The organism is Achromobacter sp. RT286_PF (assembly GCF_059760425.1).
Window position 1 is genome coordinate 1 of sequence record NZ_JCBAMR010000021.1, and the last position, 56,925, is coordinate 56,925.

The 56,925-nt window shown below is 64.2% G+C and carries 50 protein-coding genes (1 of these 50 only partly in view); 29 read left to right on the forward strand and 21 right to left on the reverse strand.

Annotation, left to right across the window (positions count from 1 at the left end; genetic code table 11):
• Nucleotides 1-243: 243 nt before the first annotated feature.
• Together AC6LJY_RS16980 and AC6LJY_RS16985 are read right to left on the reverse strand one after the other, a co-directional pair.
• Nucleotides 244-1,650 (reverse strand): sigma-54-dependent transcriptional regulator, encoded by a 1,407-nt coding sequence (locus AC6LJY_RS16980; protein ID WP_498136401.1) that lies wholly within the window; start codon nt 1,648-1,650, stop codon nt 244-246.
• Nucleotides 1,647-3,503 (reverse strand): sensor histidine kinase, encoded by a 1,857-nt coding sequence (locus tag AC6LJY_RS16985; protein ID WP_498136430.1) that lies wholly within the window; start codon nt 3,501-3,503, stop codon nt 1,647-1,649. Before AC6LJY_RS16985 ends, AC6LJY_RS16980 begins: the two co-directional genes overlap by 4 nt.
• A 405-nt stretch (nt 3,504-3,908) precedes the next feature.
• Here AC6LJY_RS16985 and AC6LJY_RS16990 point away from each other — a divergent pair, with 405 nt between their 5' ends.
• Nucleotides 3,909-5,261 carry a dicarboxylate/amino acid:cation symporter gene (locus tag AC6LJY_RS16990; RefSeq protein WP_046807836.1) on the forward strand — a complete coding sequence of 451 codons (1,353 nt, stop codon included), beginning with the start codon at nt 3,909-3,911 and terminating at the stop codon, nt 5,259-5,261.
• A gap of 116 nt (nt 5,262-5,377) precedes the next feature.
• On the opposite strand, the gene AC6LJY_RS16995 is transcribed toward AC6LJY_RS16990, so the two are convergent.
• The 7 genes from AC6LJY_RS16995 to AC6LJY_RS17025 form a co-directional block, all read right to left on the reverse strand.
• The gene (locus AC6LJY_RS16995) at nt 5,378-6,004 is read right to left on the reverse strand and encodes a Maf family protein (RefSeq protein WP_314359932.1); all 627 of its coding nucleotides are present in this window, start codon (nt 6,002-6,004) and stop codon (nt 5,378-5,380) included.
• A 40-nt stretch (nt 6,005-6,044) separates the two neighbouring features.
• Nucleotides 6,045-6,515, reverse strand: coding sequence for a 23S rRNA (pseudouridine(1915)-N(3))-methyltransferase RlmH (gene rlmH, locus AC6LJY_RS17000; RefSeq protein ID WP_006218506.1), 471 nt, complete (start codon nt 6,513-6,515; stop codon nt 6,045-6,047).
• A gap of 9 nt (nt 6,516-6,524) precedes the next feature.
• Entirely contained in the window at nt 6,525-6,929 is a 405-nt protein-coding gene (rsfS, locus tag AC6LJY_RS17005; RefSeq protein ID WP_046807834.1) for a ribosome silencing factor, read from the reverse strand.
• Between the two features lie 74 nt (nt 6,930-7,003).
• Nucleotides 7,004-7,591 (reverse strand): nicotinate (nicotinamide) nucleotide adenylyltransferase, encoded by a 588-nt coding sequence (gene nadD / locus AC6LJY_RS17010; RefSeq protein ID WP_046807833.1) that lies wholly within the window; start codon nt 7,589-7,591, stop codon nt 7,004-7,006.
• Nucleotides 7,588-8,499 (reverse strand): oxygen-dependent coproporphyrinogen oxidase, encoded by a 912-nt coding sequence (gene hemF, locus AC6LJY_RS17015; protein WP_120154595.1) that lies wholly within the window; start codon nt 8,497-8,499, stop codon nt 7,588-7,590. The genes nadD and hemF overlap by 4 nt, the downstream gene beginning before the upstream one ends.
• Before the next feature lie 11 nt (nt 8,500-8,510).
• Nucleotides 8,511-9,818 (reverse strand): phosphoribosylamine--glycine ligase, encoded by a 1,308-nt coding sequence (gene purD / locus AC6LJY_RS17020; protein WP_104145737.1) that lies wholly within the window; start codon nt 9,816-9,818, stop codon nt 8,511-8,513.
• Between the two features lie 126 nt (nt 9,819-9,944).
• Complete coding sequence (locus AC6LJY_RS17025; RefSeq protein WP_046807830.1) at nt 9,945-10,676, reverse strand: YebC/PmpR family DNA-binding transcriptional regulator; 732 nt, start codon at nt 10,674-10,676, stop codon at nt 9,945-9,947.
• Between the two features lie 161 nt (nt 10,677-10,837).
• On the opposite strand from AC6LJY_RS17025, the gene AC6LJY_RS17030 reads away from it, so the two are divergent.
• The 3 genes from AC6LJY_RS17030 to AC6LJY_RS17040 all read left to right on the forward strand — a co-directional run bounded on the left by AC6LJY_RS17030 (nt 10,838) and on the right by AC6LJY_RS17040 (nt 14,577).
• Nucleotides 10,838-12,367: a helicase HerA-like C-terminal domain-containing protein gene (locus AC6LJY_RS17030; protein ID WP_498136402.1), complete on the forward strand. Its 1,530-nt coding sequence runs from the start codon at nt 10,838-10,840 to the stop codon at nt 12,365-12,367.
• A 129-nt stretch (nt 12,368-12,496) separates the two neighbouring features.
• Nucleotides 12,497-13,564, forward strand: coding sequence for a tartrate dehydrogenase (locus AC6LJY_RS17035; protein ID WP_498136403.1), 1,068 nt, complete (start codon nt 12,497-12,499; stop codon nt 13,562-13,564).
• Nucleotides 13,565-13,599: 35 nt separating this feature from the next.
• Nucleotides 13,600-14,577: a WaaZ-like lipopolysaccharide core biosynthesis protein gene (locus AC6LJY_RS17040; protein ID WP_104145733.1), complete on the forward strand. Its 978-nt coding sequence runs from the start codon at nt 13,600-13,602 to the stop codon at nt 14,575-14,577.
• Between the two features lie 84 nt (nt 14,578-14,661).
• Here AC6LJY_RS17040 and AC6LJY_RS17045 read toward each other — a convergent pair whose 3' ends face one another.
• From AC6LJY_RS17045 to AC6LJY_RS17065, 5 genes are all read right to left on the reverse strand, one after another.
• Complete coding sequence (locus AC6LJY_RS17045; RefSeq protein WP_314359942.1) at nt 14,662-16,278, reverse strand: DHA2 family efflux MFS transporter permease subunit; 1,617 nt, start codon at nt 16,276-16,278, stop codon at nt 14,662-14,664.
• Nucleotides 16,275-17,468 carry an HlyD family secretion protein gene (locus AC6LJY_RS17050; RefSeq protein WP_046803730.1) on the reverse strand — a complete coding sequence of 398 codons (1,194 nt, stop codon included), beginning with the start codon at nt 17,466-17,468 and terminating at the stop codon, nt 16,275-16,277. The genes AC6LJY_RS17045 and AC6LJY_RS17050 overlap by 4 nt, the downstream gene beginning before the upstream one ends.
• A gap of 22 nt (nt 17,469-17,490) precedes the next feature.
• The gene (locus AC6LJY_RS17055; protein WP_314359944.1) at nt 17,491-18,936 is read right to left on the reverse strand and encodes an efflux transporter outer membrane subunit; all 1,446 of its coding nucleotides are present in this window, start codon (nt 18,934-18,936) and stop codon (nt 17,491-17,493) included.
• A 106-nt stretch (nt 18,937-19,042) separates the two neighbouring features.
• A complete protein-coding gene (locus AC6LJY_RS17060) occupies nt 19,043-19,549 on the reverse strand; it encodes a MarR family winged helix-turn-helix transcriptional regulator (protein ID WP_498136404.1) in 507 nt (168 codons plus the stop codon).
• A gap of 31 nt (nt 19,550-19,580) precedes the next feature.
• Complete coding sequence (locus AC6LJY_RS17065; RefSeq protein WP_104145731.1) at nt 19,581-20,468, reverse strand: DMT family transporter; 888 nt, start codon at nt 20,466-20,468, stop codon at nt 19,581-19,583.
• Nucleotides 20,469-20,540: 72 nt separating this feature from the next.
• On the opposite strand from AC6LJY_RS17065, the gene AC6LJY_RS17070 reads away from it, so the two are divergent.
• The 10 genes from AC6LJY_RS17070 to AC6LJY_RS17115 all read left to right on the forward strand — a co-directional run bounded on the left by AC6LJY_RS17070 (nt 20,541) and on the right by AC6LJY_RS17115 (nt 29,028).
• Nucleotides 20,541-21,524, forward strand: a complete 984-nt coding sequence (locus AC6LJY_RS17070; protein WP_046803726.1) for a DMT family transporter — start codon at nt 20,541-20,543, stop codon at nt 21,522-21,524.
• A 51-nt stretch (nt 21,525-21,575) separates the two neighbouring features.
• The gene (locus AC6LJY_RS17075) at nt 21,576-22,565 is read left to right on the forward strand and encodes a quinone oxidoreductase family protein (protein WP_046803725.1); all 990 of its coding nucleotides are present in this window, start codon (nt 21,576-21,578) and stop codon (nt 22,563-22,565) included.
• A gap of 208 nt (nt 22,566-22,773) precedes the next feature.
• Entirely contained in the window at nt 22,774-24,285 is a 1,512-nt protein-coding gene (gene styD, locus AC6LJY_RS17080; RefSeq protein ID WP_498136405.1) for a phenylacetaldehyde dehydrogenase StyD, read from the forward strand.
• A gap of 8 nt (nt 24,286-24,293) precedes the next feature.
• Nucleotides 24,294-24,488 carry a hypothetical protein gene (locus AC6LJY_RS17085; protein WP_498136406.1) on the forward strand — a complete coding sequence of 65 codons (195 nt, stop codon included), beginning with the start codon at nt 24,294-24,296 and terminating at the stop codon, nt 24,486-24,488.
• Nucleotides 24,489-24,504: 16 nt separating this feature from the next.
• Nucleotides 24,505-25,698 (forward strand): amine dehydrogenase large subunit, encoded by a 1,194-nt coding sequence (locus AC6LJY_RS17090; protein ID WP_498136407.1) that lies wholly within the window; start codon nt 24,505-24,507, stop codon nt 25,696-25,698.
• Nucleotides 25,695-26,246: a MauE/DoxX family redox-associated membrane protein gene (locus AC6LJY_RS17095; RefSeq protein WP_498136408.1), complete on the forward strand. Its 552-nt coding sequence runs from the start codon at nt 25,695-25,697 to the stop codon at nt 26,244-26,246. The genes AC6LJY_RS17090 and AC6LJY_RS17095 overlap by 4 nt, the downstream gene beginning before the upstream one ends.
• A gap of 11 nt (nt 26,247-26,257) precedes the next feature.
• Nucleotides 26,258-26,896 carry a methylamine dehydrogenase accessory protein MauD gene (mauD, locus tag AC6LJY_RS17100; RefSeq protein ID WP_498136409.1) on the forward strand — a complete coding sequence of 213 codons (639 nt, stop codon included), beginning with the start codon at nt 26,258-26,260 and terminating at the stop codon, nt 26,894-26,896.
• A complete protein-coding gene (locus AC6LJY_RS17105; RefSeq protein WP_046803719.1) occupies nt 26,880-27,413 on the forward strand; it encodes a methylamine dehydrogenase light chain in 534 nt (177 codons plus the stop codon). Before mauD ends, AC6LJY_RS17105 begins: the two co-directional genes overlap by 17 nt.
• Before the next feature lie 35 nt (nt 27,414-27,448).
• Complete coding sequence (locus tag AC6LJY_RS17110) at nt 27,449-27,922, forward strand: c-type cytochrome (protein WP_498136410.1); 474 nt, start codon at nt 27,449-27,451, stop codon at nt 27,920-27,922.
• 152 nt (nt 27,923-28,074) lie between these two features.
• Nucleotides 28,075-29,028, forward strand: coding sequence for an AraC-like ligand-binding domain-containing protein (locus tag AC6LJY_RS17115; RefSeq protein WP_219992029.1), 954 nt, complete (start codon nt 28,075-28,077; stop codon nt 29,026-29,028).
• A gap of 55 nt (nt 29,029-29,083) precedes the next feature.
• Here AC6LJY_RS17115 and AC6LJY_RS17120 read toward each other — a convergent pair whose 3' ends face one another.
• Both AC6LJY_RS17120 and glnE read right to left on the reverse strand, forming a co-directional pair.
• The gene (locus AC6LJY_RS17120; protein WP_006218530.1) at nt 29,084-29,758 is read right to left on the reverse strand and encodes an epoxyqueuosine reductase QueH; all 675 of its coding nucleotides are present in this window, start codon (nt 29,756-29,758) and stop codon (nt 29,084-29,086) included.
• Between the two features lie 108 nt (nt 29,759-29,866).
• Nucleotides 29,867-32,674: a bifunctional [glutamate--ammonia ligase]-adenylyl-L-tyrosine phosphorylase/[glutamate--ammonia-ligase] adenylyltransferase gene (gene glnE / locus AC6LJY_RS17125; protein WP_498136411.1), complete on the reverse strand. Its 2,808-nt coding sequence runs from the start codon at nt 32,672-32,674 to the stop codon at nt 29,867-29,869.
• 108 nt (nt 32,675-32,782) lie between these two features.
• Between glnE and AC6LJY_RS17130 the strand changes: the two genes are divergently transcribed.
• Nucleotides 32,783-36,520: a YhdP family protein gene (locus AC6LJY_RS17130; protein WP_498136412.1), complete on the forward strand. Its 3,738-nt coding sequence runs from the start codon at nt 32,783-32,785 to the stop codon at nt 36,518-36,520.
• Nucleotides 36,521-36,630: 110 nt separating this feature from the next.
• Here AC6LJY_RS17130 and rho read toward each other — a convergent pair whose 3' ends face one another.
• Both rho and trxA read right to left on the reverse strand, forming a co-directional pair.
• On the reverse strand, nt 36,631-37,890 hold the full coding sequence (gene rho, locus AC6LJY_RS17135; RefSeq protein WP_006218533.1) for a transcription termination factor Rho: 1,260 nt from the start codon (nt 37,888-37,890) through the stop codon (nt 36,631-36,633).
• Nucleotides 37,891-38,006: 116 nt separating this feature from the next.
• Entirely contained in the window at nt 38,007-38,333 is a 327-nt protein-coding gene (gene trxA / locus AC6LJY_RS17140; RefSeq protein ID WP_006218534.1) for a thioredoxin TrxA, read from the reverse strand.
• Between the two features lie 328 nt (nt 38,334-38,661).
• On the opposite strand from trxA, the gene parE reads away from it, so the two are divergent.
• The 4 genes from parE to AC6LJY_RS17160 are packed head-to-tail and all read left to right on the forward strand — an operon-like array spanning nt 38,662 to nt 44,848.
• Complete coding sequence (gene parE, locus AC6LJY_RS17145) at nt 38,662-40,623, forward strand: DNA topoisomerase IV subunit B (protein ID WP_046803714.1); 1,962 nt, start codon at nt 38,662-38,664, stop codon at nt 40,621-40,623.
• Entirely contained in the window at nt 40,623-41,231 is a 609-nt protein-coding gene (locus AC6LJY_RS17150; RefSeq protein WP_219992031.1) for a YcxB family protein, read from the forward strand. The genes parE and AC6LJY_RS17150 overlap by 1 nt, the downstream gene beginning before the upstream one ends.
• Before the next feature lie 45 nt (nt 41,232-41,276).
• Nucleotides 41,277-43,607 (forward strand): DNA topoisomerase IV subunit A, encoded by a 2,331-nt coding sequence (parC, locus tag AC6LJY_RS17155; protein WP_046803712.1) that lies wholly within the window; start codon nt 41,277-41,279, stop codon nt 43,605-43,607.
• A 29-nt stretch (nt 43,608-43,636) separates the two neighbouring features.
• Entirely contained in the window at nt 43,637-44,848 is a 1,212-nt protein-coding gene (locus AC6LJY_RS17160; RefSeq protein WP_498136413.1) for a DUF418 domain-containing protein, read from the forward strand.
• A gap of 13 nt (nt 44,849-44,861) precedes the next feature.
• Here the strand turns inward: AC6LJY_RS17160 and AC6LJY_RS17165 are convergent, their stop codons facing one another.
• Nucleotides 44,862-46,208, reverse strand: coding sequence for an aspartate aminotransferase family protein (locus AC6LJY_RS17165; protein WP_498136414.1), 1,347 nt, complete (start codon nt 46,206-46,208; stop codon nt 44,862-44,864).
• Between the two features lie 32 nt (nt 46,209-46,240).
• Nucleotides 46,241-47,182: a MurR/RpiR family transcriptional regulator gene (locus AC6LJY_RS17170; RefSeq protein WP_498136415.1), complete on the reverse strand. Its 942-nt coding sequence runs from the start codon at nt 47,180-47,182 to the stop codon at nt 46,241-46,243.
• A gap of 288 nt (nt 47,183-47,470) precedes the next feature.
• Here AC6LJY_RS17170 and AC6LJY_RS17175 point away from each other — a divergent pair, with 288 nt between their 5' ends.
• The 6 genes from AC6LJY_RS17175 (at nt 47,471) to AC6LJY_RS17200 (ending at nt 52,405) form a co-directional block, all read left to right on the forward strand.
• Nucleotides 47,471-48,022 (forward strand): MarR family winged helix-turn-helix transcriptional regulator, encoded by a 552-nt coding sequence (locus AC6LJY_RS17175; protein ID WP_046803710.1) that lies wholly within the window; start codon nt 47,471-47,473, stop codon nt 48,020-48,022.
• Entirely contained in the window at nt 48,019-48,579 is a 561-nt protein-coding gene (gene ectA / locus AC6LJY_RS17180) for a diaminobutyrate acetyltransferase (RefSeq protein WP_498136416.1), read from the forward strand. The genes AC6LJY_RS17175 and ectA overlap by 4 nt, the downstream gene beginning before the upstream one ends.
• A 128-nt stretch (nt 48,580-48,707) precedes the next feature.
• Nucleotides 48,708-50,015, forward strand: a complete 1,308-nt coding sequence (gene ectB / locus AC6LJY_RS17185) for a diaminobutyrate--2-oxoglutarate transaminase (protein WP_498136417.1) — start codon at nt 48,708-48,710, stop codon at nt 50,013-50,015.
• Nucleotides 50,012-50,416: an ectoine synthase gene (locus AC6LJY_RS17190; protein ID WP_006218546.1), complete on the forward strand. Its 405-nt coding sequence runs from the start codon at nt 50,012-50,014 to the stop codon at nt 50,414-50,416. Before ectB ends, AC6LJY_RS17190 begins: the two co-directional genes overlap by 4 nt.
• A 15-nt stretch (nt 50,417-50,431) precedes the next feature.
• The gene (thpD, locus tag AC6LJY_RS17195; protein WP_046803707.1) at nt 50,432-51,358 is read left to right on the forward strand and encodes an ectoine hydroxylase; all 927 of its coding nucleotides are present in this window, start codon (nt 50,432-50,434) and stop codon (nt 51,356-51,358) included.
• Nucleotides 51,359-51,532: 174 nt separating this feature from the next.
• The gene (locus tag AC6LJY_RS17200; RefSeq protein ID WP_046803757.1) at nt 51,533-52,405 is read left to right on the forward strand and encodes an MOSC domain-containing protein; all 873 of its coding nucleotides are present in this window, start codon (nt 51,533-51,535) and stop codon (nt 52,403-52,405) included.
• A gap of 51 nt (nt 52,406-52,456) precedes the next feature.
• Here AC6LJY_RS17200 and sugE read toward each other — a convergent pair whose 3' ends face one another.
• A complete protein-coding gene (sugE, locus tag AC6LJY_RS17205; RefSeq protein WP_046803706.1) occupies nt 52,457-52,774 on the reverse strand; it encodes a quaternary ammonium compound efflux SMR transporter SugE in 318 nt (105 codons plus the stop codon).
• Nucleotides 52,775-52,985: 211 nt separating this feature from the next.
• Between sugE and panD the strand changes: the two genes are divergently transcribed.
• The 4 genes from panD to AC6LJY_RS17225 all read left to right on the forward strand — a co-directional run.
• Nucleotides 52,986-53,354: an aspartate 1-decarboxylase gene (gene panD / locus AC6LJY_RS17210; protein WP_498136418.1), complete on the forward strand. Its 369-nt coding sequence runs from the start codon at nt 52,986-52,988 to the stop codon at nt 53,352-53,354.
• Between the two features lie 70 nt (nt 53,355-53,424).
• Complete coding sequence (locus AC6LJY_RS17215) at nt 53,425-54,471, forward strand: CDP-6-deoxy-delta-3,4-glucoseen reductase (RefSeq protein ID WP_219992036.1); 1,047 nt, start codon at nt 53,425-53,427, stop codon at nt 54,469-54,471.
• A 177-nt stretch (nt 54,472-54,648) separates the two neighbouring features.
• Nucleotides 54,649-55,905: a D-amino acid dehydrogenase gene (locus AC6LJY_RS17220; RefSeq protein ID WP_120154622.1), complete on the forward strand. Its 1,257-nt coding sequence runs from the start codon at nt 54,649-54,651 to the stop codon at nt 55,903-55,905.
• Nucleotides 55,906-55,909: 4 nt separating this feature from the next.
• Nucleotides 55,910-56,925, forward strand: the 5' portion of a protein-coding gene (locus tag AC6LJY_RS17225) for an extracellular solute-binding protein (RefSeq protein ID WP_314359988.1). It continues 325 nt past the right edge of the window; the window shows 1,016 of its 1,341 coding nt (coding positions 1-1,016); the start codon lies at nt 55,910-55,912; the stop codon falls past the right edge of the window.

Sequence of the window (56,925 nt, forward strand, 5' to 3'; positions counted from 1 at the left end):
CCATCCCGAACAGGACAGTGAAACGCCTTCGCGCCGATGATAGTGGACGGACGTCTGTGAAAGTAGGTCATCGTCAGGCTTTTATTGCGCAAAACCCCACAGGTAATCCTGTGGGGTTTTGTTTTTTTGTTTTTCGGTTTTTGGTTTTTGGTTTAAGTTTTAGTTTGAGAATTCATGAGAAAAGCCCCGCTGCTTGCAGCGGGGCTTTTCTGTTTATCGCCGCTAGTTGGACCACGAGTGCGATTACGACGCCGACAAGTACTGCTGACGGTCTATGCCATGACGCTGAAGTTTGTCGTAGAACGTCTTGCGCGGAATACCTAGCGATTCAAGCGTGGCTTTGATGTCGCCTTGATGGATTTGAAGCGCATCGCGTATCAGTTGAGCTTCAAATTGCTCCATACGCTCGGGCAGGGTTTGCTTATTGTCGGGCGCTTGTACGGGGCTGGATTTCACTGTGTCCGGGACGCCCAGGACCAGGCGTTCCGCGAAGTGGGCAAGCTCGCGCACGTTGCCGGGCCACGCGTGTGTCATCACATGCTGGGTAATTGAGCTTGGTATGTCCGGGATGTCTCGCTGGAAGCGGCGTGACGCGTGACCAAGGTAATGCGCGAACAGCAGAGGAATGTCCTCACGGCGCTCGCGCAGGGGCGGAATGCGGATGGTGACGACGTTCAGCCGATAGAAAAGGTCTTCCCGGAATTTGCCACGTATGGAGGGATCGCCCAGGTCTTCCTTGGTGGCTGCCACCACACGCAAGTCCAGGTTGCGAACCTCATTGCTGCCCAGCGGGGTGATCTGGCGTGATTCGAGCACGCGCAGCAGCTTCACCTGTACTGCCAACGGCATGCTTTCGATCTCGTCCAGGAAAAGAGTCCCGCCGCTGGCGTGTTCGATGCGCCCAATGCGCTTCCTCTGCGCGCCAGTGAAGGCGCCGGCTTCGTGACCGAATAACTCGCTTTCTATAACGCTTTCCGGCAATGCGCCGCAATTGATCGCAACCAGAGAACGATGGCGGCGCCGGCTCAAGCGGTGAAGCGCAGTCGCGACGACCTCTTTGCCGGTGCCCGTCTCTCCCTCTACGAGTACGTCGACATTTGCGTCGGCGATGTGGCGCAGCGTTTCCTTGATACGTTGCATCGCCGGCGTCGAGCCGATAAACGGGACCTCGTCTGCCTCGACGGCAAACGCCGCCTCCCGCAGGCGCCGATTCTCCAGCACCAGACGACGTTTTTCCGAAGCGTGAAGGATGGCGGTCGTCAGCCGGTCAGGCGCATACGGCTTGGCCAAAAAGTCATAGGCGCCATCGCGCATGCACTGCACCGCCGTAGCGATATCGCCATGGCCGGTGATCAAAATGACGGGAAGCTCCGGATCGATGTCGCGCAAGCGACGGAATAATTGCAGCCCGTCGATGTCGGGCATGCGGATGTCTGTGACCACCACGCCATCAAACCCGCGATGCAGCGTCGGAAGTGCTGAGCGCGCCGAGTTGTGCGCGTCTACCGTCATGCCATGCAACTTCAATGTCTGAACGTTGGCGCGGCGCAAGTCTTCATCGTCGTCGATGAAGACGACATGCGGCGGGCCGGGCTGACCGTCGTCAAGCGCCGCGACCGCGTAGGGGGAGGTGTCGGAAGGATGGTTCATGGCGAAATGGCTGGCCGGTAATGCGCGGTGGGCGCCTTGCGTAATGTGAGTATGAAAGTGGCGCCGCCCAGGGCGCCGGGCAGAGGCGGAAACGCGGGGTCGTTCGGGTCCACGGCCAACAAGTCGCCGCCGAATTCGGCGACGATGTCGCGGCATATCACCAGCCCCAGTCCCAAGCCTTCCGCTTTTGTCGTGTAGAAGGGCGTGAAAAGGCGTGCGCGCGTGTCGGCGGCAAGGCCGGGGCCGTTGTCGCTGACCGAGAGTCGCACGGTTTCGCCCAGGTCTTGCAGCGCTACGAGCACGCGGCCGTCGGCAACGCCTTCCAGCGCTTCCATTGCGTTCTGCAGCAAATTCACCAACACCTGTTCGAGGCGAATGCGGTCGGCACGGACCAGCACATCCTGGTCGTCGGGCGGCCGTACCAGGGTGACCCCTTGCCTGCGCGCACGCGGCCCGATCAGCAGCAGTGCGCCTTCCATGGCGTCCTTCAGGCTTGTCGGCCCCACTGAGGTGCCCGCCTTGCGCGAGAATGCGCGGAGTTCGCCGGTGATGTGGCCGATGCGTTCTGTCAACGCGGCGATGGTGCCCAGGTTCTCATTGACGGCCGCCATGTCGTCGCGGCGCACGAATTCGGTGGCGTTGTCGGCGTAGGCGCGGATTGCCGCAACGGGCTGATTGATCTCGTGGGCCACCCCCGCCGCCACCTGGCCGAGCAGCGCCAGCTTACTGGCCTGGACCAGTTCGTCCTGCATGGTGTGCAAGCGGGCTTCGGCCCGCTGCCGCTCGTCCATCTCGTCCATTAACTGCTCATTGAGTTCGCTAAGCTGCGCGGTACGTTCGCCGACCAGTGCAGCCAGCTGAGCCTGCGTGGCCGCTTGCTGCTGGGCTTGCTCGCGATTGCGTTGGCGCCGGTAAAGCACGATGCCCAGCGCCGCGGCCAAGAGGCTTAGCGCAAGCAGTGCCGCCATTTGGGCGTTGGCGGTGGCCTGGTTCATGGCGGCCTGGACTGGCGACAAAAGGTGCAGCGTCCAACCCGGCGACTCGGTGATCGGCAGCGTTGTGTGCAGCAGCGGAGCGCCTTTTGGAATCAGCGGCAAGGCGTCGTCAGTGTGTACCAACTGACCATTGCCCACGGACGACAGCGGTGGCGTCAGCGGCAAGGTTTGAAAGCGGGCATCACCGAACTGGAGACTGGTGCGCAGCGTCTGTGCCAAGTCGGGAGACAGGGGCGCCAACACGTCGAACCGCCAATCCGACACGCTGCCCAGCAGCACCACGCCATGTTCGTCCGTGACGAAGATGGGCGCGATGGATTGGCGCCAGTCGGATTCCAGGTCGCGAAAGTCCACCTTCAAGACGATCACACCCAACATGGCGCCTTGCGCGTCGTCCACCCGACGGGACAGGTACAGCCCGGCTTCGTGGCTGATCGTTCCCAACGCGAAATGTTCTGCCGAGCCTCGGGCAACCGCGCCTTGAAAGTACGGCCGAAACTGATAATCCACTCCGACAAAGGTGGCGGGTTCTCGCCAATTGCTGGCTGCAATTGCCAAGCCCGTCTTGTCCAGCAGGTAGATCGCCGACGCGCCGACGCCACGCGTCAGTGTGTCGAGCTTGTCATCCAGCGATTCCACCTGAGCGGCCGAGGCGCCTTGCAACACCGCGCGCACGTCCACGTCCCGGGTCAAGACAAAGGGCAGCGCGCGGAATTTGTCGAGGTTGTTGCGCAGCAAGGCTGCGTTGATCTGCCCCGCGCTACGCGCTTGAAGCGTGGCGCTTTTGATGGCGTTCTCGCGCGCCCAGTCGGTGGCCGCCTGCAACACCCCGGCCACCACGCCGATGACGACCAGCATGGCAAGCACGCGCGCGCGCCAAGGCCGGGGCGCTGGGCGGGTGGGGGACCAGGCCAGGTTTGAATGCGCGGAACCGGCAGAGGATGCGGGGCGGGCGGCGCGAGAGGAAGGAGCTTTGGACATGATGTGTGGGTTTCCGCACATTCTAGCTTGATTCTGTGTGGTTATCCGCCATTTGGTTCGCCCCATACCAAACGGAAATCGGGTGAACTCTTTAACTATCAATGACTTGCCGTCAATGTATAGGCCGCCCACGACCTGGCACGGGTCTTGCGTATATAGCCATAAGCCGAGCCGCTTTCCGCGCGCCCGGTGAAATCGGCGTGCGGCCACTGCGCATTGCCATAAAACAGAAAACGCCCCGTCGCCCGTTGCGGCAAGGGGCATTGGTGGGGACAAATCCCGATGATCGAAGTAGATCAAGGCGCGCCTGCGCGCAAGCTCAAGTTCTATCAAATCCTGTACGTGCAGGTAATTTTCGCCATCGTGATCGGGGTGCTGCTCGGCGCGTTCAAGCCTGAACTCGGCCAACAGATGCAGCCCCTGGGCGACGCCTTCATCAAGCTGGTCAAGATGATCATCGCACCGGTCATCTTCCTGACCGTGGCCTCGGGCATCGCGGCGATGAGCGACCTGAAGAAGGTTGGACGCGTGGCCGGCAAGGCCATGCTGTACTTTCTGATTTTCTCGACGCTTGCGCTGATCATCGGCATGGTGGTCAGCCATATCGTCCAGCCGGGCGCGGGCATGCATATCGACCCCAGCACCCTGGACCAAAAGGCCGTGGCGAATTTCGTGGCCAAGGCCCACGACTCGACCATCACCGGCTTCCTGATGAACATCATCCCGACGACGATCTTCAGCCCATTCGTGGGCGGGGACATTCTTCAGGTGTTGTTCGTGGCGGTGCTGTTCGGCATTTCGCTGGCCATGGTGGGCGAGCGCGGCAAGCCGATCCTGAACTTCATGACCGCATTGGCCCAGCCGATTTTCAAGCTGGTCGCCATTTTGATGAAGGCCGCGCCCATCGGTGCATTCGGCGCGATGGCGTTCACCATCGGCAAGTACGGCATCAAGTCGGTCGTGAACCTGGCCATGCTGGTCGGCACGTTCTACGCGACCTCGGTCCTGTTCGTCGTCGTGGTGCTGGGCCTGGTTGCCCGCTACAACGGTTTTTCGATTCTGAAGCTGGTGCGCTACATCCGCGAAGAATTGCTGTTGGTGCTGGGCACGAGTTCATCGGAAGCCGCGCTGCCCACGCTGATGCAGAAGATGGAACGCGCCGGCTGTTCCAAGTCGGTGGTCGGGCTGGTAGTGCCCACGGGATACTCGTTCAATCTGGACGGCACCAACATCTACATGACGATGGCCGCGCTGTTCATCGCCCAGGCCTGCGACATTCCGCTGTCGTTGGGCGACCAGATCTTGCTGCTGGCGGTTGCCATGCTCAGCTCCAAGGGTGCGGCGGGCGTGACCGGCGCCGGCTTCATTACCTTGGCTGCCACCTTGTCGGTGGTGCCGTCGGTGCCGATCGCCGGGATGACGCTGATCCTGGGCGTGGACCGCTTCATGTCCGAATGCCGCGCATTGACCAACCTGGTGGGTAACGCTACCGCTGCCGTCGTGGTGGCCCGCTGGGAGGGCGAGTTGGATCAAGAGCAATTGCACGCCGCGTTGGACGGCCAGCCTATGGCCGGTGGACCGGCCGGCGACATGCCTGCGCCGGAAACGCATGCGGCGATCAGCCACACGGCCTGAGGCCTTAGCTAAAGCACGTCTTGCAATGAAAAATCCCCCGCGTCGGTTGCGACATGCGGGGGATTTTTTTTAGGCGCTGCGGGACGGCCCTAGCCAATCGACAATGCGATGCCGGTTCAGGGCACGTGAATGCCCGCTGTTCGCAGCAGGTTTGCCGTTTCGAATAGTGGCAAACCCATCACACCCGTATAGCTGCCGGAGATGTGCGAGATAAAGGCGCCGGCCAGCCCCTGAATGCCGTACGCGCCCGCCTTGCCGTAGGGCTCGCCACTGTCGCAGTAGCGGCCGATTTCGTCGTCGCCCAGTTCGCGCATCTGAACCTGGGTGATGGACACGGCTTCAAGCAACTGCCCGCCCGCGCAAACCGCCACCGCCGTGTGCACCTCGTGTACCGAACCGGACAAGGCACGCAGAATCCGGAAGGCGTCTTCACGATCGGCGGGCTTGCCCAGCACGGCGCCATTCAGAATGACAGTGGTGTCGGCGGCCAGTAGCGGCAGGTCGGGCAGTGCGTGGTCGTGCATCCAGTCGCGGCCGCGCAGCGCCTTGTCACGGGCGGTGCGCTGGACGTAGTCGGCGGCGCTTTCACCTTCGTGTTGGGGTTCGTCTTCGCCCGGGGGGGCAGGCACAAGCAAGACTTTGTGCGCAAGACCGATCTGCGTTAGCAGTTCGCGCCGCCTGGGGCTGGCCGATGCCAGGTAAAGGCGGGCGGGGGAAGCGTCGGTGTCGGCGGTGTGAGACATGCGTGAACGCGTAAAAAATGGGGCGCTGCCCGGCCGGCGGTCAGGCGCGGTGGTAGGGGTGATTGGTCATGATGGCCCAGGCGCGATAGAGCTGTTCGGCCAACACCACGCGGACCATCGGATGGGGCAGGGTCAACGACGACAAGCGTAGCTGACCGCTGCACGAGGCCTTCAGGTCGGCGTCCAGGCCATCTGGCCCGCCGACGAGGAAGGCGACGTCCTGGCCACCGGCTCGCCATTGTTCCAGCTTTTGCGACAGGGCCATCGTGGTCAGGTCGCGGCCGCGCTCGTCCAGGGCCAGGCGTAGCGCGCCTGGCGGCAGCGCGGCTTCGATGCGTTTGGCTTCGGCAGCCATCATCTGGGCGGGCGTTTTGCCGGTGGTACGCGGTTCGGGTTTGATCTCGCGCAGTTCCAGCGCGCAATCGGCGGGCAGGCGCTTGGCGTAGTCGGCCCAGGCCGTCTCGACCCAATCCGGCATACGCGTTCCCACCGCCGCAACAATCAATTTCACGGCAGGAACTCAGGCTTCGGCGTCGTCGTAGCCGCTGTCGGTGGGGATCGGCGCTACGCGGGTCGACTCCGGCAGCAGCTTCACTCGGACCGGCTTGCCACCCCAGATTTCTTCCAGGTTGTAGTACTGGCGAATCGCGGGCTGCATGATGTGCACGACCATGTCGCCCAGGTCGACGACGACCCATTCACCGGTGTCTTCACCTTCGATGGTGATGCCGGTCAGTTCAAGTGCGCGGCCACGGTCGGCCACGCTTGAAGCCAGGGCCCGGGTTTGGCGGTTGGAGGTGGCGCTGGCAATCACGACGCGATCGAACAAGCTTGTCAGATGCGTGGTGTTGTAGACCTTGATGTCTTGCGCCTTGACGTCTTCGAGGGCATCGATGACGGCGCGTTGGAGTTTCGTTATATCCATAGCTGCAAATATAACCCGCGGACGGACGGCGGATGCCGGCTCCGTGGCGCTTTCAGCGCCCGGCGGGTGTGGGTTTATCGGTAAAGTTGGTGCGCCGCAATATAAGCGGCGACCGAAGGGGCCAGCAGGCCGTCCGTGGACTCGCCCGCAGCCAGCCGGCGGCGGATGTCGGATGCGGACACCGCCATCGGGGCAAAGGGCAGTTCTTCCAGGCAGTGGCCTTGTTCTTGCAGCCAGGCGGTCAGTTCCGCCGGCGGCGTCAATGCCGTGCCGGGGCGGGTGGCCACGGCCAGGTCCACCAGGCTGGCAATGTCGCGCCAGCTGCGCCAAGTGCAGAAATTGGCAAGCTGGTCGGCACCCAGCAGCCAGACATAGCGCGCGCCCGAGGGCAGGGCGCGCAATGTGTCGATGGTGTAAGTGGGGCCGCTGCGTTCGATTTCGATTGGGTTGACGACCAGCCCGTCATGGCCGGCAATGGCCAGTTCAAGCATGTCGCGGCGTTGTTCGCCCGTGGCATGCAGGGCGGCGCGCTGCCAGGGATTGCCTGCCGGGATCAGTTCCACGGCGGCCAGATCCAGCGTGGACAGGGCGTTTTGCGCCAGCGCGACGTGGGCGACGTGGACCGGGTCGAAGCTGCCGCCCAGGAGGCCGATGCGCTTCAAACCCAATCCCGCGGCGTCAGGTACGGCGCGAGCTCGGCTTCGGGCGAGCCCGGTTCCGGGTGCCAGTCGTAGCGCCATTGCGCCATGGGCGGCATGGACAGCAGGATGGATTCGGTACGGCCGCCCGATTGCAGGCCAAACAGCGTGCCGCGATCGAACACCAGGTTGAATTCCACATAGCGGCCACGGCGGTACGCCTGGAAATCGCGCTCGCGCTCTGTGTAGGCCATGCCGCGCCGACGTTCGACGATGGGCAGATAGCTGTGCAGGAACGCGTCGCCTACCGACCGCGTCAAGGCGAACGAGGCGTCAAAGCCCGGCGCGTTCAGGTCGTCAAAGAAAACGCCGCCGATGCCGCGCGTTTCGTTGCGATGCTTCAGGTAGAAGTATTCGTCGCACCAGCGCTTGTAGCGCGGATAGTAGTCCGGGCCGTGGCTGGCCAGTGCGTCGCGGCACACCGTATGGAAATGGCGCGCGTCTTCTTCAAACGGGTAATACGGGGTCAGGTCAATGCCGCCGCCGAACCAGAAGATGTCGGCTTCGTCATGCCCGGGCCGGGCCGCCGCCACGAACATGCGCACGTTCATGTGGGTGGTGGGCACGTACGGGTTGCGGGGGTGCAGCACCATCGACACGCCCATCGCTTCCCAGGCGCGGCCGGCAAGCTCGGGGCGGTGGGCGCTGGCCGACGGGGGCAGCTTGGTGCCCTTGACGTGGCTGAACAGCACGCCCGCGCGTTCGAACAGTTGGCCGCCTTCCAACAGCCGCGACAGCCCGCCGCCGCCCTCGGGCCGGACCCATTCGTCAGCACGGAACGGGCCGCCTTCCGCGGCTTCCAGCGCCTGGACGATACGGGCCTGAAGGCCGGTGAGGTAATCGCGGACAGTGGCGACGGGCAAGGCGTTCATCGGCTTTCCGCTTACGCGTTGGACTTCGGTTTCTGTTGCGACGGCTTCAGGGCGCGCCAGCCGATATCGCTACGGTATTGGCGGCCATCGAAATGGATACCGTCGATGGCTTCGTACACGCGGTCGCGCGCCATCTTGACCGAATCGCCCAGTGCCGTAACGCATAGCACGCGACCGCCGGTGGTCTTGGTTTCTTCGCCCGTCAGTTCGGTGGCGGCGTGGAACACCATGCAGTCCTCGGCATCGGCGGGAAGGCCGCGGATGACGTCGCCGGTGCGCGGGGTGTTCGGGTAATTGTGCGAGGCCAGCACCACGCCCAGCGCGGTGCGGCGGTCCCAGACGATATCGGCCTGGTTCAGCGTGCCGTCCACGGCGTGCTCAAGCGCGTCCAGCAGATCGCTCTTGACGCGCATCATGATGGGCTGCGTTTCCGGGTCGCCCATGCGGCAGTTGAATTCCAGCGTCTTGATCTCGCGGTCGGGGTCATCGCCCGGGGCGATCATCAGGCCCGCGTACAGGAACCCGGTATACGGAATGCCGTCGCGCGTCATGCCCTGCACGGTCGGCAGGATGATTTCGCGCATGATGCGGTGGTGCAGTTCGGGCGTAACGATCGGCGCGGGCGAATACGCGCCCATGCCGCCGGTGTTCGGGCCCTGGTCGCCGTCTTGCAGGCGCTTGTGGTCCTGGCTGGTGGCCAGCGCCAGCACGTTGCGGCCGTCGCACATGACGATGAAGCTGGCTTCTTCGCCCACCAGGCATTCTTCGATGACGACGCGAGCGCCCGCGGCGCCCATCGAGCCGTCGCCCAGCATGGCGTCAACGGCGGCGTGGGCCTCTTCCAGTGTGGCCGCGACCACAACGCCCTTGCCGGCCGCCAGGCCGTCAGCCTTGATGACGATGGGGGCGCCTTCCTGGTCGATATAGGCGTGCGCCTGGACCGGGTCGGTAAAGGTGGCGTAGCGCGCGGTCGGGATGTTGTGCCGGACCATGAAGGCCTTGGCGTAGTCCTTCGAGCTTTCCAGCTGCGCGGCGGCCTTGGTGGGGCCGAAAATCTTCAGGCCACGCGCACGGAACACGTCCACGACGCCCGAGGCCAGCGGCGCTTCCGGGCCGACGACCGTCAGCGCGATTCCTTCGCGCTGGACAAAATCGGCCAGCTCCTCGGCATTGGTCAGCGGGATGTTTTCCATCTGCTCGGCCCGTTGCGTGCCGCCGTTACCCGGCGCGACGAACACCTTGTGTACGCGCGGGGAGCGGGCCAGCCGCCAGGCGAGGGCATGTTCGCGGCCGCCCGAGCCAATTACCAGGAGTTTCATGTTGCGTGATTCTGAAGGTTGCCACTCTAGCCCGTGGAGAAGGCGACGGACCCGGGACCACCCGGGGCCGTTTCACATTCCAGCGCGGCGGCGGCCGGGGCCGTCGACGTGCTGAAACCGTGGGATTTACTGCGCTTCGTCGAAAATGACGGTGGTATAGACTTCCTGCACGTCGTCCAGGCCTTCCAGGGCGTCGAGCAGTTTTTGCATCTTGATGGCGTCTTCGCCGGCCAGCTCGGTTTCGTTCAGCGCCTTCATGACGATGCCGTCCACTTCCGCCTTCAGGCCCGCGTCGTCAAACGCCTTGCGTACGGCAGCGTAGTCGGCCGGCGCGCAAACGACTTCGATCACGCCTTCTTCGTCGGTCGTGACGTCTTCGGCGCCCGCATCCAATGCGGCTTCCATGACTTTGTCTTCGGGCGTGCCCGGGGCGAATACAAATTGGCCACAGTGCTTGAACATGAACGCCACCGAGCCTTCCTGGCCCAGGTTGCCGCCGTTCTTGGCAAACGCGTGGCGAACTTCAGCCACGGTGCGGGTGCGGTTGTCGGTCATGCAGTCGACGATGACCGCCGCGCCGCCGATGCCGTAGCCTTCGTAGCGGACTTCCTCGTAGGCGTCGCCGTCGGCACCGCCGGCGCCACGCTGGATGGCGCGCTGGATGTTGTCCTTGGGCATGTTGGCGTCGGTCGCCTTGTCCCACGCCATGCGCAGACGCGGGTTGCTGTCCGGGTCGGCGCCGCCGGCGCGCGCCGCCACGGTAATTTCACGAATGATCTTGGTCCAGAGCTTTCCGCGCTTGGCGTCTTGGCGCCCTTTGCGGTGCTGAATATTGGCCCATTTGCTGTGTCCGGCCATGGCTTCCCAGGATAAATTGGCTGCAAAAAAGGCATTTTACCGTGCCGACGGGCCTAGCGCCCGGGGCAGGGCTGCCTGTGTCGATATTGCCACGCGCACAAGCCGCGCGGCAGGCTCTACACTTGGGCATCCTTTAGCTTCCCGGTCCGGAGCGCTGCCCCATGCCCAACCCCATCGTCATCGCCAAAAACGCCCAGACCGAGCTCGCGCTGCTGCCCGCCCTGGCCAACCGGCACGGTTGCATTACCGGGGCCACCGGCACGGGCAAAACCGTCACCCTGCAAGTGCTGGCGGAATCCTTTTCCCGTATCGGCACGCCGGTGTTCATGGCCGACGTCAAGGGTGACCTGACCGGTATTTCGCAGGCGGGGGCGGCCAGCCCCAAGCTGGCCGAACGCCTGAAAAGCCTGGGGCTGGACGAGCCCGTCTGGGGAGCCAGCCCCGTCACGCTCTGGGACGTCTTTGGCGAGCAAGGCCAGCCGGTGCGAGCCACCATTACCGATATGGGCCCGCTGCTGCTGTCGCGCATCCTGGAACTGAACGACACGCAGGAAGGGGTGCTGACGCTGGTGTTCAAGGTGGCTGACGACGAAGGCCAATTGTTGTTGGACCTGAAAGACCTGCGCGCCATGCTGCAAAACGTGGCGGACCGCTCGGCCGAGCTCAAGACCCGCTACGGCAACGTTTCGTCGGCCAGCGTCGGCGCCATCCAGCGCGGCCTGCTGGCGCTGGAATCGCAGGGCGCTGAAAAGTTCTTTGGCGAGCCCATGCTGGACGTCGCCGACCTGATGCGTACGGACGCGCAAGGCCGCGGCATGGTCAACGTGCTGGCCGCCGACAAGCTGATGCAGGCCCCGCGCCTGTACGCCATCTTCCTGCTGTGGTTGTTGGCCGACCTGTACGAAAAGTTGCCCGAAGTGGGCGACATGGACCAGCCCAAGCTGGTGTTCTTTTTTGATGAAGCGCACCTGCTGTTCAACGATGCGCCTGCCGCGTTGCTGAACAAGATCGAACAAGTGGTGCGGCTGGTGCGCTCCAAGGGGGTGGGCGTCTACTTCGTGACGCAAAATCCGCTGGATATTCCCGATACCGTGCTGGGGCAGCTGGGCAATCGCGTGCAGCACGCGCTGCGGGCTTTCACGCCGCGCGATCAGAAGGCCGTCAAGACTGCCGCGCAAACCATGCGCCCCAACCCGGGGCTGGACATCGAAGCCGCCATTACCGAATTGGGCGTAGGCGAAGCGCTGGTGTCGTTGCTGGACGCCAAGGGGCGCCCCTTGCCCACCGAGCGCGCCTACATCGTGCCGCCTGCCAGCCGCATTGGCCCGGCCACCGACGCCGAACGCCAGGCGTTGCGCCAGGGCAGCCCCATGGCCGCCAAGTATGAAAAGGCCATCGATCGGGAATCCGCCTATGAGGTCCTTGCTGGGCGCGCCGCCGTCCCCGCGGACCCGCCGGCCACGGCCGGCCGCAATACGAACCCTGAACCCGATGCGCCGGCCCCGACCGACGAGGCGGGCGGCGGCCTGATGGGCCGTCTGAACGACGTGCTGTTCGGCTCTACCGGCCCACGGGGCGGCAAGCGCGACGGCGTTGTCCAGACCATGGCCAAAAGTACGGCCCGGTCCATCGCGCGCGAACTGACACGTGGCATCCTCGGGTCGCTGCTGGGCTCAAAGACCCGGCGCTGAATCGCCCGGGGGCATCCTCGACGTTACAGGCTGCGCGGCACCACCGTTTTGTAACGGGGGGTGTTGCGCCGTGGTCGTTTATGCCTATGATTCTGGGCGGTCTATCAAAGGAAAACTTAAGGAAACGTGGTGGCTAAGAAACACAAGATTGCGGTGATTCCAGGAGACGGGATTGGCAAGGAGGTCGTGCCGGAAGGTTTGAAGGTGCTGGATGCCGTGGCCAAGCGCTTCGGCATCGAATTCCAGTGGGATCATTTCGACTGGAGCTGCGACTATTACGCCCAGCACGGCAAGATGATGCCGGACGACTGGAAGACGCAAATCGGCCAACACGAGGCCATTTTCTTCGGTTCGATTGGCTGGCCCGCCACCGTGCCCGACCACGAGGCGCTGTGGGGCTCGCTGTTCAAATTCCGTCGCGAATTTGATCAATACATCAATTTGCGACCAGTGCGCCTGATGCCCGGCGTGCCCTCGCCGCTGGCGGATCGCAAGCCCGGCGATATCGATTTCTTCATCGTCCGCGAAAACACCGAAGGCGAATACTCCAATAGCGGTGGCCGTTTGTTCGAGGGCACCGAGCGCGAAGTCGTCATTCAGGAAAGCGTGTTCACGCGTATCGGTGCGGACCGCGTGCTGAAGTTTGCATTCGAGCTTGCCCAAAAGCGCGGCAAGCACCTGACCGCTGCCACCAAATCCAATGGCATTTCGATTTCCATGCCGTGGTGGGACGAGCGCGTTGCAGACATCGCCGGGAACTATCCGGACGTGCGTTGGGACAAATACCACATCGATATCCTGTGCGCGCACTTCGTGCAGCACCCGGATTGGTTCGACGTGGTGGTGGCTTCGAATTTGTTTGGCGACATTCTTTCCGACCTTGGGCCGGCTTGCACGGGCACGATCGGTATCGCACCGTCCGCGAACCTGAACCCCGAGCGCAAGTTCCCGTCCTTGTTCGAGCCGGTTCATGGATCGGCCCCGGACATCTACGGCAAGGGTATCGCCAACCCGATCGGGCAAATCTGGAGCGGCGCGCTGATGCTTGATTTCCTGGGTTACCCGCAGGCATCGGAAGCGGTGGTGAAGGCAATCGAAACCGTGTTGGCGGAGGGTCCGCGCACACGGGACATGAAGGGCACCGCGTCGACCGTCGACGTCGGCAACGCCATTGCGTCGCTGATTTCTGCCGGTTGAACGCATTAAGCGGGTACGGCCAATCAGGCTAGTTGATGGAACAATTAATCTCCCCCACTTCCGCCGCCCACGTGGGCGGTGGCCGTGCCGACCGCTTCGTGCGCAAGCTTTTCCGTTTGCTGCGTTCGCGCACGCAACGGCATAACCAGCATCTGTGGCCCTTTGTGCGGATCTGGCGTGACCGCACGGGCGCCATTTGCGGCTTCCGTGCCTTTGGCCGGTCGTTGCCCTTGACGCCCTTGTCGCAAGGGTACGACCGCGCCGACGAAACGGTGCACTTGATCCTGAGCGGCCCGTCGGTCGCCCAGATTCCGTACGACCAGCTGGACATACGCGTGGCGATGGGCGTGAACGGCGCCATCGCGCTGGCCCGCAAGTTTGATCTGCCGTTCAAGTACTACTGCATCATCGACCAGAATTTCGTGCGGGAGCGCATTGAATTGGTGCGCGAAATCGTCTCCCGCGACCTGACGCTGTACGTCTTCCCGGAAGTGCTGCGCTACATCATGCAGGGCATCCCGCAGGACCAGATCCGCTGCCGCATCTGCATTATTGAAATGATCTCCGAACGCGCCTACCAGCGCAGCGCGGCGCCCGCCGTGCTCAAGCGGATTGCCGCCGCCACGCCGGACGTGCAGTTGCTGGACGCCAAGCAGGGGCTGGGCTACAGCTTTGACGCATCGCTAGGCGTGTTCGACGCCGACACCGTGGCCTACGCGGCCTTGCAGGTGCTGGTCTCAGGCGGGGCGCGGCAGGTGTTCGTGCACGGGCTGGACCTTACCGTGCAAAATGGGCTGCGCTTTTATGACGAGGGCGGCCGTCCCCAGACCAGCCGACTGGCGCGCAATTTCGCGCACCTGATTGAACCGTCGTTCCGGTTTGCCGCCGCGCAGTGGCGAGCGCGCGGCGTGTCGGTATTCAACCTGTCGCCCGTCAGCGCCTTGTCGGCCGACATCATCGAACGGCGCGATTGGCAGGCGTTCTTGAAACCGGACGCGCTGAACATGCCATAGTCGCGCACGGCCAGCCGCCGGGTAAAAAAGGGCGCCAGCGAAATCGCTGGCGCCCTATTTATTTCACCGCAGCCCGGCGCGGCGTCAGTGCGCGCCTGCCGCCGCTTCCGCTGCACCGCCGTCCCCTGCCTTGGACGAACGGGGGCGCGCAAACCAGACCAGACCCGTCAGCATCAGGAAGATGACGGCCGACGCATAGAACACGTCCACCGCCGACATCGTGAACGCCTGCGCGTTGATCAGGCCGTCAACCATGCTCAGGGCCTGCTGATGCGACACGCCCAGGCCGTTTTGCAACGTGTTGACCGTCTGGTCGAAAGCCTGCTGGCCGGGCTTGGCAATTTCGGTCAGCTGCGAGTGGTGCATGGTGGCGCGGTTTTCCCACAGCGTGGTGGCGATAGACGTGCCGAACGCGCCCGCCGTCAGCCGCAGGAAGTTTGACAGGCCCGACGCAGCGGGTATGCGCCAGGGTTCGATGCTGGACAGCGTGATGGACGTCAGCGGCACGAAGAACGCCGCCATTGCCGCGCCCTGGATGATGGTGGGCAGCATCAGCGTGCGCACGTCGGTCTGCGTGTTGAACCCGGACCGCATGAAGCACACCAGCGCGAAGATCAGGAACGCCACGGTCACGATCTGGCGCGGGTCGCGCGTGGCCAGCATCTTGCCGACGATAGGCGTCAGCAAGATGGCCAGCAGCCCAACCGGCGCGGTCACCAGGCCGGCGTAGGTGGCGGTGTAGCCCATATTGCTTTGCAGCCACAGCGGCAGCAGCACCACGTTGCCGAAGAACACGCCGTAAGCCACGGCCAAGGTCAGTGCGCCCACGGTGAAGTTGCGGACCTTGAACAGGCGCAAGTCCACCACCGGGTGGGCGTCGGTCAATTCCCAGATCAGGAAGAATACGAACGCCACAAAGGCCGTCGCCGCCAGCGCGATGATGGTCGGGCTGGCGAACCAATCCAGTTCCTTGCCCTTGTCCAGCATGATTTGCAGCGCGCCCACCCAGACCACCAGCAACACCAGGCCCAGCTTGTCGATGGGCAGCTTGCGCGTGACCGATTCGCGGTTGCCGTAGATGCGCCAGCTGATCCAGGCGGCCAGCAAGCCCACCGGGACGTTGATGTAGAAGATCCACGGCCAGGTGTAGTTGTCGGAAATCCAGCCCCCCAGCAGCGGCCCTGCCACGGGCGCGACCAGCGTGGTCATGGACCACACCGCCAGCGCCATGCCCGCCTTGGACTTGGGGAAGCTGGCCAGCATCAGCGTTTGCGACAGCGGAATCATCGGCCCGGCCACCGCGCCCTGCAACACCCGAAACGCGATCAGCGCTTCCAGCGACGGCGCAAAGCCGCACAGCCACGAGGCCAGCACGAACAGCAACGTCGAGATCAGGAACAGGCGCACCTGCCCGAAACGCTGAGTCAGCCACCCGGTCAAGGGCACCGTGATGGCGTTGGCAACGGCGAACGACGTAATGACCCAGGTGCCCTGGCTGGTGCTCACGCCCAGGTCGCCGGAAATCGTGGGGATGGACACGTTCGCAATCGACGTGTCCAGCACGTTCATGAACACCGCCGTGGACAGCGCGATGGACCCGATGATGCGGGCCGCGCCTTCCAGGGGCGGGTGGGTGCCCGGCGGGCGGGCGGGTTCGATGGGGGGCGCGCCAGCGCCCGCGGGCTGGGCGGTCGTGCTCATGATGCGAGGTTGTCGTCGATGATTTTCTTGATCATGGCGTCGACGTCGTCGTGCGCGGGTTCGAAGGCGCGCGTGGACCAGGCGGGCTCATTGCGCACGGCTTGCGTCAGCGCTTCGCCGTCTTGTTGGCCGACGTCCACTTCCACGTCCATCGACAGGCCGACGCGCAACGGGTGCGTCTTCAGGTCTTCGGGGTCGAGCAGGATGCGCACGGGCACGCGCTGCACGACCTTGATCCAGTTGCCCGTGGCGTTCTGCGCGGGCAAGAGCGCGAAGGCGCTGCCGGTGCCGGCATCCAGGCCGGCTACCTTGCCGTGATAAACGACCGAGCTGCCGTAAAGGTCGGCCACCATCTTGACCGGCTGGCCGATGCGCATCTTGCGCAGCTGGCCTTCCTTGAAGTTGGCTTCCACCCAGACCTGGTCCAGCGGCACCACGGTCATCAGCGCGGTGCCCGGGGCCACGCGCTGCCCCACTTGCGCGCTGCGGCGGGCGATGACGCCACCCACCGGCGCGGGCAGCACCGTACGCGACTGGGCCAGCCACGCGTTGCGCAAGCCCGCGGCGGCTTGCAGCACGTCGGGGTGATTGGCAACGGTCGTGCCTTGCGTCAGCGCCTGGTTGGTGGCCAGCTTGGCGCGCGAGGCGGCCAGCGCGGCGCGGGCCTGTGCCAGACCGGACTGCGCCGACTTCAGCGCGGCTTCGGCGTGTAGGATTTCTTCACCGCTGACGCCGCCCGACTTGGCCAGTTGCTGGCGACGGGTGACGTCGCTTTGCGCGCGGGTCAGCTCGGCCTGGGCGCGCAGGATGTCGGCATTGCGCAGATCGACGTCGGCGGCCAGCGCATCGTTCTGCACGTAGTAGGTGCGAACCTGGCGCACCATCTGCGCCAGCTTGGCCTGCGCCTGTTGCAGGGCCACGTCGGTGTCGGCCGGGTCCAGGCGCACCAGTGGCTGGCCGGCGGCGACGGTTTCGGTATCGTCGGCCTCGATGGCGATCACGGTGCCGGGCACTTGCGGCGTAATCTGCACCAGGTTGCCGTGCACGTAGGCGTCGTCGGTGCTTTCAAAGTGGGCGCCAAACAGGAACCACCAGATGGCGTAGGCGATGGCGATAAGAATGAAGACGCCGGAGGCCAGCAGCAAGAGGCGTTTGCGGGCGGGATTGGCGGTGGGGGTGGCAGCGTTCATGACGTCTGAATCCGAGGATCGTTCACTGAATGGGGTTCGTGGCCGGGGCGGCCTGCGCGGCTTGCGCGGTGTCCGTGGGGGCGGGCGGGGTGTAGCCGCCGCCCAGCGCGTTGGCAAGATTGGCGTCAAGCTGGTAGGCGCGGATACGCAGATCGGTATCCATGCGCGCCTGTGTCAGCACGCCGGTTTGCGCGATCAGCACGGTGATGTAGTTGCCCAGCCCCGCCTTGTAGCGGTTAACGGCCAGGTCGTACGCGGCTTCGATGGCCTCGCGGGCCTGGCGCTGTTGGGTGCGTTCCTGTTCCAGCAGGCGCAGCCCGTCCAGCGCGTCGGCCACTTGATGCACGGCGTCCAGCACGGCCTGGTTGTAGTCGGACACGGCAAGGTCCGCGTCGGCGCGGCGGCCGGCCAGGTTGGCGTTTAATTCGCCACCGTGGAAGATCGGCAACGTGACGGCCGGGCCGAAGCCGGCAGTGCGGGCGGCAGCGCCAAGCAGGTTGCCCGTGCCCAATGCCTGGAAGCCGGCGAATGCCGTCAAGTTGACGTTGGGATAGAACTCGGCCTTGGCGGTATCGATGGCGCTGCGCGCGGCTTCGGCGCGCCAGCGCGAGGCCACGACGTCGGGCCGGTGGCCCAGCAGGTCCAGCGGGATGGCGGTGGGCACGACGCCCGCGGGGGCGGTCAGGTCCACCGCAACTAGCGATTGCCCGCGCTGCGGGCCCGCACCGGCCAGCGCCGCAACCTGGTTGCGCAGCTGCGCCAGCGTGGTTTCCGTCTGGGTCAGTTCGACCTTGCCGGCTGCCAACGAGGACTCAGCCTGTTTCACTTCCACCTGCGTGTCCAGCCCGGCGCTATAACGGCCCTGGGTCAGGGACAAGACGTCAGCGCGCTGCGCGATCACGCGCTTGAGCACGTCGCGTTGGGCAAAGGCGTTTTGCAGGTTCAGGTAGGCGCGCACGGTGGCGCTGGCGAGCATGTTGCGCGCGGCCTGGGCGTCGGCGGTGGCGGCTTCGCGCTCGGACACGGCCGACTTCAGGCGCGAACGGTTCTTGCCCCAGAAATCCAGTTCATAACTGAAATCCAGCGCCAGCCGGTTGTCGCTGACGACGGTGCCGCCCAGCGGGGCCGGGTAGATGTAGTCGGCCGACAGGTGTTCGCGATTCAGGGAGTAGTCGGCGTCCACACGGGGCATCAGCGGGGCGCGGGCAGAGCTGACGGCGGCGTTGGCCTTGGCCAGTCGCGCTTGGGCAGCGCTCATTGAGGGGCTGTTGGCCAGCGCTTCGTCCATCAGGGCGTTGAGCTGGTTGTCGCCGTAGCGTTGCCACCATTGCGTGTTGGGCCAGGCCGTGTCGTGAGCCGTCAGCCCCAGTTTGGCCGCATCCAGCGCTACGACGGGTTCGGGCCCGGGTTCCATCAGTGCGCAGCCGCTAAGTGCCAGCACCAATACGGTAGAAAGAAGGCGTTTCATCCTGACTGTTTGCTGAAAGTAATTGATTAATCTGTATTTGCCTAGGCAAACATTATGCCAAATAAAAACCCCGGTTCCGGGGGCAAGCATTGGGGGACGGGCGGCGTCACCGTTCCGGCGCCGTGCCCGAGGCCGAGCCGTTGGCGATCATGCGACGCAGGAAATGCATCAGCTGCGTTACTTCATCGGCCGAAAAACCGCGCAGGTGATGATTGAGCGAACGGGCGATGTTGGGCGCAATTTCGCGGGCCTTGGCTTCGCCCAGTTCCGTCAATTCAATCTTCACGACACGGCGGTCCTGCTGGCTGCGGTTGCGCCGCAGCAGGCCTTTTGCCTCTAAGCGGTCAAGCGCGCGGGTCATGGCGCCGGTGTCCATGTCGTTCAGGCGGGCCAGTTCGGCCGGGGTGTCGGCGCGCCCTAGAAAGACCATGGCCAGCGGACGCCATTGCATCGCGGTCAGGTCAAGCGGGGCCATTTCCTGGTCCAGCATTCGGGTCAGCGAGTGATAGACCAGCTTGATGAGGTAGCCGGCGTTCTCTTCCCCCATGCAGCGGTGATCGCTGCGGTAATGGACGGGGGAATCGGCGGCGGGCGGGGCAGTTTCGGAATTCATGGGCCGAATTTTACTGCCTAGTCAGTTATTGTCAAGGCTGCGAATTCGGCGCGTTATGGGCCTCGGGCGCGCCCTTGCGCAGGCCCGACCACACGATTGCGGCGACGATCAGGGCCGCGCCCGCCATCATGCGCGGCGTGGGTTCCTGGCTGAACAGCGCCCATGCAAAGGCAATGGCATAGACCGGTTCCAGCGCAATCACCAGCCCGGCCGTGCGTGCGTTAAGCCGCGTCAGGCTGGAGACAAACAGGTAGTGCGACAGCCCCGTGCAGAACACGCCCAGCAAGGCCAGCCAGAACCAGTCCACCGCCGGCAGCGCCGGCAGCTGGCCCACCGCAAACGGCACCATCACCAACGCCACGACGACGTTTTGCCAGCAGGCCACCTGCATCGGGTCCATGCCGGACGCAGAGCGGCGGTTGCTCAGGGCAAGCAGTGCAAACGTCAGGCCGGACAACAAGCCCCAGGCCAGGCCGATGGTGCCCTGGTCCGCCAGGTCGAAAGACGGGGTGACCAGGATGAGCCCGGCCGTGACCAGACCCAGCAACATCCATTCGCCGGCGCGGATGCGTTCGCGAAAGAGCAGGCCTTCGAATAGCGTGATGAAGGCCGGGAAGCTGGCGAAGCCCAGCGTGGCAATGGCGATGCCCCCAACCTTGACCGAAATGAAGAACGTGACCCAGTGCGCGGCCAGCAGCGCGCCGGCCAGTACCAGCACGAATAGTTGCGCGGGCGTCAGCACACCCAGCAGCGGCTTGCCGCGCAGCCGGGCAAAGACCCCCAGCGAAATTACCGCGAAGAGGGCGCGGCCCAGCGTGATGACGGCGGCGCTGGCTTGTATCAACTCCCCGAAAACGCCGGTCAGGCCGAAAAGCACGGCGGCAATATGGATATTCGTTAGAGCGCGTTGTCGGGTCATGCCTGGGGTGTCGATGCCAAAAAGCGATGTTGGGGCGTGCAAATCGGCTTGCACTGAATCTAAAATCATCGCATGAATCGTATTGCCAAGCTTTTGCCGCTTTATAGCCCGTCCGGTCGCGTGGCCGGAATCCTCATGGCGATGCTTGGCGCGGTGCTGTTTTCCGCGAAGGCGATTGTCGTCAAGTTCACCTATCGCTATGGGATTGACGCCGTTACGTTGATCGCCTTTCGCATGCTGTTCGCGATGCCGTTCTTCGCGGCGGTGGCCTGGTACCAGTCGCGCCGCGCCGCGCGGGGCGAGATCGTCGTCATGACTCCGAAGGAGCGCGTGCAGGTCATCGTGCTGGGGCTGCTGGGCTATTACCTGTCCAGTTTCCTGGATTTTCTGGGGCTGCGCTATATCACCGCCAGCCTTGAACGCTTGATCCTGTTTCTGTCGCCATCGCTGGTGGTGCTGCTGTCCGCGTTCTGGTTCAAGCGCCCCATCGAGCGCCGGCAGTGGCTGGCCATGGTGCTGTCTTATACGGGCGTGGTGCTGGTGTTTGCCCACGACCTGTCCTTCGGTGCCGGCAACGAGGTGCTGTTAGGGTCTTTGTTCGTTTTTGGCTCGGCGGCAAGCTATTCTGTGTACCTGATTTGTTCGGGCGAACTGATCAAGCGGGTCGGGCCGACGCGCCTGGTGGCCTACGCCATGCTGGTGTCGTGCATCGCCTGCATCATCCAGTTTTTTGTGATCCACCCGCCGTCAATGTTGATCCAGCCGGCGGGTGTGTATGGATATTCCGTTATTCACGCCACCTTGAACACGGTGGTGCCGGTGTTCATGCTGATGTGGGCGGTATCGCTGATCGGCGCGCCGACGGCCTCGTTGCTGGGCATGATGGGGCCGGTGTCGGTGCTGTTCCTGGCGTCGTGGTTCCTGGACGAGCCCATCACGGTATGGCAGATGGCGGGCACGGCCTTGGTGTTGACCGGCGTATTCGCATTGATGGGCGGCGGCGCCGGCAAAGCGGCACCGGTCGCCCCGCGCGAGGCCCCGCTGCCGCCGCGTTGAAATCTGGTTTTCTTGGTTTATTCGCATCACTTTCATTTAAAGGAGGCCAGCATGGCCAGCAATCTCGTCAAGGCAATTCGTATCGAGCAACACGGTGGTCCCGAAGTCCTGAAGCTGGTTGACGTTGAAGTGCCGGCGCCGGCCGCCAATGAAGTCACGATCGAACAGCACGCCGCTGGCCTGAACTTCATCGACATTTATTTCCGCACGGGCCTGTACCCCCATCCGTTGCCGCATGGCCTGGGCTTTGAAGCCGCCGGCGTGGTTACTGCCGTGGGCGCTGACGTCAAGCACCTGAAAAAGGGCGACCGCGTCGCGTACGGCCAAAGCCCCATCGGCGCGTACGCGCAGGCGCGCAATGTGCCCGCCAACCAGGTCGTGAAGGTGCCCAAGGGCATCGGCTTTGACGAGGCCGCCGCGCTGATGCTCAAGGGCTTGACGGTGCAATACCTGTTCCGCCAGACCTATCGCCTGCAAGGCGGTGAAACCATTCTGTTCCACGCGGCCGCCGGCGGCGTGGGCCTGATCGCCTGCCAATGGGCCAAGGCCCTGGGCGTGAAGCTGATCGGTACCGTGTCCAGCCCGGAAAAGGCCGAACTGGCCCGCGCCAACGGCGCCTGGGAAACCATCGACTACTCGCGCGAAAACGTCGCCGAGCGCGTGCTGGAATTGACCAAGGGCAAGAAAGTGCCGGTTGTGTACGACGGCGTGGGCAAGGACACCTGGGAAACCTCGTTGGACTGCATCGAGCCGCGCGGCCTGATGGTCAGCTTCGGCAACGCGTCCGGTCCGGTCGCCGGCGTCAACCTGGCCGTGCTGAACCAGAAGGGCAGCCTGTACGTGACGCGTCCGTCGCTGGGCGTGCATGTGAACACGCTGGAAAAGCTGCAAGCTGCCTCGGAAGAAGTGTTTGACCTGGTCTTGAAGAAGAAGATCAAGGTGCGCATCGACCAGCGCTATTCGCTGGAGCAAGCGGGCGAAGCGCAGACCGCGCTGGCCTCGCGCAAGACCACCGGCGCCACCGTGCTGATGCTGGACTGATCCGCCAGAATCGGCTGCCTGCCCTCGGGCCGGATCATGCCGTAGCCGGCTGAACCAGGGCCGGGCAAGACGCGCAATGCGCGGCTCGCCCGGCCCTTTTTTCTGCCGCGCGCCGTGCGCAGAATGACAAATCCCCATGCACGGCCCGACAAGCCTGCGCGCAATGCCGTTGCTATTCTGGCTCCACACTTTTTGTTGGAGCGTTCAGATGTCTTCAGCACGCAGCAGCGCCACCGACACCGCCGCCAGCGACCGCCCGGAACTGGCCGCCATCCGGGAATTCATGCTGATAGACGGGCAGCCGGTACACGAAGGGCAGGGCCAGCCGATCCCCGTGTACGACCCAGCCACCGGCCGCGTCATCGCCCACCAGCCCGATGCCGGACCCGCCCAGGTGGATCTGGCGGTACAAGCGGCGCGGCGCGCCTTTACCTCGGGCCCGTGGCGCGACATGCTGCCCGCCGGGCGCGAACGGCTGCTGCTGAAGCTGGCCGACCTGCTTGAACAGCACGGTACGGAACTGGCCCGTCTGGAAACGTTGAACAACGGCAAGCTGCTGGGCATTGCGCAGGGGCTGGAAGTGGGCGCGGGGGCACAGTGGCTGCGCTACATGGCCGGATGGGCCACCAAGATCACGGGCGACACACTGTCGCTGTCGATTCCGTTTCCCTCCGGCGTGCAGTACAGCGCCTACACGCGGGCGCAGCCGGTCGGGGTGGTCGGCGCCATCATTCCGTGGAATTTTCCCTTGTTGATGGCGGTGTGGAAGATCGCGCCCGCGCTGGCCACCGGCTGCACCGTTGTCCTCAAGCCCGCCGAAGAAACCCCGCTGACCGCGTTGCGGCTGGCCGAATTGGTGCTTCAGGCTGGCTTTCCACCGGGCGTCATCAATGTCATCACTGGCCGTGGCGAGACCACCGGCGCGGCGCTGGTCGCGCATCCGGGGATCAACAAAATTGCCTTCACCGGCTCTACCGAGGTCGGCAAGCTGATCGGCCGGGCCGCCATGGACGACATGAAGCGCGTGTCGCTGGAACTGGGCGGCAAATCCCCCGTCATCGTGCTGGATGACTGCGACGTGGACCGCGCCGTGCAAGGCGCCGCCGCCGCCATCTTCTTCAACCAGGGTCAGGTATGCACGGCGGGTTCGCGCCTGTACGTGCAACGTGGCCTGTATGACAAGGTGGTGCAGGGGCTGGCCGACGTGGCCGCCGGCATGACGCTGGGGTCGGGCTTTGATCCCGCCACGCAGATCGGGCCGCTGATTTCGGCGCGCCACAAGCAGCGTGTCATGGACTACATCGGTATCGGCCGCGCCGAAGGGGGGCGGGTACTGGCCGGGGGCGTGGCGGGCGATGGCGACGGCTACTTCGTGCGCCCCACCGTGTTCGCGGATGTACCGCAACAAGCGCGCATCACCCAGGAAGAAATCTTCGGGCCCGTCGTCGTGGCGCAATCGTTCGACACGCTGGATGACGCGGTGCGTCTGGCCAACGATAGCGCGTTCGGATTGGGCGCCAGCATCTGGAGCAACGACCTGGCGCGCGTGCAGCGCCTGATCCCGCAAATCGATGCGGGCACGGTGTGGGTCAACACGCACAACATGCTGGACCCCAACATGCCGTTTGGCGGGTTCAAGCAATCGGGCGTCGGCCGCGAACATGGCAGGGCGGTGATTGAGATGTATCTGGAGAAGAAGTCGGTTTGCATCGCGTACTAGAACGCAGGATGCGGGACGCTTCGCCCGACGAAACCGTGGCGATCGCGCGCAGCCACCCACTGGCGCTTGAGCTTACCCACCAGGCCAACGACGCCAACCAGATTCAAATGCAGTACATCCACGACCTCAAGGTCGAGAACGGGCCTGGGATGCGCGGCGTGCAGCTGCGCTACGTCTACGCCTTCCAGGGAATCGGATCATGACACCAGGAGAATATCGATGATTGCGCTGCAAGCCAGATCACGGGCGTTGCGGGTAGGCCGATGGGCGCTGTGCGCCGCCTTGGTCAGCGCCACGGGCCTAGCCTGGGCCGACCTGCCCATAGAAGAGCTGAAGGGCGGCACCCGCTTGCCCCCGGCCAACGCGCACCGGCTTTACGTCGTGGACGTGGCCTTCAACCATATGGTCGACAGCCGGATCCACGTCTACGACGGTGACACCGGCAAATTCCTCGGCCTGGTGCCCACATCGCTCAACGGCCACATGACGGTATCGGCCAACGGCCAGGACATCTACGTCATGACGTCCTATTACGAGCGGCTCAATCGCGGCAAGCGCACCGACGTCATCGAAGCGTGGGACGCCGAAACGTTGACGCCGAAGTACGAAGTGCCGATTCCGAACAAGCGGGCGCAAGCGCTGAACTATCGCAACTATCTGCGCCAGACCACGGACGGTGAACTGCTGTTGGCGCAGAACGCCACGCCGGCCACGTCAGTCACCGTGGTCGATCTGAAAACGCGTCAGTTCACCGACGAAATCACGGCGACGGCCGGGTGCTGGAGCGTCATCCCGTTGCCGTCCCGCCCGCGCAGCTTCACCACCCTCTGCGGTGATGGCGCGCTGCTGACCATCGACCTGGACGCCGCGGGCAAGCCCGCCGCCCAGCAGCGCAGCAAGCCGATGTTCGACGTGGAAAAAGACCCCATCTTCACGCACACCGAGAACCTGGGCGACACCTTCTACTTCGTGTCTTTCAACGGCAACGTCTACACCGCCGATTTCAGCGGCAAGGATGTGCAATTTGGTGCGCCATGGTCTTTGCTGGACGCCACCGGCAAAGATCGCGGCTGGCGGCCCGGCGGCTACAACCTGCTGGCCGTCAACCGCGCGTTGAAGCGGCTGTACGTGGGCATGCATCCCAACGGAGCGGAAGGCACGCACAAGAATCCTGCTGCCGAGATCTGGGTCTACGACCTGGAATCCCGCAAGCGCATCGCACGCGTGCCGGGCAAGGGCGCCGTGTCGATGTCCGTTTCGCAGGACGACCAGCCCCGCCTGTTCACCATCGACGGCAGCAACGTCAGCGTGTTCGACGCCGCGCCGACGGCGCCGGTTTTCAAGACCACCATTCAGGCTGCGGGTGAAACCGCGGTGCAGGTCGAGCCGCAACCCGTCCGGAGCACGCCATGAATGATCCCGTGCTGTTCTACGGCGCCAGCGCCGCGCTGGCATGCGTGCTGCTGTTGGGCGCGCTTGAAAAGATCAAGGACCTGACGGCGTTCACAGCGGCCGTATCCGGTTACGACCTGCTGCCGGCCCGCCTTGTTGGCGTGTTTGCACGAGGCTACGTGCTTGCCGAGATCGCGGCCGGCGCATTGCTGCTAATCCCGGGGCGCCAGCCGCTTGGCGCCGCGCTGGCCTTGGGCGTGCTGGCCGTGGCGACGCTGGCGCTGGCGATCAACCTGGCGCGCGGGCACCGGGATATCGATTGCGGATGTTCGGGGCCGGTTGCCAAGGCGCCGGGTGCGCCGCATGGCGGCCTGACAGGGTGGCTGGTGCTGCGCAACGGCGCGCTGGCGCTATGGACGCTGCCGGCGCTGGCATCGCTGTCGGGTCATGCGCGCGGCCTGCAATGGGCGGACGCCGCCGCCGTGTTCGGCCTGGCGATGACCGCCGTGGGCCTGTACTTCACCGCCAATCACCTATTGGCCTCGCATCTCAAGCTACGGAACCTTTGAAGGAGTTTCATATGGATGCCTTGATCATTTCCAATTTCCTGTTGTGGGGCGTGGTGCTGTGCCTGGTGCTGGTCATCCTGGCCCTGTCGCGCCAGATCGGCGTGCTGTATGAACGCGTGGCGCCGATGGGGGCGCTGACGATGGACAAGGGCCCCGCCGTGGGCGAGCCCGCGCCGCACTTTGCCTTGCCCGATCTGCTGGGCCGCCGCATCACCATCGGTGAACGCGGCCAACACAGCCAGCTGCTGTTCTTTCTGTCGCCCACCTGCCCGGTGTGCAAGAAGCTGCTGCCCATCCTGAAATCGGTGGCCGCCACGGAAAACGCGTGGTTGCGCATCGTTCTGGCCAGCGATGGCGAGATGCCCGAGCATCTTGCGTTCTACAAGCAGGCTGGCCTGGAAAGATTCCCCTACGTGCTGTCCACCGAACTGGGCATGAAGTTTCAGATCAGCAAGCTGCCTTACGCGGTGCTGCTCGATGAAACCGGCACCCTGCGCGCCAAGGGGCTGATCAACTCCCGCGAGCAACTTGAAAGCCTGTTCACGGCCAAGGAACTTGGCGTGGCGTCGGTACAGGAATTCCTGACCGCTGGCACGCTGGACGAAACCCAGATTTCCCGCAAGGAGAGCCGCAATGCACTGGCTGGATAAATTGGGAGAGCGCGCCACGCGCTCGGTCGCGCACGCCACGTCGCGGCGCAGCGTGTTGAATCGCATCGGCAAGCTGCTGGTCGGCACCGCGTTTCTGGTGCCGGTGCTGCCGGTGGCCCGCTCGGCGCCTGCCGCCGCGAAGAAGCCGCAAACCGACGACACGGCTTGCGACTACTGGCGCTATTGCGCGGTGGACGGGTTTTTATGTTCGTGCTGCGGCGGCAGCATGACATCGTGCCCGCCCGGCACCTCGCCGTCCGCCGTGTCGTGGGTGGGCACCTGCCATAACCCGCTGGACGGCAAGGACTATCTGATCAGCTACAACGACTGCTGCGGCAAGACGGCTTGCGGCAAGTGCATGTGCGCGGCCGCCGAGCGCGAGCGCCCGGGCTATCAGATGTTCCTGCACAACGACGTGAACTGGTGCATGTCGAATGAGTCCTCGATCTTTCACTGCACAACGTCGGTGATCGTGGGCATGGCCAAACCGCAGCCGAAGGCGCCGGCCAAACCATGAGGCAGGGCGGCAACGCGCGCATGCGACGGCGGTGCTTGGCAACAGCCCTCGTCCTGCTCTTGGCGGGGCAGGCGGCGGCCCAGGGCGATACCGCCCCGACCGACCGCCTGCGGCAGGCCGCCAGGGCCGACTACGTCCTGCAATGCGCGGGTTGCCATCGCGGGGATGGTCGCGGCAGCAACCCGCACGGCATTCCCGATTTTCGGCAGTCGGTGGGAGCATTCGTGCACTTGCCCGCCGGACGCGAATATCTGGTTCGGGTGCCGGGCGCCGCGCATTCGCAGCTGAGTCATGCCGAGCTTGCCGACGTGCTGAATTGGGTGCTGACCGAATTCAGCCCAGCCCAGTTGCCGGCGGATTTTGTTCCCTATGACGAAGCGGAAGTGGCCGCGGCCCGGCCGCGCCGTTATGACGATGTGGTGCCCGTTCGGCATGAATTGGCCAAGGCGTTGGCGGCAATAGGCTTCACCTTGTCTGATTATTCTTACGGTAATGACAGAAAGCCCTAGTCCGGACAATTTTTAGGGGTTGTCACCGATACTCGCCCGCCAGGCGTGGTGCTAGAAAGAGGCAGCATCCATCCACCGAACGCTGTAGCTGTGCCACGGGGCTAGCCGATCCAGGCACAAAAGGCACGCCGTTTCCAGACGCCGGAGTCGCCATGTCATCGTCCTTGTTGCGCAGCACGCCCAGCCATTTTCTGGATTGCGCCAGCTGGCAGGAAAGCATCAGCAGCACCTTCGTACCGTTGGAAGTATCGGCGGTATCTTCCGCACGCTTTCGCAATAGCGTGGCGGTGGATTCGCTGGGTTGGATGCACGTTAGCGAATTGCGCAGCAGCGCGCAGCGCGTGCGCCGCAGCAAGCTGCTGGCGGGCCAGTCCGAGCAGGCGGGCTACAAAGTCACGCTGCAACTGTCGGGCCGCAGCGAAATTCGCCAATCCAGTCGCAGCGCCTTGCTGACGCCGGGCGAATGGAGCATCTACGACACGACGCGTCCCTACGAGGTTGACGTTGACGAGGGTGCGCATTTCCTGGTGATGCAGGTGCCGGGCAAGCATGCCGAGACCTGGCAGCCGCACATGCACAACGCGGTGGCGCGCAGCTTCAGCGCACGGCAAGGCTGCGGCCGCATGGCGATGGATCTGCTGCGGGTGGCGCTGAACGAGCACGCCCATCTGTCAGAAAGCGCCGCGCGCGACGCCGCCAACGCGGTGCTGCAAATGATGGGGTTGGATATCAGCGAGCGGACGGGAGGGCAGCTCGAACAAGACCAGATAGGGGTCAAGCAGGCGCAATTGCGGCGCGTGCAGCAGCACATCATGGAAAATCTGCACGATCCAAATCTGTCGCCGGCCTCGACCGCGGCGGTGTTTCGGATGTCGCGCCGCTATCTGTACAACCTGTTTGCGCTGGCATCGACGACGCCGGCCGAGTTCATTCTTGGCACCCGGCTGCAACGCAGCCGCGACGTGCTGCGCGATGCCACGCAGTCGGCGCGGCAGATCGGTGATATCGCGTATCGCTTTGGATTTTCAGATGCGGCGCGCTTCAGTCACGCTTTCCGCAAGCGGTTCGGCGCGTCGCCGTCAGAATATCGGCGGCAAGGGCGTTGACGGGCTGAGCCGACGGTAGAAGGCAGGGGCCGACAGCGCAAGTGTCGGCCGGTATTTACAGCTGCTCTTCGTTGATCAGGTCTTCTTTGCCGTAGAACTTCACGCCGATGTGAATGCGGTCGCGACCTTGCGCGCGGCGATGGCGGTTGGTGTCGCGCAGCGAATACACGCAGCCGCAATATTCCTGCTGATAGAAGTTTTCGCGCTTGCTGATTTCGATCATGCGGGCCGAACCGCCGCCTTTGCGCCAGTTGTAGGTCCAGTAGATCAGATCGTCGTAGCGGGCGGCGGCGCGTTCGCCGCAGCCGTTGATCTGGTTCATGTCTTTCCAGCGCGAAATGCCCAACGAGCTGGTGATGGTGTCAAAGCCGTGCTCGTGCGCGTACAGGGCAGTGCGTTCAAAGCGCATGTCAAAGCAGGCGGTGCAGCGTTCGCCGCGCTCGGGGGCGTCTTCCATGCCCTTGACGCGGTCGAACCAGTTGTCCATGTCGTAGTCGGCGTCGATGAATTCGATGCCGTGCTGCTCGGCAAAGCGGATGTTTTCCTGCTTGCGGATCTCGTACTCTTTTACCGGATGAATGTTCGGGTTATAGAAGTAGATCGCGTAGTCGATGCCGGAAGCCGTCATGGCTTCCATGACCTCGCCAGAACAGGGCGCGCAGCACGAGTGCATCAGCACTTTGCTCCGGCCGGCGGGAAGGTCAAGCTTGGGGCGGACGAGTTCGGACATGGCGTGCAAGGAAAAAAGACGAAAAACGCCTTATTTTACCGCGAGTTGCCGCGCCCGGGCCGGCGCTTGGGCGGTGACCCGGGCCACCACTCGGCCCAAGGTCACGTGTCACCCAAGCTGTGCCCCAAGCTGTGACCCCGGCTGCGGCCCCATCACCGAATCCCACAGCTCGCGCACCGCCGTGCGTTCGTCCACCAGTTGATCCGGCCCCACCCGCGCCTTTTCCACGCCCTGCATGCGCAGCTGATGCTGCACGCGGCGCAAGGTGCGGTAGGCGTCGGCGGCGCGTGCCGCGAGCTCGGGCGCGATCAGCCCGGCTTCGCCCGCCAGGCGCAACAGCGTGATGTTGCCCAGGTTCTTCACAAACACGGGGTGCGTGCCCGCATAGCAAAGCACCAGGTACTGCGTCACGAATTCCACGTCGACCATCCCGCCGCGGTCGTGTTTCAAATCAAACTGCTGGCTGGTGTTGGGATGGCCGGCGTTGATCTTTTCGCGCATGGCCAGCACTTCGTTGCGCAGGGCGGCGGGGTCGCGCGGCTGCACCAGGATCGCCTCGCGGATGGCTTCGAAACGGGCGCCCACGTTGGTATCCCCAGCCGCAAAGCGCGCGCGGGTCAACGCCTGGTGTTCCCAGGCCCAGGCATGCTTGTGCTGGTATTGCTCGAACGCTTCCACGGATACGGCCAGCAGCCCGGCGTCGCCATCGGGCCGCAAGCGCAGGTCCACTTCATACAGCCGGCCCGACGAAGTCATCGTCGACAGCCACGACGTCATACGACGGCCCAGCTTGGCGTAGACCTCGGCGGCGTCCTCGCGCGCATCGTCGAACAGAAACACCAGGTCCAGGTCGGACGCGTAGCCCAGTTCCTTGCCGCCCAGCTTGCCGTACGCGATGACGGCGAATCGGGGCGGCTCGCCTTCCAGCTTGTTCACCAGCGGCCAGGCGCGGCGAATGGTCTCGGTCAGCAGCAGGTCGGCCAGCGCCGACAATTGGTCGGCCAGCTTTTCAACCGTGAGTTCGCCTTCCAGATCCTGCGCCAGCAGCTGGAAGCTGGCCTGGCGCTGTACGTCGCGCATCAGGTTCATCTGACGCTCGATGTCCGGCGAGCCATCGGGCAGGCGGCAAGCATCCAGGTCGGCGGTCAACTGCCGCGCGATCTGCGCGAAGTCCAGCGGTTGGAACAAGGTGCGCCAGTCGATCAGGCTGTCCAGCAACAAGGGGTGCTGCGTCAGATACTGCGCGGCCCACGGGCTGGCCGCCACCATGCGCGCCACGCGCGCCAGGGTGTCGGGGTATTCGGCCAACAGCGCCAGGTAGGCGCTGCGCTGGGCAATTTTCTCGATCAGGTCAAACAGGCGGACAGCGGCGTTCAATGGCGCCGGAGTCTGCCGCGCGGCGCGCAGCGCGGCGGGCAGCAGGGCTTCCATGCGGCGGCGGCTGCTTTCGGGCAGGCTGCGTACGCGATGGCTGCCCAACAGGGTCTCGGTACGCCGCAACAGGTCTTGGGCCTCGTCGCCGAAAGCCTGGCGGATCTGCTCGGCCAATTCGCATTCGTTGTCAGGCTCTTCGGCGTCGTCAGCGGCGTCGCCCGACGTGCCGGTGTCCTCGGCATCGCCCATGCCCACCATGCGGAACACGTTGCGGAACGTTTGCGAGACGAATTTGCGGTGCGCGGCCAGCGTGCTTTCAAAATCGTCATGGCTCATGCCCAGCGCGGCGGCCAGCGCGGCTCGCTGTTCGGCGTCGCCGGGCAACAGATGCGTCTGTTCGTCTTCGCGATACTGCAAGGCGTGTTCGGTGCGGCGCAGGTAGCGATAGGCCTCTTCAAGGCGGCGCGCGTCGTCCTCCGGCACCAGCCCGGCCACGCGCTCGGCGTGCAGCGCTTCCAGAAGGCCGCGTTTTTGCAGGGCGGGCATGCGACCGCCGCGTATCAGTTGGGCCAGTTGCACCACGAATTCGATCTCGCGGATGCCGCCGTCGCCCAGCTTGATATTGTTGGCGCTGTCGATGCCGTTGCGCGCCATGGCGCGACGTTGCCAGTCCTGGCGGATACGTTCGCGCAGCGCGCGCAACGCGGCCAGCGCATCAAAGTCAAAATACTTGCGATAGACGAACGGCACCCGCAGGCTTTCCAGCTGGCGGGCCTGGGCGGCGCTGTCGCTGCCTTCAAACGCCTGGGCGGGCATGAGGCGCGCCTTCAGCCAGGCATAACGCTCCCATTCGCGGCCCTGGCCGATCAAGTAGTGCTCCAGCGCGTCCAGACTCCAGGCCAGCGGGCCGGCGTCGCCGTCGGGTCGCAGGCGCAGGTCCGTGCGAAATACCTGGCCGTTCGCATCCACTTCCGAAATCACCGGCATCATGCGCCGGGTGAGCCTACCGTAGAACTCGTGGTGGCTGATGCGGCGCGGGCCGTCGGTTTCGCCTTCTTCGCCATACAGCATGATCAGGTCGATGTCCGAGGACACGTTCAGCTCGCACCCGCCCAGCTTGCCCATGCCGACGATCAGCATTTCCTGGGGCTTGCCGGTGGCCGGGTCGCGCGGCACACCGTGCACGGCCGCCAAGTCGGTGGCCACACTGCGGTAGGCTTGCGCCACCGCGATGTCCGCCAGCGTGGTCATTGCGCCGACCACTTCTTCCAGATCGGCCTGGCCGGACAAGTCCCGCACGATCAATACGCTGAATACGCGTTCGCGTAATTTGCGCAGCACCATGCGGCAGGTGTCCACGGGCAGGATGTCCCGCGCGCCGGGACCCGCCAGTTCGGCCTGCCATTGCGCCATGCGAGCGGCCGTGACGGGCTGCTGCACGGCCTCTGCAAGCCAGGCGGCCAGGTCGGGATGGGCGTCCAGTCGGCGGCGCAAATGGCCGGACCAGGCAAGGGCGGGGGCAAGCAATGAGGGCGAGGACATGGCGTGGAGGCGGCAGACGAATGGACGCGTTTCAGGTATAAGTGGGGACGATACCGCAAGACATATTCTCCTGCCCACCGATCCGTGTCTGTTTCAAAAAAAGCCCCCGTGCCGCGCACGCGTAGCGTGCTCTGCTGCCTGTTCTGGGCCGCGCTGATCATCTATGGCGTGGTTGCGGTCGGCTTTCTGAGCGTGCGCTATTGGGTATTGCCCCGTGTGGCCGAATGGCGTCCACAGATCGAAGCGTACGCCAGCGAAGCACTGGGTGCGCGCGTCACCATCGGGGACATCAAGGCCGAATGGCAGGGCCTGAACCCCCGGCTGGACCTGACCTCGGTTCAAGTCGTGGACGACAGCGCCACGCCGGTTCTGTCCCTGCCTTCCGTATCCGCTGTGTTGGCGTGGCGCAGCGTGCTGACTTTGTCGCCCCGGCTGGTGCGCTTGCAGGTGCGCAAGCCTGAATTGACCCTGCGCCGCGATCCCGATAACCATCTGTGGGTGGCTGGCCAGAACATCGATCTGAATGCCAGCGATCATCGGTCCGACCTGGACCACCCCGCATTGCGCTGGCTGGTGCGCCAGCGCGAATTGGCCATCAACGACGCGACCATCATCTGGCAAGACGATTTACGCCGCGCGCCCGCGCTGCCGTTGACCGGCGTTGACTTCGTCATGCGCAACGGCAGCCTGTCGCATCGCTTCGTGCTGCGCGCCTCGGCCGGTGATGCGTTGGCGCGCAAGGTCGAACTGCGCGGCGAATTCAATCGCAGCCTGTTCGCGGCCAACTCGGCCAATCCCGCCAACTGGAGCGGCCAGCTTTATACAGAGCTTGATGACGTCGAACCGCAAGCGTGGGCGCCGTGGGTACCGGCCCCCGTCATCTCGGGACGCATCGCCGCCCGTGCGTGGCTGCAACTGGAACGCGGCAAGTTCACTGACCTGACGACCGACGTGGCGGTACGCGGCGTGGACTGGGCGGCCGCCAAGGACGGTACCGCGGTACGCGGCGCATCGGCGCAATTTCGTTTGCAGGGGCTGCTCGGGGATTTTTTCCAGGTGGACGGGGTGCCGTTGGCGCGTAGCCCGGGGGCCGCCGATGTATCGCTGAAGGGCGCGGCGCAGCACCTGCAAGTGACGCTTCCGGGCGTGTTCCAGGAGCCGACCCTGATCGCGCGTGAATTAGCCGTGGATGCGCAGGTGAAAGGGCCGGATGCCAAGAACTGGTTTGTCGATGTGGCCCGATTGCATGTGGTGAACGACGATCTGGACGTGCGCTTGCAGGGCCAGTGGAAGCGCGAAGGCAAGACGGCGGCGGGCAGCGTCGACATGCACGGCACGATGGTGCGTGGCGCCATGTCGGCCATCCATCGTTACCTGCCGCTAGAAGTCAACGCCGACGCCCGCGAATGGCTGGCGGGGGGCTTGCCCGCAGGCGAAATGCGGTCGGCCTCCATCTTGCTCAAGGGCGATCTGGACGATTTCCCATTCGCCGCGCCGAACGCCGTGGGCGAATTCGTCATCGCCGGCGCGTACGCCGGCGCCAAGGTCGATTACGCGCCGCCCGGCCAGCGACGCAAGGGCTGGCCCATGTTGGAGAACCTGTCCGGCAATTTCCGTATCGACAAGGTCAGCCTGACGCTGGATAGCGCCGGGGGCGCCACTGCGAGCACCGGGCCGGGGCAGACGCTGAATATGGGGGCGGTGACAGCCACGATCCCCAACATGGACCAGGGCGCGGAATTGTTGCTCAACGGCGAGACGTACGGTCCGGTGTCGGCCTATCTGGCGATGGCGGCCAATTCCCCGCTTGGCGGGTTGCTGGACGGGGCGCTGGACGAGGCGCGCGGCACCGGCGACTGGCGGGTGCCGCTGAAACTTAAGGTGCCGTTGTTGAACACCGACGACACGCAGGTGCAGGGTCACATCCTGTTCTCGGACAACAGCTTTACCTTCATGCCGGAAATGCCCTTGCTCAAGGAGATGCACGGCGATCTGGAATTCTCTGAAAAAGGGGTGCAGACCAAAGAGCTGCGCGCGCAGTTCCTCGGCGGGCCCGTAAAGATTTTCGGCACTCTGGCGCAGAACTCGGACGCACTTCAGTTTGAAGGGACACTGACGGCGGGCGGATTGACGCAACTGGGCAATATGCCCTCGATGTCGCGCTTTTCGGGCAAGACGGCCTACAAGGGGCGGCTGGGCTACCAGAAGGGCGGGTCGGTCGAGATCTCGATGGAATCGAATCTCTCGGGCATGGCCATCGACATGCCAGCGCCGGTGGGCAAAGCGGCTTCGTCATCGCAATTACTGAAATTGCAGTGGGGCGCGGCCCAGGACCGCGGCACGAAAGACCGCCGCTGGCTGACGGCCAGCCTGGGCGAAAACGTCAACGCGCTGTTCGAGCGTGACCCGGCCGACGCGTCTCCGTCTTACTTTGCCCGCGGCGCGTTGGGCATCGGCCGGCCCGCCAGCCTGCCGGACCGCGGAATGAGCCTGAACGCCAGCCTGCCCGAACTGGACATGGACGGCTGGGAAGCCGTAGTGAACGGCTTCGACACGCCGTCGGGCAAAAGCGGCGGCAAAAAAGCCGCTGCGAAGCCGGTCTTTCCGCCGCCCGAACGCATCAGCCTTGCCACCGGCATGTTGCGCTCCAGCGGCTACACGCTTAATGACCTGACGCTGTATGCCATGCGTCCCGGGCCGTCTCAATGGCGGGTGGACATCCAGTCGCGCCAGGCCACCGGGTCATTGGAATGGCAGGAGGCCTCGGGCGCGATTGCGGGCCAGATCAAGGCGCGGATGAAGCACCTGGCGTTCGGTGGCGAGGGCGACTCCAACGAAGCCGATAAGGCCCTGGCGTCAGGCAACGATTTATCCGATATTCCCGCCATCGACCTGCAAGCCAAGGAGTTCTTTCTATATGGCAAGAACGTGGGCGAGCTTCAGGTGGTGGGCACGAACCTGGAACGCGGGCGCCAGTGGCGGCTGGACAAACTGACGATCACCAACGATGCCGCCAATCTGAACGCCACCGGCACGTGGCGGCTGGAAGGGCCGGATCGCGGCTTGAGCGTGGACGCCAACGCCAACTTCGTGGACCTGGGCAAGTTCATGAACCGCATCGGCTTTGAGAACGTCGTCTCCGCTGGCTCGGGCACGGCGCAGGGCAAGGCAACCTGGCGCAATCTGCCGTGGAAGCACAACGTGGCGGACGTGTCGGGCGAGGTCGATATCAGCCTGGACAAGGGCCGATTCATGCATGTGAACTCTCGTACGGCGCGGCTGTTGGAGCTGTTGTCGCTGCAATCGCTGCAACGGCTGGCGCGGTTGGACATCAACCCGACCAACCTGCTGCGCGACGGATTTCCGTTCGATACCATCCGGGGCCGCGTGAAGATGGCCGATGGGAAAATGTCCACCGAAGGCTATAAGATCAACGGGCCCGTGGCGGCAATTGTCCTGGCGGGCGGCGTCAACATCATCAGCGAACGCTGGGACTTGAAGGCGGTGGTCATCCCCAATCTGGACGCCAGCGGGGCCGCCATGGTGACGGCGCTGGCCGTGAACCCACTGATTGGCCTGGGCGCTTTTGTCACGCAATGGCTGCTGAAGCAGCCGCTGGCGCGCGCGATGACGATGGAGTATTCGGTGACGGGTAATTGGGACGATCCGCAGATCGAGCCCATCGAGGCGTCGGGCAAGTCGGGCGATAAGTCGGGCGATAAGTCAGGCGATAAGTCAGGCGATAAGCCGGCAGACAAGCCGGCAGACAAGCCGGCAGACAAGCAGACGCCGCGTCCATTCACGGCCCCCGCGCGTGGCGCCATGCCGGAATTCATTGAGCATTAGAGCCGGGCCAGGTAAGCAGGCCCATAAAAAAACCGCCTGTATGCAATGCAGGCGGTTTTTCTTTGACGCGAAGCGTCGGCTCACCGAACGTCGGCTTACCGAACGTGGGCTTACTTCTTCTTCATCATGTCGAAGAATTCGGCGTTGGTCTTGGTGGCGCGCATCTTGTCCAGGATGAACTCCATGGATTGCACTTCGTCCATGTCGTGGATGAACTTGCGCAGCACCCACACCTTTTGCAGCAGGTCGGGGGCAATCAGCAGTTCTTCGCGGCGCGTGCCCGACTTGTTCAGGTTGATGGACGGGTAGACGCGCTTTTCAGCCAGACGACGTTCAAGGTGGACTTCGGAGTTACCCGTGCCCTTGAATTCTTCGTAGATGACTTCGTCCATGCGGCTGCCGGTTTCGATCAGCGCCGTACCCAGGATGGTCAGCGAACCGCCTTCTTCCAGGTTACGGGCCGCGCCGAAGAAGCGCTTGGGGCGTTGCAGGGCGTTGGCGTCCACACCGCCGGTCAGCACCTTGCCGGAGGCCGGCACAACGGTGTTGTAGGCGCGGGCCAGACGGGTGATCGAGTCCAGCAGGATCACGACGTCTTTCTTCATTTCGACCAGGCGCTTGGCCTTTTCGATGACCATTTCAGCCACTTGCACGTGGCGCGTGGCGGGTTCGTCGAAGGTCGACGCCACCACTTCGCCGCGCACCGTGCGCTGCATTTCGGTCACTTCTTCCGGGCGCTCGTCCACCAGCAGGACGATCATGACGGCGTCGGGGTAGTTGGTGGTGATGGCATGCGCGATGTGCTGCATCATCACCGTCTTGCCCGACTTGGGGCTGGCGACGATCAAACCGCGCTGGCCCATGCCGATCGGGGCGAACACATCCAGGATGCGGCCCGTCAGGTTTTCTTCGCTCTTGATGTCCCGTTCCAGGCGCATCGTGCGGTTCGGGTGCAGCGGCGTCAGGTTCTCGAACATGATGCGATGCTTGATCGCTTCGGGCGCCACGCCGTTGACCTTGTCCACCTTGACCAGCGCAAAGTAGCGTTCGCCGTCTTTCGGCGTGCGCACTTCACCTTCGATGGAATCGCCGGTGTGCAGGTTGAAACGGCGGATCTGCGAGGGCGAGATGTAGATGTCGTCCGTGCTGGCCAGATACGAGGTCTCGGGCGAGCGCAGGAAACCGAAGCCGTCAGGCAGGACTTCCAGAACGCCGTCGCCGAAGATCTGCTCGCCTTGCTTGGCGCGCCGTTTCATGATGGCGAACATCAATTCCTGCTTGCGCAGGCGGTTGGCGTTCTCGATTTCCAGGCCAGCGGCCATTTCGAGCAGCTGCGAAACGTGCAGCGCCTTCAGTTCGTTGAGGTGCATCGCGGTGAATGTGGGGGAAAAGTAAAGGAGGGTTCTGGCGGCGCGCCACGGACGGGCTCGCGCGGTATTGAATGAGCGCCGCCTCCAGGGCGGCGCCTTCGTTCACAGCACGCGGTTTACAACGCGCCGTCCAGGAATGCGGTGAGTTGCGACTTCGACAGCGCGCCAACTTTGGTGGCGGCGGCTTGGCCGTCTTTAAAGAGCATAAGGGTGGGGATGCCACGGATGCCGTACTTGGTGGCGGTGCCCTGGTTTTCGTCCACGTTCAGCTTCGCGATCGTCAGGCGACCTGCGTACTCGGTGGCGACTTCTTCCAGGATCGGGGCAATCATCTTGCACGGGCCACACCAGGCAGCCCAGTAGTCCACCAGCACCGGCTGGCCGGATTTCAACACATCGGCATCGAAGCTTGCGTCACTGACGTTCTTGATTTGGTCGCTCATGATGGTGATTCTCGGTTCGGCAGCAAAAGGCGCGTAAAAAGGGACGCGCCTTGCCGTTGTTCTTGTATGTGGAATGGGCTAAAGCATACCACTGTCAATAACAACAGGCATACCACTGTTAATAACAACAGGGTTTGCTGGTTTTGTGTAGGATGTTGCGGCGCAGTCGTTTGCGATCCGGGCCATCAAGCCCTGACGCGCCGGCTGTGACTGTCATCATCCTACCGAATTCGGAGTTGGTCAGGTCGTGCGCAACCCACCGGGAGCCGCGCAGAATCTAGGCTTATCCGTAAAATGTCGGTTTTTTTCCACAGATGTTGGGGATAACTTGGCCACTCCACGTTACACCGAGGCGTCCATTCGCGTCCTGAAGGGGCTGGAGCCCGTGCGCCAGCGCCCGGGCATGTACACCCGCACCGAAAACCCCCTGCACGTTGTGCAGGAGGTCATAGATAACGCCGCAGACGAGGCCTTGGCCGGCTACGGCAAACAGATACAGGTCACGCTGCACAGTGATGGCAGCGTGTCCGTCGAGGATGACGGCCGGGGCATCCCCGTCGGCCTGCATCCCGAAGAAGGCGCGCCCGTCGTCGAATTGGTCTTCACCCGCCTGCACGCGGGCGGCAAGTTCGACAAGGCGGGCGGCGGCGCCTATGCCTTTTCGGGCGGCCTGCACGGGGTGGGCGTTTCCGTCACCAACGCGCTGGCGACCCGGCTTGAAGTCGTGGTCTGGCGCGACGGCGCGGTCAACCGGCTGGTGTTCAAGGGCGGCGACGTTGCCGAACCCCTGGCGCCGTACGACCAGGGCGGCCGCAAGAAGTCGGGCACCCGCGTGCGCGTCTGGCCCGACGCCAAGTACTTCGACAGCCCCAATATTCCGCTGGGCGAACTGACGCACCTGCTGCGCAGCAAGGCCGTGCTGCTACCCGGCGTGAAAGTCACGCTGGTCAACGAGAAAAGCGGCGACACCAAGACGTGGCAATACCAGGATGGCTTGCGCGGCTACCTGGCCGAAGCGCTGACCGGCGCCGAACTGATGGTGCCGTTCTTCGAAGGCCAGCAGTACGCCGGGGCCGACCACGAGAACTTCGCCGAAGGCGAGGGCGCCCAATGGGTCGTGGCCTGGACCGAAGACGGCAACGCCGTGCGCGAGTCCTACGTCAACCTGATCCCGACGCCGGCCGGCGGCACGCACGAATCCGGCCTTCGCGAAGGCCTGTTCGGCGCCGTGAAGGGCTTTGCCGAATTGCACAGCCTGTTGCCCAAGGGCGTGAAGCTGCTGCCCGAAGACGTGTTCGCCCGCGCCAGCTTTGTCTTGTCGGCCAAAGTGCTGGACCCGCAGTTCCAAGGCCAGATCAAGGAACGGCTGAATAGCCGCGATGCTGTGCGTCTGGTGGGCGGCTTTGCCAAGAGCGCGCTGGATCTCTGGCTGCACAGCAACGTCGAATACGGCAAGAAGCTGGCCGAACTGGCAATTCGCCAGGCGCAGGCGCGCCAGCGCTCGGCCCAAAAGGTCGAAAAGCGCAAGAGCTCCGGTGTGGCCGTGCTGCCCGGCAAGCTGACCGATTGCGAATCCAGCGATGCCAGCCGCACCGAAGTGTTCCTGGTCGAGGGCGACTCCGCGGGCGGGTCCGCCAAGATGGGGCGCGACAAGGAATTCCAGGCCATCCTGCCGCTGCGCGGCAAGGTGCTCAATTCCTGGGAAGTGGACCGCGACCGGCTTTTTGCCAATAACGAAATCCACGACATTTCGGTGGCGATCGGCGTAGACCCCCACGGCCCCAACGACACGCCGGACCTGTCCGGCCTGCGTTATGGCCGCATCTGCATCCTGTCGGACGCAGACGTCGACGGCTCGCATATCCAGGTCTTGCTGCTGACGCTTTTCTACAAGCACTTTCCGAAGCTGGTCGAAGCCGGCAACGTGTTCGTGGCCAAGCCGCCTCTGTTCCGGCTGGATGTGCCCGCGCAGGGCAAGCGCCCGGCCCGCAAGATCTACTGTCTGGACGAAGGCGAGCTTGAAGCCGCGCAAGACAAGCTGCGCAAGGAAGGCGTGCGCGAAGGCGCCTGGTCCGTCAGCCGCTTCAAGGGCCTGGGCGAAATGAACCCGGAACAACTGTGGGAAACCACCATGAATCCGGACACGCGCCGCCTGCTGCCCGTGGGCTACGGCGATCAAACCCCCGAAGACACCACCCGCATGTTCGACATGCTGATGGGCAAGGGTGAATCCTCGCAGCGCCGCGCCTGGATCGAGGAAAAGGGCAACCTGGCAGAGCTGGACATCTGATGACGTCCACCTTGCCCGACCCCGCTTCCGACTCCGCCCGCATGACCGTCGACATGACGGCTGACGACTACGCCGAGTTCGCCGCCTATGTATACCGGCGGCCCGAACTGCGCCGGCGTCGGTATCGTTCGCACCTGCGCTTTGGCGTGCTGATGATCGTGGCGCTTTTTGCCTACCTGGTCTGGCAGACCTGGGACGGCAAGGGGCCCAACTGGTCGCGGATGCTGCCCGTGTATTTCGAAGGGCTGGCGGTCGGCCTGGGCATTCTGGTGCTGTTGGCGCTGGCGTATGAATTCGTCCTGCCACCGCTGGTCCGGATGAACACGCGCCGCATGCTCAAGAAGCAGCCCGACGACCTTTTCCTGGGACGGCATCAGCTGGACTTTGGCCCCGACGGCATTCTAGATACCACCGGCAGCGCTTCCGGCCGGATGGAATGGTCGGATATCCGCCGCGTCGAGGAAACGCCGCAGCACCTGTACGTCATTCTGGGCACCTTGCAAGGCGTGATCATTCCCAAGCGCGGCCAGGACGCCGCCACGCTGGCAGCGGTGCGCGCCCAACTGCGCGCGCATGTCGCCGACACCCAGCTGGCCCCCTCCGCGTAAGGGCGCATTGACGCCGTTTCGATGAAATTGTCTACCTGAATAACCATGACCGACAGCAATCAACCCGGCCTGTTCGACCCCACCCCGCCCGATGGCGACGGCGATGCCAATGCCGCCATCACGCTGGCGCGCTACGCGGAACAGGCTTATCTGGACTACGCGGTGTCCGTGGTGCGCGGCCGCGCCTTGCCCGACGTGGGCGACGGGCAAAAGCCCGTGCAACGCCGCATCCTGTTCGCCATGCAGGCGATGGGGCTGGCCGCCGGCGCCAAGCCGGTGAAGTCCGCGCGCGTGGTGGGCGACGTGCTGGGTAAGTACCACCCGCACGGCGACCAGGCGGCCTATGACGCCATGGTGCGCATGGCGCAGGACTTCTCGCTGCGCTATCCGCTGATCGACGGCCAGGGCAACTTCGGTTCGCGCGACGGCGACAACGCCGCCGCCATGCGATACACCGAGGCGCGCCTGACGCCGATCGCCAAGCTGCTGCTTGATGAGCTGGATGAAGGCACGGTCGACTTCGTGCCCAACTACGACGGCAGCCAGCAAGAACCGCAAATGCTGCCCGCGCGGCTGCCCATGATGCTGCTGAACGGCGCATCCGGCATTGCCGTGGGCATGGCCACCGAGGTGCCGCCGCACAACCTGCGCGAAGTGGCGCAGGCCTGCGTGGCGCTGATCAAGCATCCGCAACTGCCGGACGCCGAATTGCACGCCATGATTCCCGGCCCCGACTTTGCCGGGGGCGGCCAGATCATCACGCCGGCCGCCGATATCGCGCAGATCTACGGCGCGGGCCGGGGGTCCCTGAAGGTGCGTGCGCGCTGGCAGTTCGAAGAAATGGCGCGCGGCCAATGGCAGCTGGTCATCACCGAATTGCCCCCGGGCACCTCGGGCCAGAAGGTGCTGGAAGAGATCGAGGAAATCACCAATCCCAAGGTCAAGTCCGGCAAGAAGAGCCTGACGCCCGAGCAGACCCAGGCCAAGGCCGTGATGCTGAACCTGCTGGACGCCGTGCGTGACGAGTCCGGCAAGGATGCGGCGGTGCGTCTGGTCTTCGAACCCAAGACCTCGCGCGTGGACCGTGACGAATTCGTCAACACGCTGCTGGCGCAGACCAGCATGGAAAGCAGCTCGTCGATCAACCTGGTGTGTATCGGCACGGACGGCCGGCCGCGCCAGAAGGGCCTGCGCGACATCCTGGTCGAATGGGTGGCGTTCCGCACCAACACCGTGGTGCGCCGCACGCGTTTCCGCCTGGACAAGGTCACCGACCGCATCCACGTGCTGGAAGGCCGCATGCTGGTCTACCTGAACGTGGACGAAGTCATCCAGACGATCCGCGAATCCGACGAGCCGCGCGCGGCGCTGATGGAACGCTTCAAGCTGTCCGAGCGCCAGGCCGAAGACATTCTGGAAATGCGCTTGCGCCAGCTGGCTCGCCTTGAAGGCTTCAAGATCGAGCAGGAACTGGCCGACAAGCGCAAGGACCAGATTTCGTTGCAGGAACTGCTGGACAATCCGACGACGCTCAAGCGCCTGCTGATCAAGGAAATCGAGGCCGACGCCAAGCAGTATGGCGACGACCGCCGCACGCTGATCGAAACGGCCGAACGCGCCGTGCTCGAAACCAAGGTGCTGGACGAACCGGTGACGGTGATCGTGTCGCAAAAGGGTTGGCTGCGTGCACGTCAGGGCCACGGCCACGATGCCGCGCAGTTCACCTTCAAGCAGGGCGACGACCTGTACGGCGCCTTCGAATGCCGCACCACCGATACGCTGATCGCCATGGGCGACAACGGTCGGGTGTATTCGGTGCCGGTCGCGGGCTTGCCCTCGGCGCGGGGTGACGGCCAGCCGGTCACGACCATGATCGATCTGGAATCCGGCACGCGCATCGTGCACACGATCGCGGCCGCGCCTGAATCGCGTTGGCTGTTGGCTACGCGCGGCGGCTATGGCTTTGCGGCCAAGCTGTCCGACATGGTCAGCCGCCAGCGCGCCGGCAAGCAGTTCATCACGCTGGAAACCGGCGATGAAATGCTGCGCCCGGTGCCCTTGTTCGACGGCGCCACGCAACTGGCGCTGCTGTCGGCCAAGGGCAAGTTCCTGGTGTTTGGGCTGGACGAATGCAAGTCCTTGTCGGGCGGGGGCCGTGGCACCATCCTGATGGGTCTGGACGCGTCCGACAAGCTGGACCAGACCGTGCCGATTGGCGCTCGCGGCCTGCGCGCCACGGGCATCTATCGCAACAAGCTGACCGAAGACATCCTGGTGGGTGACGCGCTGGCGCCGTATGTGGGCAAGCGCGCGCGCAAGGGCCGTCAGCTGGACGTGCGCCCCAAGCAGCCGGTCTTGTCGCCCGTGCTGGGGTAAGGCCACAGGCCATGCCGGGGCGCGCGCCCATGACTCACGCCGCCGCGCATGCCATGCCCGCCAGCCGCCTGGCGCACGTGGATGCGCTGCGCGGCTTTGCGCTTTTCGGCATCCTGGTCGTGAACATCGGCGTTTTCTCGTCGCCGTTCTACGGCGCGGGCATGGCCGATCCGACCTACTCCCGTCCGCTGGACTTGGTGGTGCGCTGGCTGATTGCCTGCCTGTTCGAAACCAAGTTCTACCTGCTGTTTTCCTTTCTGTTCGGCTACAGCTTCACGTTGCAGATGGCGGCGGCTGAACGCAGCCGGGCAGCCTTCGCCCCGCGCTTCGTGCGACGGCTGGCTGGACTGGCCGTGCTGGGCGCACTGCACGCCGTGCTGTTCTACCAAGGCGACATCCTGCTGACCTACGCCTTGTTAGGCCTGGGCTTGCTGGCGTGCCGCCGGATTGCACTCCGGCATGCGCTGCACACCGCGCTGTGGCTGATCGTGCTGGCCGCAACGGCGTGGGGGGTGCTGGGCCTGCTCAGTTTCCTGGACCCCGTGCCCGCCGGCTACGAGGCGCAGTACTGGGCCGACGCGCTGGCGTCCATCGAGGCGTATCGCGGCACGATTGGCACAACCATCTCGCAGCACATCAAGGAATTAACGACCTCGGTGTGGTTCATGGTGTTGTTCGTGCAAGGGCCGTTCGTCTTCGCGATGTTCCTCGCCGGTTACGCGCTGGGCCGGCGCCAAGCGCTGGCCGACCCGTGGCGGCAACCGCGCGTGCTGTGGCTGCTGTGCGCGTTCGGCTTGCTGCCCGGCCTGGCGGGGTCGGCGTTGTATGCGACCTCGTCCCTGCCGTTTGCCGGTGCCGCCTGGGAATTGCCCGGGCTGGCGGTGGACTTGCTGACGGCGCCGCTGTTAAGCATGTCGTACGCCGCCGCGTTTCTGCTGGCGTTCCGTACCCGCGCATTGGGCGGTTTGGCGGCGTGGCTGGCGCCGGCAGGGCGGATGGCGTTAAGCAACTACCTGATGCAGTCGGTCATTTGCGCGTTCCTGTTCACCGGCTGGGGGCTGCGCCTGTTTGCGTCGGTGTCGCCGCTGGCAACCGTGGGCATCGCGGCCGCCATATTCGCCGCGCAGCTGCCGTGGTCCGCATGGTGGTTAAAGCATCACGCATACGGCCCCGTAGAGTGGTTTTTGCGCGCGCTGACCATCGGGGCGTTGCCGCCTTGGCGGCGCGCGCGAGCGGGCTGATCGGCATACCGGATCACACGTCGCGGCGGACCGCGTTCAGCGCCGTGTCGATGGCGCCAACCAGTCGTTCGGTCAGTTGGTCCAGCTCGTCATCGGAAATGATGAACGGCGGGGCCAGCAACACGTGGTCGCCCTGGCGCCCGTCGATGGTGCCGCCCATCGGGTACACCATCAGCCCCTGCGCCATGGCTTCGCGCTTGATGCGCGCGTGTAGCGCCAACGCGGGGTCGAAGGTCTGCTTGGTGGCGCGGTCTTGCACCAGCTCAATCCCCATGAACAGACCTCGCCCGCGGATGTCGCCCACGTGCGGATGCTGGCCCAGCGCCTGCTCCAGCCGCTGTCGCAGACCCGCGCCTTGTTCGCGCACGCGTTGCAGCAGGTTGTCGCGGCGGATCACGTCTTGTACGGCAAGCGAGGCCGCGCAGGCGATGGCGTGGCCCAGATAGGTGTGCCCATGTTGGAAGAAGCCGCTGCCTTGCTGCATGGCGTCCACGATGCGCTGTTGGACCATCACGGCGCCAATGGGCTGATAGCCGCCACCCAGGCCCTTGGCGATGGTGATGAGGTCAGGCACGATGCCTTCCTGTTCCACCGCGTACAGCGTGCCCGTGCGGCCCATGCCGCACATCACTTCGTCGGCAATCAGCAGCACGCCGTGGCGGTCGCAGACCTCGCGCACGCGCTTGAAGTAGCCGGGCACGGCGGTGACGGCGCCGCTGGTCGCACCCACCACTGGCTCGGCCACGAACGCCATTACGGTGTCGGGGCCCAGCTTCTCAAAGGTCTGTTCCAGTTCCCGCGCCAGGCGTTCGCCGTACTGCTCGGCGCTTTCGCCGCTTTGCTGGTCGCGATACGCGTAGCAGGGCGACACGTGCTCCACGTCTATCAGCAGCGGCGCGAATTGCGCGCGGCGCCACGCGTTGCCGCCTACCGCCAGCGCGCCCAGCGTGTTGCCGTGGTAGCTCTGGCGGCGCGCCACGATATGGCGCCGTTGCGGTTGGCCGATTTCCACAAAGTACTGCCGCGCCATCTTCAGCGCGGCCTCGACCGCCTCGGACCCGCCCGACACGAAGTACGCGTGCGAAATGCCCTGCGGCGCGTCCGCCACCAACCGCGCGGCCAGCTGTTCGGCGACGTCGGTCGTGAAGAAGCTGGTGTGGGCATAGGCCAGCGCGTCGATCTGGGCGTGCATGGCGGCCTGGACGTCGGGATGGTTATGCCCCAGGCACGACACGGCGGCGCCGCCGGAACCGTCCAGGTACGCGCGGCCGGCGCTGTCGTGGATCCACACGCCTTGGCCTTTGACGGCGACAGGGGGCGTCTGGCGTAGGGAACGATGCAGAACGTGGGAGTGGCTCATGGCAATCCGTTTGGCAAAGGTGAGGGTTGAAGTCAGCCGGGGCGGCGGGACGTTGGGGCGGTCCAATAGACGTTGTCGGCGCGCAGGCGCTGTTCCACTTCGGTCAGGCGGTTCAGGACGTCCGCGCCGCCGCGAGCCGTCAACCTGGCGATCAGATGTTCGGCCAAGCCGAGCAAGCCGGCGGTGGTGTGAAAGAACGAGCCGGGGCCTCGGCGGGCCGGGTTCGCCCGCACGCCGTCGCGGTCGGGCGGGGCGAAGCGCAGCGTGTGGCGTGCGTCCACGGCCAGCGGCGACAAGGGGTCGTCGGTCAGGGCGATCAGCGCCACGCCCCGCTGCGCCGCTTGGCGTGCCAGTTGCACGGTGGCGGTGGGGTAGGGCGCTTGCGAGATCACGATGAGCGCGTCGCCAGCGTCCAAGCCGTCGGCCTGTTCGGCTGGCGCCCCGCCCAGGCCGTCGATCAGCACGCTGTTACGGCGCACCAACTGATAGGCGTAGCGCATCTGGAACGCGATGCCGAAGGCGGAACGCGTGCCCAGAAAGCCCACCTGCCGCGCGTTCAGCAAAGTCTGGACGGCAGCGTCGAATGCGGACGCCTGGTTCAGGGCGCACACTGACGTCACCGCCTGGACCTGGTAGTCGGTCAAGACATCGTGGCCCGGCGTGGCGGCATCGCCGGCCGCTGCTTGCAGCGCGGCGGCGCGATCACGCAGGCCGGGCTGGGCTTGGCCGCTATTGCCGGCAAGCGCTTGTTGGAAAGGCTGTCTAAATGCTTCGTAGCTGGAATATCCCAGCGCCCGCGCCAGCCGCAGCATGGTGGCCGGCGCCACGCCGAGCGCCTGGGCTTGACGCCGCATCGACCACAACCCCACTTGCGCCGGATGCGCCGCCACCCAATGCGCCGCGCGTTGCAGCTCCGGTGGCAGTCCTTCCATTCTTTGCTGCAAGGTCGGGATGAGGTCAGGGGGCAATGACATGTGGGTAAGGCCGGGATGTACCGATTAAAAACAAATGATATATCCGCGGATTTAAATAAAACAATTGTTTTTTTCCTCGGCATTTCTCGTGCGGCGATGCTGTTCTAGCCCACGCGGCCGCTCCTTGAGCACGCCACTTGCTCCTCTCGCAAGTCCGGGAAATTTGCTTATATCTTCTGCAAATCCGTGTTCATTTATTTACATCGTGCGCGGGATTTTTGTTTGACGCGAATACATCGGGCGCATATCATTCGTGTAGAAATGAATTTGACCGAACCTTTCTCTTCCATGACCAGCCCCGCGAACACTGATCCCTCCCAGCAGTACGACCTGCGCATTTTGCGAGCCCTGCGCCGCATCACGCGTTCGATCGCATTGCACTCGCGACAGTTGTCCGCGGTCAGCCATATCACTGCTCCGCAGTTGATGTGTCTGCGCACGGTAATGGCCAATGGCCCGATGACGGCCACGGCCATCAGCCGTGAAATGCATGTCAGCCCCAGCACGGTGGTTGGCATCCTGGACCGCCTGGAAGACAAGGGTTTGATCCGCCGTGAACGCGGCCGCGAAGATCGCCGCATTGTTTTCGTTACTGCCACGGACGCCGGCCGCGAATTGGCCCAAGGCGCCCCGTCTCCCCTGCAAAAGCATCTGGCCGACGCATTGAACGCGTTGCCCGAGCTTGAGCAAGCCACCATCACGCTATCGCTGGAACGCATCGTGGCGCTGATGGAGCAGGAAGGGCAGGCAGTCGCAGCGGAACCGCACGGCGATGTATCGTCGCCCATCCTTGAAGTGCCCACGGGCGGGGCACCCCCAGAATCGGGAATCGTTGCATGAAGAAAAACGAACTGGACACCCCCCATCTCTCAAGTGCCGTGGCGCCGGCGGTTCGCGCGCAGACCCATACGATGCGTCTGCCCACCCGCAAAGACGGCGCCGCCATTCACCAGCTCATTTCCGAGTGCCCGCCGCTCGACCTGAATTCCCTCTACGCCTACTTGCTCCTTGGTGAGCATTTCAGCGACACCTGCGTCATCGCCGAAAGTGCCGGCGGACGTATCGACGGTTTTATCTCCGCTTATGTGATCCCGACCCGCCCCGACGTGTTGTTCGTCTGGCAGGTTGCGGTGCACACCCGCGCACGCGGCCATCGGTTGGGCCGCGCCATGCTTCGCGACCTCTTGCAACGCAAGGGGCTCGAGCATGTTCGATATCTTGAAACCACGGTGGGGCCTGACAACCAGGCATCGCGCCGCAGCTTTACCGGCCTGGCCGGCGAGCTTGGCGCCCACGTTTCCGAACAGCCGTTCTTCGACCGGCAATTGTTTGGTGGCGCGGACCATGACGACGAGATGTTGTTGAGGATAGGCCCGTTCGCATTGCCTGCCCCGTAGGGCAGCGCAACCCCAGCGGACTTATCGAAATTACCGGGATGGCAATGCCTGTCCGAATGCGTTCACCGCATCCGGAGGGATCGTGCCGTCTATTCGACTTATGAGATGAAAAAGGGAGGATTGATCATATGGACTTGAAAATCTTTGACCGGATGGAATCCGAAGTGCGGGGCTACATTCGGTCGTTCCCCGTGATATTCAGCCAGGCCCGCGGCTCGACGCTGATCGACGAAGACGGCACCGAGTACATCGATTTCTTCAGCGGCGCAGGCACGCTGAACTACGGCCACAACAATCCTGTTCTCAAGGAAAAACTGCTGGAGTACGTGCAGGCGGACGGCGTCGTCCACGGCCTGGACATGGCGACCAGCGCGAAGAAGCGTTTCCTGGAGACGGTGGATCGCGTGCTGCTCAAGCCGCGCAACTGGCAATACACGCTGCAATTCACCGGCCCCACCGGCACCAATGCCGTGGAAGCCGCGCTGAAGATCGCGCGCCAGGTCAAGGGCCGTTCGAATGTGATTTCGTTCACGCATGGCTTTCACGGCGTCAGCGGCGGTTCGCTGGCCGTGACGGCCAACATGAAGTTCCGCGAAGCGTCCGGCTATGCGCTGGGCAACACCACGTTCATGCCCTATGACGGCTACTTCGGCCCCGACGTGGACACGATGGCCTACCTGGAACGCATGCTGGAAGATCCCAGCAGCGGCATGGACAAGCCCGCCGCCGTCATCGTTGAAACCGTGCAGGGCGAAGGCGGCGTCAACGTTGCCACGCTACGCTGGCTGAAAGAGCTGGAAAAGCTGTGCAAGCGCCACGACATGCTGCTGATCGTGGACGACATCCAGGTGGGCTGCGGCCGTACCGGCACCTTCTTCAGCTTTGAAGCCGCCGGCATCCGCCCGGACATCATCACGCTGTCCAAGTCGCTGTCTGGTTTCGGCCTGCCGATGTCCTTGGTGCTGATGAAGCCCGAGCTGGACATCTGGAAGCCGGGCGCCCACAGCGGCACGTTCCGTGGCAACAACCTGGCGTTCGTCACCGCCACGCAGGCCTTGGAAACCTATTGGGCCAACACCGCCTTCACGGCCGACATCCAGCGCAAGGAACGCACGGTGCGTGACTGGCTGGAAAACCTGGTCCACAGCTATCCCAACGCGGGCCTGTCGGTGCGCGGCCGTGGTTTGATCCAGGGCCTGGTGTGCAACACCACCCCCGCGCTGGCCAACCGCATCGCGCAGCAGGCATTCCAGAAGGGCGTCGTCATCGAGACCTCGGGCGCGCATGACGAAGTGCTCAAGCTGCTGCCGGCGCTGACGATTGAAGAAGATCTGTTGAGCAAGGGCCTGGACATCATCGAGGCCAGCGTGGCCGACGCGCTGGCAGAAGAAGGCCAGTCCGCCCGCATTCTTAAATTTGGAGGAAAACGTCAATGATCGTACGCAATGTCAAAGATGTGATCGGCACCGCCGACGAAGTCCGTACCGACACCTGGGTCAGCCGCCGCGTGCTGCTCAAGAAGGACGGCATGGGCTTTTCCTTCCACGAGACCACCATCTTTCCCGGCGGCCGCACGCACATCCACTACAAGAACCATCTTGAAGCGGTGTGGTGCATTGAAGGCGACGGTTCCATCGAGACCATCGCCGACGGCAAGAAGTATGACTTGGGCCCCGGCGTGGTCTACGCGCTGAACGAACACGACGAGCACTGGCTGTGCGGCGGCAAAGAGCCGCTGCGCGTCATCTGCGTCTTCAACCCCCCGCTGACCGGCCAGGAAGTGCACGACAAAGAAGGCGTCTACGCCTTGCCTGAAGCCGAAGCCAAAGCGGCTTGATACAAGGAGGTTCGCATGATCTCACCTGCAAAGGATCCGTACGCCTCCCGTACGGACCGGGGCTCCGCCATCATTGCCCGCCAGGACCCGGTGGTCTATGGCGACGGCAAGTACGCCAACGCCTTGTCCGGCGAACAGGTCGGGCAATATGAGCGCGACGGCTTTCTCTTGTTGGAAAACCTGTTTTCCGAAGAAGAGATCCGCGCGCTGTCCGCCGAGGTCGAGCGCATGACGCGCGACCCGTCGATCATCCGGCGCGAGGAATCCATCACTGAACCCGGCAGCAACGCCGTGCGCTCCATCTTCATGGTGCATGTGTTGAACCCCGTGCTGTCGCGCCTGGTGCGCGACCCGCGCCTGGTCAACGTGGCGCGGCAGATCCTGGGCTCCGAGGTATACATTCACCAGTCGCGCGCCAACATGAAGCCCGGCTTCAAGGGCAAAGAGTTCTACTGGCACTCGGACTTCGAGACGTGGCACGTGGAAGACGGCATGCCGTCGATGCGCGCGCTGAGCTGCTCGGTGCTGCTGACCGACAACAACGAGTGCAACGGCCCGCTGATGCTGGTGCCCGGCTCGCACCGCCAGTTCATCTCGTGCGTGGGCGAAACCCCGAACGAGCACTACAAGCAATCGCTGAAAAAGCAGGAATACGGGGTGCCGGACCCGGTCAGCCTGCAATTGCTGGTAGAGCAGGGCGGCATCCGCTCGATGACCGCCAAGGCGGGTTCGGTGGTGTTTTTCGACTGCAACACCATGCATGGCTCGAACAGCAATATCTCGCCGTGGCCGCGTGCCAATGTCTTCATGGTCTACAACAGCATGGAGAACACCTTGAACCCGCCCAAGTACGGCCTGACGCCGCGCCCCGAACATATCGCGACGCGCAAGGGCTTCAAGGCGGTGACGCCGCTGGATACGCTGAAGCTGGTGGGCGGCTGATCCGCCGCGTTCAGCCCGCCGCGTCGGACCTTGGCGGGTTGTACCTCCCACACCGAAACCCGGGCCTTGCCCGGGTTTTTTCATGCGCGGTGCGGCGCCTGAAATTCGACTGATGCCGGCGTCTGCTCTCTGCTATTCTTGCGCGGATTCCCCTCACGCCAAAGCGATGCCGCCATGTCCGCCCGTATCCTGAGCTTGCACATTTACCCAATCAAATCCTGCGCCGGCATCGATCTGGCGGAGTCGCCCATCGACCGGGCCGGCCTGGCTTACGACCGCCGCTGGATGCTGATCGGCGCCGATGGGCAGTTCATGACGCAGCGCCAATGGCCGGCGATGGCCCTGATCCGCACGGCGCTGACCGCCGATGCGCTTCGTATCAGCGCGCCCGGCATGCCCGATCTGGACGTGCCCCTGGATGAATCCGGCATCGAGCCCGGGGCGCAAACCGTGGCGGTCTGGGCCGACACGATATCGGCGCGCCACGAAAGCGCCGCCACGGGCCAATGGTTTTCGGAATTCCTGAAAACGCCGTGCCGCTTGCTGAAAGTGGACAGCGCTGCCGCGCGCAACGCCAAGCCCGACTGGGTATCGCGCTGGGTGGATGCGCATCCCGATCTGGCGGACGCCTTCGTGGGCGACCACCACTTCGGCTTTGCCGATGGGTTCCCGCTGCTGATCGCCAACCAGGCCTCGCTGGATGACTTGAACGCGCGCCTGCAAGCCAAGGGCGTGGCGCCGGTGCCCATGGACCGTTTCCGGCCCAACATCGTGGTCGAGGGCGAATGGGAACCCTTCGAGGAAGACCATACCGCCATGATCACGGCAGCGGGCGTTCGGATGGCGTTCGTCAAGCCGTGCACTCGTTGCTCGATTCCCGACATCGACCAGCGCACCGCCCAGCAGCACGACGAGCCCGGCCGTACGCTGGCGGGCTATCGCAATCTGGATATCGGGGTGGTGTTTGGCCAGAACGCCATTCTGGACGCGCCGGCCGGCGCGCGCTTGAAAGTCGGCGACGCGGTCGAGATCGAACTGGATTTCTGACCGGTCGCCGGGCCGGGGTGTCTTCGGTCACGCCGAAGACACCTGTGCGGATTACGCCGAAGACAACTTCAGGCCGATCAGACCCAGCACAATCAGGGCCACGCTGACGATGCGCATCCAGCTCGTGGACTCGCCGAACAGCACGATACCGGCCACGAAGGCGCCCACGGTGCCGATGCCCACCCACACGGCGTAGGCGGTGCCCAGCGGCAGCGTTTTCATGGCGACAGCCAGCAGCCACACGCTGATGGCCATGCCGCCCGCGGTAATCAGGGACGGCCAGAGGCGGGTGAAGCCATGGGTGTATTTCAGGCCCACGGCCCAGACGATTTCAAACAGGCCCGCTAGCACCAGGATGATCCAGGTCATTGACGACTCCTTCTGTTGCGCTGCCGGCATTGCGCCGGCAATAAGGGGTCGTCCCCGGATAAAAAAACACCGGTCGTTTGACCGTGCGCAGCAACGGGCCGTCCCGCTGCGGCAAAAATTATAGAATACCGGCTTCCAACGGCAAAACCGGATGCCGGGCATCACTTAAGCAACACGTCGCGGACCGGACCGCGAACCAGGAATTTCCATCATGCAACGCATCATGCTGCGGGCAAAGCTACACCGCGTCACGGTCACCGAAGCCGATCTTCACTACGAAGGCTCATGCGGCATCGACGAAGACCTGCTGGACGCTGCCGGCATGCGCGAGTTCGAACGCATCGAACTCTACAACGTCACCAATGGCGAACGCTTCGACACCTACATCATCAAGGCGGCCCGCGGCAGCGGCGCCATCTCGCTGAACGGCGCGGCCGCGCGCCGGGCCCAGGTGGGCGATCTGTTGATCATCTGCACCTACGGGCCGATGTCCGAAGAAGACTCCGCCAAGCACAAGCCGCAGGTCGTGCTGGTGGACGGCGCGAATCGCGTCAAGGAAATTCGCAAGTTCCCGGCCTGAGGCCGGGCCGGGCAACGCGCCATTTCGGCCTGGCCGGATGGCGCTTTCGTCAACCCTGAACCATTTCATCATGAGCTTCCAGGTCATCATCCAACCCAGCAAGCATCAATTCCCGGTTGAGCCCGGCCAGACCGTGCTCGACGGCGCCTTGGCCGCCGGCATCGTGCTGCCCTACAGCTGTCGCAATGGCGCGTGCTCCACCTGCAAGGGCAAAGTGGTGTCCGGGGAGTTCGACGCCGGGCAATATCCCGCCCAGATCCTGTCGCCGGAAGAACTGGCCAACGGCTACACGCTGTTTTGCCAGGCGCGGCCCGCGTCCGACATGGTGGTTGAATCCACCGAAGTCCGGCTGGCCAGCGACATCCAGATTCGCAAGCTGCCGTCGCGCGTGCAGACGCTGGAACGCGTGGCGCCCGATGTCACCGTGCTTAAGTTGCAACTGCCTGCTTCCGAGCAGTTCCGCTATTACGCCGGGCAGTACATCGAAGTCATCCTGAAAGACGGGCGTCGTCGCAGCTATTCGATGGCCGGTGCGCCGCATACCGGCAGCCCGCTTGAACTGCACATCCGGCACATGCCGGGCGGGCTTTTCACGGACCATGTATTCGGCGCCGGCACCACGCAGATGAAGGAACGCGAGATCCTGCGGCTGGAAGGGCCGTTCGGCTCTTTCTTCCTGCGCGAAGACAGCAACAAGCCCATCGTGCTGCTGGCTAGCGGCACGGGCTTTGCGCCTGTGAAGGCCATCGTCGAGCACATGATCCACAAGAGCATTGCGCGCCCGGTCACGCTGTACTGGGGCGGCCGCCGTCCCCAGGACTTGTACATGGACGCACTGGCGCAGTCCTGGTCGGGCCTGCTGCCGAACTTCAAGTACGTACCGGTGGTGTCCAATGCGCTGCCCGAAGACGGCTGGTCGGGGCGCACCGGCTTCGTCCATGAAGCCGTCATGCAAGACATCGCGGACCTGTCCGGCCATCAAGTCTATGCCTGCGGCACGCCGCTGATGGTGGATGCCGCGCGTCGCGAATTCAGCGTGCAGAACGGGCTGCCGCCGGAAGAGTTCTACGCGGATGCCTTCACGTCCGAGGCCGACCTGGCGAAAGCCGCGTCGTAAATCGGACCACGGGAATCATCGGGGGGGAATTCACAGGCTGAAAAGCTTCGTGACTTCCGCCCCTTTTTTATACGTAGGCGAAGGCAAATCGGCGGGGTAAACTGCCTTCGCAGCGGCTTGCCAAAGGGGCGGACATCGGGTCCGTGGCCGACTTGGCATGCAAGGAGCAATGCGGGCATGAAAGTAGCGGTATTGGGTAGCGGCATTATCGGAATCTCCAGCGCCTGGTGGCTGAACCAGGCCGGCCACGACGTTGTGGTCATTGATCGCTGCACCGGTCCCGCCCAGGAAACCAGCCTTGCCAATGGCGCGCAGATTTCGGTTTCCTATGCCGAACCCTGGGCCAATCCGCAGGCGCCGCTCAAGCTGCTCAAATGGATGTTCCAGGACAACGCGCCCTTGCTGTTCCGGCCGCAGCTGGACTGGCGTCAATGGATGTGGGGCCTGGCCTTCCTGCGTGAATGCCTGCCGGGCCGGCTGGCTCCGAATATTCGGGCCATGGTGCGCATGGCCGAGTACAGCCGCGCCACGCTGCGCAGCATGCGCGCCGAACTGGGCATCGAATACGACCACCTTGAACGCGGCATCCTGAACTTCTACCGCGATCCCCACGAATTCGAAAACTCGCAACGGGCCGCCGGCCTGATGCGCGATTTCGGCGTCGAGCGCCGCGTGGTCACGGCAGATGAGGTCATCGCCATCGAACCGGCCCTGGCCCCGCACCGCCAGACCATCGTGGGCGGTGATTACACGCCTGAAGACGAAAGCGGCGACGTCCACTTGTTCTCGGTCGCGCTGGCCGAACGCTGCGCCCGCGCCGGCGTCGAATTTCGCTACAACACGCGAGTCACGCGTTTGCTGACGCAAGGCGGCGCCGTGCACGGCATGGAAATCATTGAACCCGATGGCCGCTACGGCACCCTCTCGGCAGACGCGTATGTCGTCGCGATGGGCAGCTTCAGTCCCAATCTGCTGCGTCCCTTGGGCATCCCGTGCAACGTGTATCCCGCCAAGGGCTACTCGGCGACCTTCCCGGTGCTCAAGCCGGAAGCCACGCCTACGGTCAGCCTGACCGACAGCAGCCATAAAATTGTGTTTTCGCGTCTGGGCGACCGTCTTCGCATGGCCGGCACCGCCGAGCTTTCGGGATATTCGCGCAGTCTGAACACCGGCCGTTGCGAAGCCATGACGCGCCTGGCGCAAGAACTTTTTCCCGACGCGCTCGATTTCGAACGCGTCAGTTATTGGTCGGGCCTGCGCCCGTCCACTCCCTCGAACGTGCCCATCATCGGCCGTAGCCGCATCCCCAACCTGTATATCAACACGGGTCACGGGACGCTCGGCTGGACGATGGGCGTTGGCTCGGGCCGGGCTTTGGCCGATCTGCTCAGCGGACGGCGGCCGGAACCGGAATTTCCTTTTCTTGGTCTGTGAACCTATGAAGAATCTGCAATTGGCGGGCGTTGCCCGCGCGATGTTCGCCAGCCGGCGTGCATGGGTCTTCGGCGCCGCGATGGCGCTGGCGGGGGTGGCTAACGCCGCACCCGTGGAAATCCAGGTCTGGCACACACTGTCGGACGCCAACAAGGCCGAGTTCGAAAAACTGGCCAAGCAGTACAACAAAGAGCAGGACCAGGTCAGCGTCAAGCTGCGTGGTTTCGCCTCGCAAGAGGCGCTGGAACAGGAAGCCGCATCGGCCGCCAAGGCCAAAAAGGCGCCCAACCTGGTCCAGCTGACGGATAACCATTCACCGGAAGTCGTGGCGCAGCACAAAGCCATCATGCCGATGTACGAACTGCTAGCCAAGTACCCGATCAAGGACCTGAACTGGTTCGTGCCGGCCACCAGCAGCTTCACGCGCGACAGCAAGGGCCGCCTGCTGGCGTTCCCGTGGATGGCCGAAGTGCCGGTGATGTTCTACAACACCGCCGCCTACAAGAAGGCCGGGCTTGATCCCAACAACCCCGCGCGCACCTGGAACGGCCTGCAAGCCGAACTGCTGAAGCTGCGCGACGTGGCCGACATCGATTGCCCCTACGCGTCCAGCGACCAGGTCACCGTGCACCTGGAGAACCTGGCCCCGATCAACGGTCAGCAATTCACCAGCAACAACAACGGCCTGGACGCGATCACGAAGAAAAGCGCCGCGCCCGCGATGCAGTTCGACACGCTCTACATGCGCCACATCTCCCTGATGGTCAGCTGGAAGCGTTCGTTGCTGTTCATGGCGCACACGGGCGACGCGTCGGCCGACAAGTTGTTCGCCAAGGGTGAATGCGCGGTGCTGACCGCCAATTCCGGCGCATTCGGCACGTTCCTGAACACCAAGTCGCTGTCGTTCGGCGTGGCGCCGGTGCCGTACTACGACCAGGCCACCAAGGCTGCCGGCCAACCGTTTGTCAGCGGTTCGGCTTTGTGGGCGCTGGAAGGCCGCCCGCAATCCGAAGAAAAGGC

Excerpts from the sequence above, each read along its gene's own strand:
- AC6LJY_RS16980 (WP_498136401.1), bottom strand. The coding sequence starts at position 1,650 with ATGAACCATCCTTCCGACACCTCCCCCTACGCGGTCGCGGCGCTTGAC.
- AC6LJY_RS16985 (WP_498136430.1), bottom strand. The coding sequence starts at position 3,503 with ATGCTGGTCGTCATCGGCGTGGTGGCCGGGGTGTTGCAGGCGGCCACC.
- AC6LJY_RS16990 (WP_046807836.1), top strand. The coding sequence starts at position 3,909 with ATGATCGAAGTAGATCAAGGCGCGCCTGCGCGCAAGCTCAAGTTCTAT.
- AC6LJY_RS16995 (WP_314359932.1), bottom strand. The coding sequence starts at position 6,004 with ATGTCTCACACCGCCGACACCGACGCTTCCCCCGCCCGCCTTTACCTG.
- rsfS (WP_046807834.1), bottom strand. The coding sequence starts at position 6,929 with ATGGATATAACGAAACTCCAACGCGCCGTCATCGATGCCCTCGAAGAC.
- hemF (WP_120154595.1), bottom strand. The coding sequence starts at position 8,499 with ATGAACGCCTTGCCCGTCGCCACTGTCCGCGATTACCTCACCGGCCTT.
- purD (WP_104145737.1), bottom strand. The coding sequence starts at position 9,818 with ATGAAACTCCTGGTAATTGGCTCGGGCGGCCGCGAACATGCCCTCGCC.
- AC6LJY_RS17025 (WP_046807830.1), bottom strand. The coding sequence starts at position 10,676 with ATGGCCGGACACAGCAAATGGGCCAATATTCAGCACCGCAAAGGGCGC.
- AC6LJY_RS17030 (WP_498136402.1), top strand. The coding sequence starts at position 10,838 with ATGCCCAACCCCATCGTCATCGCCAAAAACGCCCAGACCGAGCTCGCG.
- AC6LJY_RS17040 (WP_104145733.1), top strand. The coding sequence starts at position 13,600 with ATGGAACAATTAATCTCCCCCACTTCCGCCGCCCACGTGGGCGGTGGC.
- AC6LJY_RS17045 (WP_314359942.1), bottom strand. The coding sequence starts at position 16,278 with ATGAGCACGACCGCCCAGCCCGCGGGCGCTGGCGCGCCCCCCATCGAA.
- AC6LJY_RS17050 (WP_046803730.1), bottom strand. The coding sequence starts at position 17,468 with ATGAACGCTGCCACCCCCACCGCCAATCCCGCCCGCAAACGCCTCTTG.
- AC6LJY_RS17055 (WP_314359944.1), bottom strand. The coding sequence starts at position 18,936 with ATGAAACGCCTTCTTTCTACCGTATTGGTGCTGGCACTTAGCGGCTGC.
- AC6LJY_RS17060 (WP_498136404.1), bottom strand. The coding sequence starts at position 19,549 with ATGAATTCCGAAACTGCCCCGCCCGCCGCCGATTCCCCCGTCCATTAC.
- AC6LJY_RS17065 (WP_104145731.1), bottom strand. The coding sequence starts at position 20,468 with ATGACCCGACAACGCGCTCTAACGAATATCCATATTGCCGCCGTGCTT.
- AC6LJY_RS17070 (WP_046803726.1), top strand. The coding sequence starts at position 20,541 with ATGAATCGTATTGCCAAGCTTTTGCCGCTTTATAGCCCGTCCGGTCGC.
- AC6LJY_RS17075 (WP_046803725.1), top strand. The coding sequence starts at position 21,576 with ATGGCCAGCAATCTCGTCAAGGCAATTCGTATCGAGCAACACGGTGGT.
- styD (WP_498136405.1), top strand. The coding sequence starts at position 22,774 with ATGTCTTCAGCACGCAGCAGCGCCACCGACACCGCCGCCAGCGACCGC.
- AC6LJY_RS17085 (WP_498136406.1), top strand. The coding sequence starts at position 24,294 with ATGCGGGACGCTTCGCCCGACGAAACCGTGGCGATCGCGCGCAGCCAC.
- AC6LJY_RS17090 (WP_498136407.1), top strand. The coding sequence starts at position 24,505 with ATGATTGCGCTGCAAGCCAGATCACGGGCGTTGCGGGTAGGCCGATGG.
- AC6LJY_RS17095 (WP_498136408.1), top strand. The coding sequence starts at position 25,695 with ATGAATGATCCCGTGCTGTTCTACGGCGCCAGCGCCGCGCTGGCATGC.
- mauD (WP_498136409.1), top strand. The coding sequence starts at position 26,258 with ATGGATGCCTTGATCATTTCCAATTTCCTGTTGTGGGGCGTGGTGCTG.
- AC6LJY_RS17105 (WP_046803719.1), top strand. The coding sequence starts at position 26,880 with ATGCACTGGCTGGATAAATTGGGAGAGCGCGCCACGCGCTCGGTCGCG.
- AC6LJY_RS17115 (WP_219992029.1), top strand. The coding sequence starts at position 28,075 with ATGTCATCGTCCTTGTTGCGCAGCACGCCCAGCCATTTTCTGGATTGC.
- AC6LJY_RS17120 (WP_006218530.1), bottom strand. The coding sequence starts at position 29,758 with ATGTCCGAACTCGTCCGCCCCAAGCTTGACCTTCCCGCCGGCCGGAGC.
- glnE (WP_498136411.1), bottom strand. The coding sequence starts at position 32,674 with ATGTCCTCGCCCTCATTGCTTGCCCCCGCCCTTGCCTGGTCCGGCCAT.
- rho (WP_006218533.1), bottom strand. The coding sequence starts at position 37,890 with ATGCACCTCAACGAACTGAAGGCGCTGCACGTTTCGCAGCTGCTCGAA.
- trxA (WP_006218534.1), bottom strand. The coding sequence starts at position 38,333 with ATGAGCGACCAAATCAAGAACGTCAGTGACGCAAGCTTCGATGCCGAT.
- AC6LJY_RS17150 (WP_219992031.1), top strand. The coding sequence starts at position 40,623 with ATGACGTCCACCTTGCCCGACCCCGCTTCCGACTCCGCCCGCATGACC.
- parC (WP_046803712.1), top strand. The coding sequence starts at position 41,277 with ATGACCGACAGCAATCAACCCGGCCTGTTCGACCCCACCCCGCCCGAT.
- AC6LJY_RS17160 (WP_498136413.1), top strand. The coding sequence starts at position 43,637 with ATGACTCACGCCGCCGCGCATGCCATGCCCGCCAGCCGCCTGGCGCAC.
- AC6LJY_RS17165 (WP_498136414.1), bottom strand. The coding sequence starts at position 46,208 with ATGAGCCACTCCCACGTTCTGCATCGTTCCCTACGCCAGACGCCCCCT.
- AC6LJY_RS17170 (WP_498136415.1), bottom strand. The coding sequence starts at position 47,182 with ATGTCATTGCCCCCTGACCTCATCCCGACCTTGCAGCAAAGAATGGAA.
- AC6LJY_RS17175 (WP_046803710.1), top strand. The coding sequence starts at position 47,471 with ATGACCAGCCCCGCGAACACTGATCCCTCCCAGCAGTACGACCTGCGC.
- ectA (WP_498136416.1), top strand. The coding sequence starts at position 48,019 with ATGAAGAAAAACGAACTGGACACCCCCCATCTCTCAAGTGCCGTGGCG.
- ectB (WP_498136417.1), top strand. The coding sequence starts at position 48,708 with ATGGACTTGAAAATCTTTGACCGGATGGAATCCGAAGTGCGGGGCTAC.
- AC6LJY_RS17190 (WP_006218546.1), top strand. The coding sequence starts at position 50,012 with ATGATCGTACGCAATGTCAAAGATGTGATCGGCACCGCCGACGAAGTC.
- thpD (WP_046803707.1), top strand. The coding sequence starts at position 50,432 with ATGATCTCACCTGCAAAGGATCCGTACGCCTCCCGTACGGACCGGGGC.
- AC6LJY_RS17200 (WP_046803757.1), top strand. The coding sequence starts at position 51,533 with ATGTCCGCCCGTATCCTGAGCTTGCACATTTACCCAATCAAATCCTGC.
- sugE (WP_046803706.1), bottom strand. The coding sequence starts at position 52,774 with ATGACCTGGATCATCCTGGTGCTAGCGGGCCTGTTTGAAATCGTCTGG.
- panD (WP_498136418.1), top strand. The coding sequence starts at position 52,986 with ATGCAACGCATCATGCTGCGGGCAAAGCTACACCGCGTCACGGTCACC.
- AC6LJY_RS17215 (WP_219992036.1), top strand. The coding sequence starts at position 53,425 with ATGAGCTTCCAGGTCATCATCCAACCCAGCAAGCATCAATTCCCGGTT.
- AC6LJY_RS17220 (WP_120154622.1), top strand. The coding sequence starts at position 54,649 with ATGAAAGTAGCGGTATTGGGTAGCGGCATTATCGGAATCTCCAGCGCC.